The 57,526-nt window shown below is 47.6% G+C and carries 62 protein-coding genes, 10 tRNA genes and 4 riboswitches (2 of these 76 only partly in view); of the genes, 10 read left to right on the top strand and 62 right to left on the bottom strand.

Translation table 11 applies throughout. The features are described from left to right. Together P22_RS15295 and P22_RS15290 are read right to left on the bottom strand one after the other, a co-directional pair. A protein-coding gene (locus P22_RS15295) for a response regulator (RefSeq protein WP_054261101.1) crosses the window boundary here: on the bottom strand, positions 1–47 show its 5' end (the start). Its footprint begins 328 nt before the window's first position; 47 of the gene's 375 nt are visible here — the first part of the coding sequence; its start codon is at positions 45–47; its stop codon lies off the left edge, out of view. 64 nt (positions 48–111) lie between these two features. Continuing rightward, on the bottom strand, positions 112–768 hold the full coding sequence (locus P22_RS15290; RefSeq protein WP_054261100.1) for a hypothetical protein: 657 nt from the start codon (positions 766–768) through the stop codon (positions 112–114). 121 nt (positions 769–889) lie between these two features. On the opposite strand from P22_RS15290, the gene P22_RS15285 reads away from it, so the two are divergent. From P22_RS15285 to P22_RS15275, 3 genes are read left to right on the top strand one after another with little or no spacing between them, the layout of a single operon-like run. Further along, positions 890–1,972, top strand: coding sequence for an ABC transporter substrate-binding protein (locus tag P22_RS15285; RefSeq protein ID WP_054261099.1), 1,083 nt, complete (start codon positions 890–892; stop codon positions 1,970–1,972). Between the two features lie 29 nt (positions 1,973–2,001). Beyond that, positions 2,002–2,769: an ABC transporter permease gene (locus P22_RS15280; protein ID WP_054261098.1), complete on the top strand. Its 768-nt coding sequence runs from the start codon at positions 2,002–2,004 to the stop codon at positions 2,767–2,769. Positions 2,770–2,784: 15 nt separating this feature from the next. After that, complete coding sequence (locus tag P22_RS15275; protein WP_054261097.1) at positions 2,785–3,567, top strand: ABC transporter ATP-binding protein; 783 nt, start codon at positions 2,785–2,787, stop codon at positions 3,565–3,567. A gap of 67 nt (positions 3,568–3,634) precedes the next feature. Here the strand turns inward: P22_RS15275 and P22_RS15270 are convergent. From P22_RS15270 to P22_RS15160, 26 genes are all read right to left on the bottom strand, one after another. After that, positions 3,635–3,710: transfer RNA gene (locus tag P22_RS15270), tRNA-Trp, on the bottom strand. 3 nt (positions 3,711–3,713) lie between these two features. Continuing rightward, positions 3,714–3,788 (bottom strand) — tRNA-Gly (locus tag P22_RS15265). An 80-nt stretch (positions 3,789–3,868) separates the two neighbouring features. After that, positions 3,869–3,944: transfer RNA gene (locus P22_RS15260), tRNA-Asp, on the bottom strand. 83 nt (positions 3,945–4,027) lie between these two features. After that, on the bottom strand, positions 4,028–4,600 hold the full coding sequence (pyrE, locus tag P22_RS15255; protein WP_054261096.1) for an orotate phosphoribosyltransferase: 573 nt from the start codon (positions 4,598–4,600) through the stop codon (positions 4,028–4,030). Next, a complete protein-coding gene (gene pyrF / locus P22_RS15250) occupies positions 4,601–5,320 on the bottom strand; it encodes an orotidine-5'-phosphate decarboxylase (RefSeq protein ID WP_054261095.1) in 720 nt (239 codons plus the stop codon). A gap of 19 nt (positions 5,321–5,339) precedes the next feature. Then, the gene (locus tag P22_RS15245) at positions 5,340–6,221 is read right to left on the bottom strand and encodes a dihydroorotate dehydrogenase (protein WP_054261124.1); all 882 of its coding nucleotides are present in this window, start codon (positions 6,219–6,221) and stop codon (positions 5,340–5,342) included. A gap of 41 nt (positions 6,222–6,262) precedes the next feature. Next, complete coding sequence (locus P22_RS15240) at positions 6,263–7,030, bottom strand: dihydroorotate dehydrogenase electron transfer subunit (protein ID WP_054261094.1); 768 nt, start codon at positions 7,028–7,030, stop codon at positions 6,263–6,265. Beyond that, a complete protein-coding gene (gene carB, locus P22_RS15235) occupies positions 7,023–10,244 on the bottom strand; it encodes a carbamoyl-phosphate synthase large subunit (protein WP_054261093.1) in 3,222 nt (1,073 codons plus the stop codon). The genes P22_RS15240 and carB overlap by 8 nt, the downstream gene beginning before the upstream one ends. Before the next feature lie 2 nt (positions 10,245–10,246). Continuing rightward, on the bottom strand, positions 10,247–11,311 hold the full coding sequence (gene carA / locus P22_RS15230; protein ID WP_054261092.1) for a glutamine-hydrolyzing carbamoyl-phosphate synthase small subunit: 1,065 nt from the start codon (positions 11,309–11,311) through the stop codon (positions 10,247–10,249). Further along, positions 11,308–12,597, bottom strand: coding sequence for a dihydroorotase (locus P22_RS15225; protein WP_054261091.1), 1,290 nt, complete (start codon positions 12,595–12,597; stop codon positions 11,308–11,310). Before P22_RS15225 ends, carA begins: the two co-directional genes overlap by 4 nt. Next, complete coding sequence (locus P22_RS15220; protein ID WP_373432681.1) at positions 12,581–13,543, bottom strand: aspartate carbamoyltransferase catalytic subunit; 963 nt, start codon at positions 13,541–13,543, stop codon at positions 12,581–12,583. The genes P22_RS15225 and P22_RS15220 overlap by 17 nt, the downstream gene beginning before the upstream one ends. Positions 13,544–14,013: 470 nt before the next feature. Next, complete coding sequence (locus P22_RS15215) at positions 14,014–14,199, bottom strand: hypothetical protein (protein ID WP_054261090.1); 186 nt, start codon at positions 14,197–14,199, stop codon at positions 14,014–14,016. 119 nt (positions 14,200–14,318) lie between these two features. Then, a complete protein-coding gene (locus P22_RS20680) occupies positions 14,319–14,462 on the bottom strand; it encodes a hypothetical protein (RefSeq protein ID WP_156319002.1) in 144 nt (47 codons plus the stop codon). 123 nt (positions 14,463–14,585) lie between these two features. Further along, positions 14,586–14,668 (bottom strand) — tRNA-Leu (locus tag P22_RS15210). 11 nt (positions 14,669–14,679) lie between these two features. Continuing rightward, positions 14,680–14,755 (bottom strand) — tRNA-Lys (locus P22_RS15205). Positions 14,756–14,758: 3 nt separating this feature from the next. After that, positions 14,759–14,834 (bottom strand) — tRNA-Gln (locus P22_RS15200). A 17-nt stretch (positions 14,835–14,851) separates the two neighbouring features. Then, a tRNA-His gene (locus P22_RS15195) sits at positions 14,852–14,927 on the bottom strand. Between the two features lie 68 nt (positions 14,928–14,995). Further along, entirely contained in the window at positions 14,996–15,217 is a 222-nt protein-coding gene (locus P22_RS20675; RefSeq protein ID WP_156319001.1) for a hypothetical protein, read from the bottom strand. Between the two features lie 66 nt (positions 15,218–15,283). Then, entirely contained in the window at positions 15,284–15,559 is a 276-nt protein-coding gene (locus P22_RS15190) for a hypothetical protein (protein WP_054261089.1), read from the bottom strand. A 22-nt stretch (positions 15,560–15,581) separates the two neighbouring features. Next, positions 15,582–16,055, bottom strand: a complete 474-nt coding sequence (locus P22_RS15185) for an HAD family hydrolase (protein WP_054261088.1) — start codon at positions 16,053–16,055, stop codon at positions 15,582–15,584. A gap of 40 nt (positions 16,056–16,095) precedes the next feature. Next, positions 16,096–16,479, bottom strand: a complete 384-nt coding sequence (gene crcB / locus P22_RS15180) for a fluoride efflux transporter CrcB (RefSeq protein ID WP_235814676.1) — start codon at positions 16,477–16,479, stop codon at positions 16,096–16,098. Between the two features lie 27 nt (positions 16,480–16,506). Next, entirely contained in the window at positions 16,507–16,854 is a 348-nt protein-coding gene (locus P22_RS15175) for a DUF190 domain-containing protein (protein ID WP_054261087.1), read from the bottom strand. A 242-nt stretch (positions 16,855–17,096) separates the two neighbouring features. Then, a complete protein-coding gene (locus P22_RS15170) occupies positions 17,097–18,272 on the bottom strand; it encodes a cation:proton antiporter (RefSeq protein ID WP_054261086.1) in 1,176 nt (391 codons plus the stop codon). Between the two features lie 43 nt (positions 18,273–18,315). Continuing rightward, positions 18,316–18,380: riboswitch (Fluoride riboswitch) on the bottom strand. Positions 18,381–18,411: 31 nt separating this feature from the next. Then, the gene (eno, locus tag P22_RS15165; RefSeq protein WP_054261085.1) at positions 18,412–19,692 is read right to left on the bottom strand and encodes a phosphopyruvate hydratase; all 1,281 of its coding nucleotides are present in this window, start codon (positions 19,690–19,692) and stop codon (positions 18,412–18,414) included. A gap of 97 nt (positions 19,693–19,789) precedes the next feature. After that, positions 19,790–19,852, bottom strand: a riboswitch (Fluoride riboswitch). Positions 19,853–19,863: 11 nt separating this feature from the next. Beyond that, positions 19,864–20,022 (bottom strand): hypothetical protein, encoded by a 159-nt coding sequence (locus P22_RS20670; protein WP_156318999.1) that lies wholly within the window; start codon positions 20,020–20,022, stop codon positions 19,864–19,866. Between the two features lie 42 nt (positions 20,023–20,064). Next, a complete protein-coding gene (locus tag P22_RS15160) occupies positions 20,065–20,769 on the bottom strand; it encodes a hypothetical protein (RefSeq protein ID WP_156318998.1) in 705 nt (234 codons plus the stop codon). Positions 20,770–21,259: 490 nt separating this feature from the next. Between P22_RS15160 and P22_RS20135 the strand changes: the two genes are divergently transcribed. Continuing rightward, on the top strand, positions 21,260–21,946 hold the full coding sequence (locus P22_RS20135; protein ID WP_172675857.1) for a site-specific integrase: 687 nt from the start codon (positions 21,260–21,262) through the stop codon (positions 21,944–21,946). A gap of 110 nt (positions 21,947–22,056) precedes the next feature. Here P22_RS20135 and P22_RS20665 read toward each other — a convergent pair. From P22_RS20665 to P22_RS15115, 8 genes are all read right to left on the bottom strand, one after another. After that, a tRNA-Ser gene (locus P22_RS20665) sits at positions 22,057–22,137 on the bottom strand. A 351-nt stretch (positions 22,138–22,488) separates the two neighbouring features. Continuing rightward, a complete protein-coding gene (locus tag P22_RS15145; RefSeq protein WP_054261081.1) occupies positions 22,489–23,331 on the bottom strand; it encodes a hypothetical protein in 843 nt (280 codons plus the stop codon). A 213-nt stretch (positions 23,332–23,544) separates the two neighbouring features. Next, the gene (locus P22_RS15140) at positions 23,545–27,312 is read right to left on the bottom strand and encodes a hypothetical protein (RefSeq protein WP_054261080.1); all 3,768 of its coding nucleotides are present in this window, start codon (positions 27,310–27,312) and stop codon (positions 23,545–23,547) included. Positions 27,313–27,507: 195 nt separating this feature from the next. After that, on the bottom strand, positions 27,508–27,714 hold the full coding sequence (locus P22_RS15135) for a hypothetical protein (RefSeq protein ID WP_054261079.1): 207 nt from the start codon (positions 27,712–27,714) through the stop codon (positions 27,508–27,510). 197 nt (positions 27,715–27,911) lie between these two features. Next, positions 27,912–28,127 carry a SymE family type I addiction module toxin gene (locus P22_RS15130; protein WP_054261078.1) on the bottom strand — a complete coding sequence of 72 codons (216 nt, stop codon included), beginning with the start codon at positions 28,125–28,127 and terminating at the stop codon, positions 27,912–27,914. A 506-nt stretch (positions 28,128–28,633) separates the two neighbouring features. Further along, positions 28,634–31,132, bottom strand: a complete 2,499-nt coding sequence (locus P22_RS15125) for an AAA family ATPase (protein WP_054261077.1) — start codon at positions 31,130–31,132, stop codon at positions 28,634–28,636. After that, positions 31,125–31,313, bottom strand: a complete 189-nt coding sequence (locus P22_RS15120) for a hypothetical protein (protein WP_054261076.1) — start codon at positions 31,311–31,313, stop codon at positions 31,125–31,127. The genes P22_RS15125 and P22_RS15120 overlap by 8 nt, the downstream gene beginning before the upstream one ends. A 4-nt stretch (positions 31,314–31,317) precedes the next feature. Further along, positions 31,318–31,776 carry a GIY-YIG nuclease family protein gene (locus P22_RS15115; RefSeq protein ID WP_054261075.1) on the bottom strand — a complete coding sequence of 153 codons (459 nt, stop codon included), beginning with the start codon at positions 31,774–31,776 and terminating at the stop codon, positions 31,318–31,320. A gap of 30 nt (positions 31,777–31,806) precedes the next feature. Here P22_RS15115 and P22_RS20660 point away from each other — a divergent pair, with 30 nt between their 5' ends. After that, entirely contained in the window at positions 31,807–32,064 is a 258-nt protein-coding gene (locus P22_RS20660; protein WP_156318996.1) for a hypothetical protein, read from the top strand. A 233-nt stretch (positions 32,065–32,297) separates the two neighbouring features. Here P22_RS20660 and P22_RS15110 read toward each other — a convergent pair whose 3' ends face one another. From P22_RS15110 to P22_RS15020, 22 genes are all read right to left on the bottom strand, one after another. After that, complete coding sequence (locus tag P22_RS15110) at positions 32,298–33,710, bottom strand: ATP-binding protein (protein WP_054261074.1); 1,413 nt, start codon at positions 33,708–33,710, stop codon at positions 32,298–32,300. Between the two features lie 27 nt (positions 33,711–33,737). Further along, a complete protein-coding gene (locus P22_RS15105) occupies positions 33,738–36,425 on the bottom strand; it encodes a DEAD/DEAH box helicase family protein (RefSeq protein ID WP_054261073.1) in 2,688 nt (895 codons plus the stop codon). Then, positions 36,418–38,049 (bottom strand): site-specific DNA-methyltransferase, encoded by a 1,632-nt coding sequence (locus tag P22_RS15100; protein ID WP_054261072.1) that lies wholly within the window; start codon positions 38,047–38,049, stop codon positions 36,418–36,420. Before P22_RS15100 ends, P22_RS15105 begins: the two co-directional genes overlap by 8 nt. Before the next feature lie 1,114 nt (positions 38,050–39,163). After that, positions 39,164–39,439 (bottom strand): hypothetical protein, encoded by a 276-nt coding sequence (locus P22_RS21035; protein ID WP_216598091.1) that lies wholly within the window; start codon positions 39,437–39,439, stop codon positions 39,164–39,166. Positions 39,440–39,497: 58 nt separating this feature from the next. Continuing rightward, entirely contained in the window at positions 39,498–40,313 is an 816-nt protein-coding gene (locus P22_RS15090) for an ABC transporter ATP-binding protein (protein WP_054261070.1), read from the bottom strand. After that, positions 40,310–41,323, bottom strand: a complete 1,014-nt coding sequence (locus P22_RS15085) for a FecCD family ABC transporter permease (RefSeq protein WP_156318994.1) — start codon at positions 41,321–41,323, stop codon at positions 40,310–40,312. Before P22_RS15085 ends, P22_RS15090 begins: the two co-directional genes overlap by 4 nt. 72 nt (positions 41,324–41,395) lie before the next feature. Then, the gene (locus P22_RS15080; RefSeq protein WP_069972833.1) at positions 41,396–42,514 is read right to left on the bottom strand and encodes an ABC transporter substrate-binding protein; all 1,119 of its coding nucleotides are present in this window, start codon (positions 42,512–42,514) and stop codon (positions 41,396–41,398) included. A 30-nt stretch (positions 42,515–42,544) separates the two neighbouring features. Further along, positions 42,545–43,744 carry a nitrogenase component 1 gene (locus tag P22_RS15075; RefSeq protein WP_054261068.1) on the bottom strand — a complete coding sequence of 400 codons (1,200 nt, stop codon included), beginning with the start codon at positions 43,742–43,744 and terminating at the stop codon, positions 42,545–42,547. After that, on the bottom strand, positions 43,741–44,991 hold the full coding sequence (locus P22_RS15070) for a nitrogenase component 1 (RefSeq protein ID WP_082378516.1): 1,251 nt from the start codon (positions 44,989–44,991) through the stop codon (positions 43,741–43,743). The genes P22_RS15075 and P22_RS15070 overlap by 4 nt, the downstream gene beginning before the upstream one ends. 21 nt (positions 44,992–45,012) lie before the next feature. Continuing rightward, positions 45,013–45,867, bottom strand: a complete 855-nt coding sequence (locus tag P22_RS15065) for a nitrogenase iron protein NifH (RefSeq protein WP_054261066.1) — start codon at positions 45,865–45,867, stop codon at positions 45,013–45,015. Between the two features lie 166 nt (positions 45,868–46,033). Continuing rightward, positions 46,034–47,134, bottom strand: a complete 1,101-nt coding sequence (locus P22_RS15060) for a hypothetical protein (protein ID WP_054261065.1) — start codon at positions 47,132–47,134, stop codon at positions 46,034–46,036. A gap of 292 nt (positions 47,135–47,426) precedes the next feature. After that, a riboswitch (cobalamin riboswitch) is annotated at positions 47,427–47,609 on the bottom strand. Between the two features lie 250 nt (positions 47,610–47,859). Continuing rightward, positions 47,860–48,036, top strand: a riboswitch (cobalamin riboswitch). Between the two features lie 207 nt (positions 48,037–48,243). Next, entirely contained in the window at positions 48,244–48,390 is a 147-nt protein-coding gene (locus P22_RS20650) for a hypothetical protein (protein WP_156318993.1), read from the bottom strand. Next, the gene (locus tag P22_RS15055) at positions 48,380–48,559 is read right to left on the bottom strand and encodes a hypothetical protein (protein ID WP_054261064.1); all 180 of its coding nucleotides are present in this window, start codon (positions 48,557–48,559) and stop codon (positions 48,380–48,382) included. The genes P22_RS20650 and P22_RS15055 overlap by 11 nt, the downstream gene beginning before the upstream one ends. Beyond that, entirely contained in the window at positions 48,559–48,714 is a 156-nt protein-coding gene (locus P22_RS20130) for a YvrJ family protein (protein ID WP_072169811.1), read from the bottom strand. Before P22_RS20130 ends, P22_RS15055 begins: the two co-directional genes overlap by 1 nt. Positions 48,715–48,736: 22 nt before the next feature. Beyond that, positions 48,737–48,961 (bottom strand): DUF2922 domain-containing protein, encoded by a 225-nt coding sequence (locus tag P22_RS15050; RefSeq protein ID WP_054261063.1) that lies wholly within the window; start codon positions 48,959–48,961, stop codon positions 48,737–48,739. 49 nt (positions 48,962–49,010) lie between these two features. Then, positions 49,011–49,232 carry a DUF1659 domain-containing protein gene (locus tag P22_RS15045; RefSeq protein ID WP_054261062.1) on the bottom strand — a complete coding sequence of 74 codons (222 nt, stop codon included), beginning with the start codon at positions 49,230–49,232 and terminating at the stop codon, positions 49,011–49,013. Between the two features lie 282 nt (positions 49,233–49,514). Then, complete coding sequence (locus P22_RS15040) at positions 49,515–50,384, bottom strand: N-acetylmuramoyl-L-alanine amidase family protein (RefSeq protein ID WP_156318992.1); 870 nt, start codon at positions 50,382–50,384, stop codon at positions 49,515–49,517. A gap of 63 nt (positions 50,385–50,447) precedes the next feature. After that, positions 50,448–50,612, bottom strand: coding sequence for a hypothetical protein (locus P22_RS20645; protein ID WP_156318991.1), 165 nt, complete (start codon positions 50,610–50,612; stop codon positions 50,448–50,450). Between the two features lie 15 nt (positions 50,613–50,627). Continuing rightward, positions 50,628–50,852, bottom strand: coding sequence for a hypothetical protein (locus P22_RS15035; RefSeq protein WP_054261060.1), 225 nt, complete (start codon positions 50,850–50,852; stop codon positions 50,628–50,630). Between the two features lie 29 nt (positions 50,853–50,881). Next, positions 50,882–51,208 (bottom strand): single-stranded DNA-binding protein, encoded by a 327-nt coding sequence (locus P22_RS15030; RefSeq protein ID WP_054261059.1) that lies wholly within the window; start codon positions 51,206–51,208, stop codon positions 50,882–50,884. A 152-nt stretch (positions 51,209–51,360) separates the two neighbouring features. Further along, a complete protein-coding gene (locus P22_RS15025; RefSeq protein ID WP_109298254.1) occupies positions 51,361–51,720 on the bottom strand; it encodes a hypothetical protein in 360 nt (119 codons plus the stop codon). A 55-nt stretch (positions 51,721–51,775) separates the two neighbouring features. Further along, positions 51,776–51,997, bottom strand: a complete 222-nt coding sequence (locus P22_RS15020; RefSeq protein ID WP_054261057.1) for a helix-turn-helix domain-containing protein — start codon at positions 51,995–51,997, stop codon at positions 51,776–51,778. 193 nt (positions 51,998–52,190) lie between these two features. On the opposite strand from P22_RS15020, the gene P22_RS15015 reads away from it, so the two are divergent. The 3 genes from P22_RS15015 (at position 52,191) to P22_RS15005 (ending at position 54,246) form a co-directional block, all read left to right on the top strand. Next, positions 52,191–52,535 carry a helix-turn-helix transcriptional regulator gene (locus P22_RS15015; protein ID WP_054261056.1) on the top strand — a complete coding sequence of 115 codons (345 nt, stop codon included), beginning with the start codon at positions 52,191–52,193 and terminating at the stop codon, positions 52,533–52,535. A gap of 215 nt (positions 52,536–52,750) precedes the next feature. Then, positions 52,751–52,966, top strand: coding sequence for a hypothetical protein (locus P22_RS15010; protein WP_054261055.1), 216 nt, complete (start codon positions 52,751–52,753; stop codon positions 52,964–52,966). A gap of 104 nt (positions 52,967–53,070) precedes the next feature. Then, positions 53,071–54,246: a tyrosine-type recombinase/integrase gene (locus P22_RS15005; protein ID WP_054261054.1), complete on the top strand. Its 1,176-nt coding sequence runs from the start codon at positions 53,071–53,073 to the stop codon at positions 54,244–54,246. A gap of 110 nt (positions 54,247–54,356) precedes the next feature. Here P22_RS15005 and P22_RS15000 read toward each other — a convergent pair. Continuing rightward, positions 54,357–54,433, bottom strand: a tRNA-Arg gene (locus P22_RS15000). A gap of 231 nt (positions 54,434–54,664) precedes the next feature. Here P22_RS15000 and P22_RS14995 point away from each other — a divergent pair. Further along, positions 54,665–54,752: transfer RNA gene (locus P22_RS14995), tRNA-Leu, on the top strand. Between the two features lie 114 nt (positions 54,753–54,866). Here the strand turns inward: P22_RS14995 and P22_RS14990 are convergent. Together P22_RS14990 and P22_RS14985 are read right to left on the bottom strand one after the other, a co-directional pair. Further along, on the bottom strand, positions 54,867–56,030 hold the full coding sequence (locus P22_RS14990) for a DNA polymerase IV (protein ID WP_054261053.1): 1,164 nt from the start codon (positions 56,028–56,030) through the stop codon (positions 54,867–54,869). Positions 56,031–56,162: 132 nt separating this feature from the next. Then, positions 56,163–56,453, bottom strand: coding sequence for a hypothetical protein (locus P22_RS14985; RefSeq protein WP_054261052.1), 291 nt, complete (start codon positions 56,451–56,453; stop codon positions 56,163–56,165). A gap of 128 nt (positions 56,454–56,581) precedes the next feature. Between P22_RS14985 and P22_RS14980 the strand changes: the two genes are divergently transcribed. After that, positions 56,582–57,310: a M48 family metallopeptidase gene (locus tag P22_RS14980; RefSeq protein WP_054261051.1), complete on the top strand. Its 729-nt coding sequence runs from the start codon at positions 56,582–56,584 to the stop codon at positions 57,308–57,310. Positions 57,311–57,485: 175 nt separating this feature from the next. On the opposite strand, the gene P22_RS14975 is transcribed toward P22_RS14980, so the two are convergent. Then, positions 57,486–57,526, bottom strand: the final stretch of a protein-coding gene (locus P22_RS14975) for a hypothetical protein (RefSeq protein ID WP_054261050.1). Its footprint extends 295 nt past the window's final position; 41 of the gene's 336 nt are visible here — the last part of the coding sequence; the start codon falls outside the window, past its right edge — the gene reads right to left on this strand; it ends in the stop codon at positions 57,486–57,488.

The raw sequence follows: 57,526 nt of genomic DNA, 5'->3' as shown, positions 1-57,526 counted from the left end.
ATCATTCGCATAAAAGCTGAATCATCACAAACTAAAATCCTTGCCATTCATAAATCCCTGCCTATTCCTGATGTGTTTTTATTATTGGCACCACTATTAACTGTCGTCAGCTCATTTATGCCGTATGCTATTCAATTCCGTCACTAAATGTGCTTCCAACTTGTCTTCCAACTCCGTCAGCGACAAGGCATCAAAGGTAGCGGTCATCCGCGGCGTCCGATTAATCCGTATCTCACCGAAAAACTCATCCCTGTAAATATTATAATATATGATCAAATTACTTTCTAATCGAAAGTTGCTATAGTCAATAATAATATAAGAACCATTAATGATCCTTAAAGGTTCGCAGGGAGAGATAAACAAGTCAAAATCCGCAATTTGTTTAGGAAGATTATGTCCGTATTTCCACTCCAGTATTTTTTTATTAATAAAATTACTTTCCAGTGTATTTTTATCGAAATGCAGCAAACGCCGTAAGGTTTGCTGCATTTTTTCACACAATATTTTCTCTAAAGCAGCCAAATTATTTACAATAAAAGTTGTATCAATAAATTCTGTTAACCCAAACACAATTCTTCCCATAAAATCTCTGGTTGCATGATCATATAATACCGTAAAAATACGATGTTGTTCTTCATGACAGTAAGAAAACAAAAAATACTTCATTCCCTCTTGTTTAAAAATACGATTTAAACGAAAGCCTTCCAGTTCAACCGCTAGTCCTTGCAGGAAACCCCAGTTTTCAATTTGTTCAATGATTTTATCCATACGCACCTCTATATTCTGATATTCTATACATCAAAAAAAAAACCTGCAACTTCTTGTGGCTAAATGCCTGAATTAGGAATATTATAAAGTACTTTTAAATCAACCTTCAGGAGGAAAAAAGATGAAATGTGCCTTCTACATCAAATTATCTGTTATCATTGTTACATTGCTGCTTATAACAGCCTGCGGTAAGACAACAGAAAAACGGTCAGTTTTGCCTGCTCCACAAAATCCTCACTGGGCAAATAAACTTGACCCTTTAGCGCAGGAAACCACCGTCAAAGTAGGCATGAAGCAGGCTGTGTCCGATGCCGGCATCTTAATTGGCATGGCTAAAGGGTACTATCAGGATTTAGGTATAAAAATTGTTCCAGTGCAGTTTAATTCCGGTCAGGAAATGATCAACCAATTAGCAGCCGGTCAGCTCGATGTGGGCGCAACTGTCAGTGCCTCCGGTTTGTTTAACGCTATGAGCAGGGATATTCCGGTCAAAATCGTGGCCGACAAAGGCAATAATATTCCTGGTCAGGGATATTACCGTCTGGTGATTCGCAAAGACCTGACCCCAGTTGTTAAAGATTATGAGGATCTACGTGGTAGACGTATCGCTATTGTCGGCACGGCTTCACTGGATGAAATAGCTTTATCCCGCGTATTGGAAAAAGCCAACATGACCACAGCAGATATTGATTTGCAGGTGATTCGTTCTTTCCCGGATATGCTGGTATCGTTAGCCAATAAAAGCATTGATGCCGCTATGGTTATCGAACCGTTTATTGCACAGGGAATTTCCAAGGATCTCCTTGACCCTTGGAAAGATCCCTCAGAATATGATCCTGATGCCCAAACCGCCCTCCTTGTTTTTGGTACTAGTCTAACTAAAAATCCGGAAGTTGCCAACCGCTTTATGACAGCCTATGTTAAATCGGTCCGGGATTATAATGATGCTTTTTTCAAAAATACTGGAAAAGCTGAAATTGTCTCTCTCCTCTCCAAGTATTCCGTAGTAAAAGATCAGGAACTTTATCAAAAAATGTTCCCCACCGGCTTAAATCCTGATGGCTATGTACGCACAAAAGGTATTGAAATGGATTTACAATGGTACCAAAGACACCACTTACTTAAATCGGATATTACCTTGGAAAATGCTGTAGATAATCAATATGTCGACTTCGCTTTACATATTTTAGGAAAATATCAATAGTTTACTTGCTAACATTACGGAGGCTTATTATGAATATAGCAACTAAAAAAATACTCTTCAAAATGCTTTCCATACTGTCGCCCTTTAGTCTTCTGCTTTTGTGGGAGATAGGCGCTTCACTGCAAATCATCGATACCCGGCTTTTTTCCAGCCCAAGCCATATCATCCAATCTTTCATTCCCCTGTTGTTATCCGGCAATCTGCCTTATAATACATTAGTCAGCGTACAAAGAATTCTTTTGGGCTTTATTGCAGGAGCAATACCAGGAGTTCTACTCGGCATAAGTATGGGGCTTTCCCCGATCGTACGTTCAACTATTGAACCATTGATCAGCGCAACCTACCCCATTCCCAAACTGGCCCTTATGCCACTGATTCTCCTCATTTTCGGACTAGGAGAAACATCAAAAATTTTTACCATTGCCATCGGCGTTTTTTACTTGGTAGTTATGAATACTATGGTTGGAGTACTTACCATTGATAAGATCTACCTGGATGTCGCCAAAAATTTCGGCGCCAGCCGCAAGCACTTTTATCTGACTGTAGCATTGCCCGGCGCACTGCCCATGATTTTTGCCGGCTTAAAGTTAGGTATGGGAATGGCTCTGATTCTGATAGTTGCCGCTGAATTATCGGCTGCCCAAGCAGGCATTGGCTGGATGATTTGGCGCGCCTATGATATGTTCGATATTGAACAAATGTTTGCGGCGTTGATTACCCTTTCCGTACTAGGTTATATATTCTCGCTGCTATTGGATATGATCGAACGCTGGGCACTTCCCTGGAAACAGACGTAAAGGTGGAATTTACGAATGGAAACAAATTCCAATCGCATCCAAATCAATAGGATAAGCAAAACTTTCTCCACTGGTTCCGGGTCTGTAACTGCATTATGCAATATCAGTATCGATATTAAAACTAATGAATTTTTTAGTATCGTCGGTCCCAGCGGCTGCGGCAAAAGCACATTATTGCGTATTTTAGCCGGTCTGGAAACAGCCTCCAGCGGAACCATTACCATTAACCCTTCCAGCCAGAATCGGCCGCTGAATTCCATGGTATTTCAGGAACAGTCGATCTTTCCTTGGATGACGGTATTAGATAATGTAAGCTATGGCTTGCGTATGCGAGGCATAACAAAGAAAGAACGTAATCAAATCGCTGAACATTATATTGAAATGATAGGCCTCACCAAATTTATCAATGCATATCCCTGCCAGCTTTCAGGCGGCATGAAGCAGCGGGTTAGTGTAGCCCGTGCATTTGCCAACGATCCGGAAATCCTATTGATGGATGAACCATTTGGTGCTTTAGATGAACAAAATCGAATTATTTTACAGGAAGAACTATTGCGTATTTGGGAAAGTACAAAAAAAACAACGGTATTTATAACACATAGCCTTGATGAGGCTATATGCCTGAGCGATCGGATTATGATCATGTCAGCGCAGCCCGGATCGCTTAAAAGTATAATTCCAGTCAGTTTATCCCGCCCCCGTGATATTATCAATATCCGAACTACCCCTGAATACAATACACTTTATCAAAATGTATGGATTAGTTTACGTGAAGAAGTTTTAAAAGGAAAAATATAGACAAAATTTCTATGTATATAAATATTAAGAAAAGCTTTCAGCGATTGGCTGAAAGCTTTATTTTTTCTGGCAGGGGCAGAAGGACTTGAACCCTCAACCAACGGTTTTGGAGACCGCTACTCTACCAATTGAGCTATACCCCTGTATGGAGCGGAAAACGAGATTCGAACTCGCGACCCTCGCCTTGGCAAGGCGATGCTCTACCACTGAGCTACTTCCGCATTTATTCCCTAATCACGCATATTATTATATAATACTCTTCATAATTGGTCAAGTACTTTTTTTGCTGTCAAAACCAATTTGGCGACCCGGAAGGGACTTGAACCCTCGATCTCCGCCGTGACAGGGCGGCATGTTAACCACTACACCACCGGGCCATCCGCAGCAGATAACAACTGCGAAATATATAATATCATGTATGCTGCAACATTTCAAGTATTTTTAGTTCTTACATTAAGATTTATATTTTCCGGCTCCCGCGTTTCGTGATAGAAATACCGGAAGCACACAAGGGACATTCTTCAGGCTTATAGGTAGTTACAGATAAATGCAAGAGGGCCTGTGACGGGATTCCAAAATCAGCTTTACCGCCACTGCGGTCAACAAGCAGCCCTACTGCAACCGGATTACCGCCATGTTCGCGTACAACCGCAATAACCTCATCTACCGAACCACCGGTAGTAACAATATCTTCCACTATGAGAACTCTTTCACCAGGTTTAATTACAAAACCACGGCGAAGTGTCATTTTCCCATTTTCGCGCTCCGTAAAAATTGCCCGTGTTCCCAAATTTTTACCTACTTCATGTGCCAGGAGTACTCCTCCGGTAACTGGCCCGACAACAAGTTCAATATTATCTTCGTTAAATTTCTTTGCCAGTTCAGCACAAAGCCTAGCCGTATGTTCCGGATATTGAAGAACTTGAAATTTTTCCACATAAAACGGACTATGTAATCCGGAAGTTAAAAGAAAGTGTCCTTCCAGAATAGCCCCTGTATCGATAAACAATTGTTTTACTTCCGCTTCATTCATTTAGCCTTTCTCCCTCATTTCTCGCAAAATTGCCAAAGCAGCAGAACGTGGGTCAGTCGCAGCGGTGATGGGTCTCCCTACCACCAAATGATGAGCTCCGTTTTTTAACGCACCGGCCGGTGTCGCAATACGGCTCTGATCGTTGACAGCAGCTCCCTGCGGTCTGACACCGGGCGTCACAATAATAAAGTTATCACCACATGCAGCACGGATAGCAGCGGCTTCCTGTGGTGAAGCCACCACACCGTCAATACCCGCACACTGCGCTAGCTGCGCCAAATGGACTACATATTCAGCAATATTCTTATCATGACGTAAATTTACCCATTCCGTTTCATCAATACTTGTTAGTATGGTAACAGCTATCAGCTTAGGTCGGGCTATGCCCAACTCGGCAGCTTTTTCGGCCACAGACCGTCTGGCGGCTTCCATCATTCTCAAACCGCCCGATGCATGAACATTAAGCATAGAGGCACCGAGTGTTGTCAATGAGCTAAGTCCTCGTGCCACCGTATTGGGAATATCATGAAGCTTTAAATCCAAAAATATCTCTTTGTCCAGACCGCGTAGATAGGAAATTACTTTGCTGCCTTCACTGTAGTAAAGTTCCATACCCACTTTATAATAACTTACTGCATCACCGATAGTTTCCACCAAACAGGCAACCCTGTCCATGTCCGGTGCATCAAGCGCCACAATCAGGCGTTTATCCCCCTGCATTGCATTACCCCCGTCGTTATCACTCATTTTCTGTTTGTAACCGGCCGACGATATCCTGCAGATTCCCCAGCTTTTGTTCTTTTACGTAATCTTGCATTCCTCCTATTATCGAAGGCACCGACTTCGGATCGATAAAATTGGCAGTTCCCACCATCACAGCGCTGGCTCCTACCAGCATAAATTCCAGAGCATCTTCCGCAGTCATAATACCACCCATTCCAATAACAGGCACCTTTACCGACCGGGCAACTTGCCAGACCATCCGCAGAGCTACCGGTTTTACGGCCGGACCGGATAGACCGCCGACAACATTGCCCAGCACCGGACGTCGGGTACGAAGATCAACAGCCATGCCCAACAGAGTATTGATTAGGGATATTGCGTCCGAGCCCGCCGCCTCTACCGCCAGCGCCATAGCCACAATATCCGTCACATTGGGCGATAATTTGGTAATCACGGGAAGATCCGTATATTTCTTTACTTCCCTGACGACAGCAACGGCACTATCACAGTTGGTTCCGAAAGCAATTCCGCCTTCCTTTACATTAGGACAAGATATATTCAGTTCAATTCCGGCAATACCCGAATGGTTAAGTTTTGCTGCCAGTTCCCCATATTCTTCCACCGTATTGCCCGAAATATTAACAATAACCGGCACCTCGTAACATGCAAGTTCCGGTAATATATCGCGTAAAAAATTATCAACACCAGGGTTTTCCAATCCGATACTATTAAGCATCCCCGCCGGTGTTTCCGCAATACGCCGTCCGACATTACCACTACGCGGTTTTAAGGTCGTACCTTTGACAACAATGGCACCAACTTCATTAAGGTTCACAAAATCCGAATATTCCAAACCGAAACCAAAAGTACCGGAAGCAGCCATGACCGGATTTTTCATCAAGATACCGGCAAGCTCCACGGTAAGACGGTTAGATTCATTCACAAAGACACCTCCCCGCCCCAAAACACCGGCCCCTCACTGCATACCTTGCGTCGCTTACCATCGCTGCCTGCGCAGGTACAAGATAAGCAAGCTCCGACTCCGCAAGCCATGAAGTCCTCCAAAGATATTTGACTGGGTATATTATGAATGCCTGCCAAGCGGACGACTCCAGCCATCATGACTTTTGGACCGCAGGTGTAGACCATATCAAAAGATTGGCTATCCAGCAGTTTCGGCAGTTGATCCAGTGTCACGCCCTGAGTGCCAAGGCTACCGTCATCGGTAGTGATATGGATGTTTCGACACAGCTTTTCAAAGACAGAAATCCAAAACATTTCTTCTCGGCTACGCCCCCCCATCAGGATTTCCACCGGCTTGGGGCAGAGTTGCTGCGCTAAATAAGCCAGCGGTGCCAGTCCCATTCCTCCGCCGACCAAAAGCGGATGTTCCCCCTGAAAGATAAAACCGTTACCCAAAGGCCCCATACAGTCCAAATGGTCACCGGATTCAAGCAGGGACAATCCGGCTGTCCCCTTGCCTACTATACGGTATATGATATGCAATACACCCCGCCCGGCATCTGCTTTCGCAATGCTGAACGGCCTTCTAAGTAACGGTTCCACTCCATTTGCGACCCGAACATGTACGAACTGTCCTGGACGGACCTGCGCCGCAATCACTGGTGCATCCAGGACAAGCTCCCGAACTTCAGCAGCAAGAACCCGTTGTTCAATTATAACGGTCTTTTCCACTAATTTAGGCAAGATCGTCGCCTCCGCCTACGTAATCCTGTAAAGCAAGAGCATATACAAGGCGGCGTTCACGCATAAAGTCCATCATGGAGAGGACTTCCTGTGCGGTATCCATTGAGGTCAGGCAAGGAATAGCATGCTCTACCGTAGCCCGACGGATTTTAAAACCGTCTCCTTCTGAATGTTTACCGCTGGTAATTGTGTTAATAACCATATTGATTTTTCCGGTCTTAATCATTTGAATGATATCGGCAGAATGCTCATGCACTTTCTGTACGGTTTTAACCTGTAAACCCAGCGACTGCAAATATTTTGCAGTACCGGTTGTGGCAACCAGACGATAACCCAGTTCATAAAAACCTTTAGCCAAATCGCCGGCTTCTTGTTTATCCTTATCGGCCACAGTGAAAAGAATGGTGCCAAATTCAGGAACATTCATACCGGCACCGGTTAATGCCTTATAGAGCGCACGGGCATAATGATAATCAGTTCCCATAACCTCGCCGGTCGATTTCATTTCCGGCCCCAGTGAAATATCCACCTGCTGCATTTTCGCAAAGGAAAACACCGGGGCTTTAACTGCTATATAAGGTTTAGAAGGTAATAATCCGGACTGATATCCCTGCGAAGCCAGGCTTTGACCCATTGCTACCCGGGTGGCTACATTAACCATCGGAATATTGGTTACCTTGCTAAGGAAAGGGATGGTGCGGCTGGAACGTGGATTGACCTCAATCACATAGACCTCATCATCAACAACAACGTATTGAATATTGATCAGACCCTTAACCCTCAAATTAACCGCCAAGCGCTGAGTATAGTCAACAATGGTATCCAAGACCTTTTGTGACAAAGTCTGAGCCGGATATACGGCAATACTGTCACCGGAATGTACTCCGGCTCGTTCTACATGTTCCATTATTCCCGGAATGAAGACATCAACACCGTCAGAAACAGCATCAACCTCTACCTCGGTCCCCTGCATATAACGGTCAACCAGTACAGGATGTTCCGGCGATGCCTTAACCGCCCGTCCCATATAGTCAGTCAGTTCCACTTCATTATAAACGATCTCCATAGCCCGCCCGCCTAGAACATAGGAAGGACGAACAACCACCGGATAACCGATTTCTCTGGCTGCGCTCACCGCGTCAGGAGTGTTGGTGACCGTCGTTCCCCTCGGACGCGGAATACCGCTTGCCTCTAATACTTCATCAAATTTTTCACGGTCTTCCGCACGGTCAATATCTTCCACACTGGTTCCCATAATTTTAACACCGGCCTTAGCCAAGGGCTCTGCCAAATTAATGGCTGTTTGACCACCAAATTGAACAATAACACCTTCCGGCTTTTCCTTATCAATTACGTTAAGCACGTCTTCCGGAGTTAACGGTTCAAAATACAACCGGTCCGATGTGTCAAAGTCGGTACTGACAGTCTCTGGATTATTATTAATAATAATAGATTCCATTCCCAATTCTTTAAGGGCCCATACCGAATGCACCGAACAATAGTCAAATTCCACACCTTGCCCAATACGGATTGGACCGGAACCAAGCACTAGAATTTTTTTGCGGTTACTGGTACTGACCTCGTCTTCCTGTGCATAAGTCGAATAGTAGTACGGTGTAGCGGCTTCAAACTCAGCCGCACAGGTGTCAACCATTTTATAACAGGGTATAATTTTTCGTTCCTTACGCCAAATGCGTATTTCATCTAAAGTACGGCCTGAGAATTCGGCAATGGCCCTATCTGGTATCCCGAGTTTCTTAGCTGCCAGGACCAGCTCCGTAGACAAATCTTCTGTTTTTATCCGAGTTTCCACAGCAATGATATTAGCAAGTTTAGACAAAAAGAATATATCTATTTTAGTAATCTCATGAATATCAGCAACGGTAATTCCGCGGCGTAGCGCTTCGGCTATAGCAAACAGCCGCTCATCATTGGCCAGTTTCAGCCGTTCATGTACCTCTTCTAGCGAAAGTTTGGCAATCTCAGGCGCACTGATATAGTGCAGGCCAATTTCCAGAGAACGAACCGCCTTTAACAATGCGGCCTCAAAAGTGCGATCAATGGACATGACTTCTCCGGTAGCCTTCATCTGGGTCCCTAAGTTACGGTCGGCTGAGATAAATTTATCAAACGGCCAGCGTGGGAATTTCACGACTACATAATCGAGGGTTGGTTCAAAACAGGCCATGGTCTTTTGCGTAACCGCATTTTCAATTTCATCTAAATGATAGCCGATTGCTATTTGGGTTGCCACTTTGGCTATCGGGTACCCCGTTGCTTTCGATGCCAGCGCGCTGGAACGGCTCACACGCGGATTTACTTCAATAACATAATAACGGCTGCTATTTGGATCGAGTGCATACTGGGCGTTACAGCCCCCCTCAATTCCCAGTTCCCGGATAATACGTAGCGACGCACTACGCAGCATCTGATATTCGTGATCCGTCAAAGTCTGGGACGGCGCAACAACAATACTGTCGCCGGTATGAATACCTACAGGGTCAAAGTTTTCCATGTTACATACCGTAATACAGTTATTAGCGGCATCACGCATAACTTCATATTCAATCTCTTTCCAGCCGGCCACACTTCTTTCAATTAATACCTGACCAATCATGCTGTATTTTAACCCACGTGTTACAACCTCAACCAGTTCTTCGTCATTATCAACAATACCGCCGCCTGTACCACCCAGAGTATATGCCGGGCGGACAATAATGGGGTAACCGATCTTTTCGGCAAATTTCCTGGCACCGGTAACATCTTCCACAATCGTGCTTTCTGGAATAGGTTCACCAATTTTCTGCATAGTCATTTTGAACAGTTCACGATCTTCTGCCTTTTTTATCGCCTCCAGGGACGTACCAAGTAATTCCACCTTGTATTTTTCCAAAACACCCCGTTCAGCAAGTTTTACCGCTAGGTTTAAACCGGCCTGACCGCCAAGGGTTGCCAATAGACCGTCCGGTCGTTCCTTGGAAATGACCTCTTCCACAAATTCCGGAGTCAAAGGTTCAATATATACCCGGTCGGCTACATTGGCATCAGTCATAATGGTAGCCGGATTACTGTTTACCAGTACAACCTCTAATCCTTCATCTTTTAGCGCACGGCAGGCCTGTGTACCAGCATAATCAAATTCTGCCGCTTGTCCTATGATAATCGGCCCCGAACCAATGACCAGAACCTTATGCAAATTCGTCTTTTTGGGCATGATTAGTTTCCTCCGTTCAGCAGCGTCAAAAATTCATCAAACAGATAGGTATTGTCATCAGGCCCCGGTGCCGCCTCCGGATGATATTGTACGGAAAACACCGGCAGTTGCTCATGGCGCATACCTTCAATCGTACCATCATTGACTGCACGATGCGTAACAATCAAATTTTTGCCGGCCAGCGAGGCTTCATCAACTGCATAGCCATGATTTTGCGAGGTAATATGTATCCTGTTCATGGCAAGATTTTTAACCGGCTGATTTGAGCCTCGATGACCGAATTTCAGTTTATACGTATCCCCGCCAAAAGCTAAGGCCAGCAGCTGGTGCCCCAAACAAATACCAAAAATAGGCCTCTTTCCAAGCAAATTTTTTACTGTTGCGACAGCAAAGGGCACATCTTTGGGATCACCAGGTCCATTGGACAAAAATATTCCGTCCGGATTAAGTGCCATAATTTCCTGTGCCGATGTTCGTGCCGGTACAACCACTAAATCGCAGCCAATATGACTAAGAGAATTTAATATATTTCGTTTAATGCCAAAATCCATGACTACTACTTTAGGTCCATTTCCTGAAATCTTATAAACTTCGGGTGTTGTCACTTCCTGAACCATGTCAGTTGCCAACGAAGCGGCAAAAAGCCGTTTGATTTCAGCTTCAGGAACATCACTGGGTGCAATTATCCCCTTCATCGTTCCGTTTGAGCGTATTCTCCTGGTAATAGCCCTTGTATCTACACCATGTATGCAAGGAATATTACGCGTGGTAAGATAAGCAGCCAAACTTTCCTCCAGTCGACAGTTGCTGGGAGTATCACACAGCTCGCTGATAACGAACCCACGTACATAAGACTGTCGCGCTTGCTCAAATATGGTTGCGGTTCCATAGTTCCCAATCAGCGGATAGGTTAACGTGACGATTTGCCCACAATAAGAAGGATCTGTCAACATTTCTTGATAACCGGTCATACCTGTATTAAATACAACTTCACCTGAGGCCAGGCTATTTGTTAAAAGTTCTCCCCAAAAAACACTGCCATCTTCCAGTATCAGTTTACCGCTCATTCCAACACCTCACCATTTTTCATAATAATTTTTCCATTAACGATTGTGACTACCGCTTTGCCGGTAAGTTTTACCCCTTCAAAAGGAGTAAGTTTTCCACGGGTGTAAAATCGTTTACTCTCGACCGTCCACTGAAGGTCCGGATCAATTATGGTGATATCGGCAACATTCCCCACTTCCAAAATCCCCCCCTCAATTCCGAGGATACGGGCAGGATTAAGAGACATACGTTCAATAATCTCTGCAAGAGAAAACTTACCGGTATGATAAAGATTAGTTAATATAAGACCAACAGAAGTCTCCAAACCACAAAAGCCGCTGGGTGCAAACCGATATTCCCGGTCCTTTTCTTCAAATGCATGCGGAGCATGATCAGTGGCAATCGCATCAATCGTACCATCTTTGAGACCTGCAAGGAGGGCTTCCTGATGCTCCGTCGAACGTAAGGGCGGATTAACTTTGGTTGCCGGATCAAACCCCGAGACCACTTCGTCGGTGAGAACCAGATGCTGTGGTGTGACTTCAGCAGTCACTTTAACACCGCGTTTTTTAGCCTGACGAACCAATTCTACTGCCCCCTTTGAACTGATATGAGCAATATGGATTGCCGATCCTGTATATTCTGCCAGCATGATGTCCCTTCCAACCGCAATATCCTCAGCAACCGAAGGACGGCCCTTAATGCCCAGCATTGCGGAGACACTGCCTTCATGCATATGTCCCTCGTGTACCAAGGAATCATCCTCTGCATGGGATATAACCGCTTTACCAAACATCCCCGTATATTCAAGACCCGTCTTTAGCAATTTGGCACTGTCTATATAGTGTCCGTCGTCAGAAATGGCCACTGCACCATTTAAAATCATATCCCCGATCTCTGCCAATTCCTTTCCTTCTAGTCCCTTGCTTAAAGCACCAATAACTTTCACATGCACAACGCCTTCTGCCTGTGCGCGCTGCTGCAGGCCGGCTACCAGGATGGCACTATCAATAACAGGGCTGGTATTCGCCATACAAGCAACAGTCGTAATGCCGCCCGCTGCTGCCGCTCTGGTACCTGAAGCAATATCTTCTTTTGCCTCCAGACCCGGTTCCCGTAAATGGACATGCATATCTATCAGTCCGGGAGCCACTACCAGTCCTTGAACGAAAAAAACCTCCGCCTCCTCAGCCTCGATAATACCGCCTAATTTAGTAATACGTCCATTTTCAATCAAAATATCACCGATGTCATCAAATTGTTTAGCAGGATTGATTATCCTTCCGCCCTTAAGCAGTAGCTTCAAAGTCCTTACCTCCCATCAACACCAAAAACAGCAGGGCCATTCTTACAGCAAGTCCGTTTTTTACCTGTTCTTGAATGACCGACTGATCACTATACGCTATATCCGGTGCAATTTCCAAACCACGGTTCATCGGTCCCGGATGCATAACTAGGGCATCCGGTTTGGCCAAAGCCAATCGTTCTTTATTGATACCAAAAATACGGGCATATTCCCGCGCGGAAGGAAACAACCCCTTTTGCTGACGTTCACGCTGAATGCGCAGAATATTCACGACATCGGCTCCCTCCAGCGCCTCTTCCACTTTATTGTGAACAAATACGCCAACCTTATCAATATCACGGGGCATTAATGTCTGGGGCCCTGCCAGATGGATCTCGGCACCCATTTTCTGTAAGCCCCATATATTCGAACGAGCCACCCGACTATGTAAAATATCTCCAATAATCGCAACTTTAAGGCTCGCCAAATCTCCTTTTCGTTCCCTAATGCTAAACAAGTCCAACAACCCTTGACTAGGGTGCTCATGAGCGCCATCACCGGCATTAATAATAACTGGGCTGACAGCCTGCGACGCATATTGCGCCGCCCCCTCGGCTTCATGCCTCATAACAATGATATCTACTCCCATAGCTTCAACCGTCATTAACGTATCCCGCAAGCTTTCGCCTTTTACTACACTACTTGCACTGGTAGTAATATTAACAACATCCGCCCCCAAATATTTCCCTGCAAGTTCAAAAGACGTCCTGGTCCTTGTACTGGGTTCAAAGAACAAATTGATAATAGACTTACCACGAAGCGTGGGAACCTTCTTAATATCACGCCCGATAATCCCTTTCATTTCCCGTGCCGTATCTAGTACCAGCAACATTTCCTGGGTTGTCATATGCTGCAAACCTAAAATATCTTTTCCTCGCAGTGTAACCTGTTTTTTAGTCAAACCCATAATGCAAAATCCTCCTTATAAATTGAAAACTCCCTGCCCCAGGCGGCAAGGAGTTATGTTAAAAAACATTCCGGCATGACTATTACCAGTAAAACATTAACATCCTTGCCAACCTCTCTGGATTAACTTAAAGGATAGTATTTGTTTTTTTCGGTGAAATAAGCCTTTTTGCTAGCGATCTAGTATAAATCTAACTCCGCAACAGTCTTACCGGTTTCACAGAACCAGTTTAAAGTCATTGTTTATTTATGCAGTATTTATTTATATATATACTAGCAAATTTTATCAGGCATTGTCAAGTCAAACAAAAACCTTTCTGCATGTGAGTACACAGAAAGGAATTAAACATGAATCATATCCCCTTACCAGTCTCACAGAACCAGTTTAAAGGTTATTTTTAATTATTATACTCTTAAAATATATATTCGTCAATAGAAGCTCGGAAATATTCCTTTATCCCTATCGCCTCACTATTCATACTCGATTCCTTCTTGCAAATCGTTGGCTGAAAAGGTATCTACCCCAATCTGATATTTTATTAAGGTGTTACTGGAATTTAAGTTTGTCTTTTTTAATAAATTAGGATCACCTACATAGGGTTTGCCATCGATATTTTTCCCATTCCAAAAATGATAAACCTTATTCGTATACGACATCAAAATCGCCTCCCGGTATTTTGATTTTATTCTTCCCGACATAATCAGATTTAACTCAATGTAGTCTTTTCCGTTCCTTGAGTTTGAATTTTTATGCATTTTATACCTAATTTCCATTATTAAAAAGGAACATACTTCTCATACAACCAGCATGCTGCTATCCCCAGTATAAAACCGATAATCAGCAGAATTGGAAATCCCCATATCAATATTATCAGTGCTAGGGCTGCAATTCCCCAGAACACCACTTTACCGGTATCCATAGTTTACCTCCCTATTCACATTATGTAATATAATATATTATATGCTTTCCACTTATAATTGCATATAAAAAATAACAAAAAGCTTTCAGGATAGAAATCCTAAAAGCTTTCATTTCAAAATTATGGTGCGGGAGAAGGGACTTGAACCCCCACGGTTACCCGCCAGATCCTAAGTCTGGTGCGTCTGCCAATTCCGCCACTCCCGCAATAAATTAAATGGTGATCCACCCGCGACTCGAACGCGGGACACCCTGATTAAAAGTCAGGTGCTCTACCGACTGAGCTAGTGGATCACATGGCTGGGGCGGCTGGACTCGAACCAACGCATGCGGGAGTCAAAGTCCCGTGCCTTACCGACTTGGCTACGCCCCAATATATAAACTATTTGGTGGGGTGACTGGAGGGTCTCGAACCCTCGAATACCGGAGCCACAATCCGGCGTGTTAACCGCTTCACCACAGCCACCACAATAAGTTGCTAAAAACGTAAGCCCCTAACAACGAAGTTTAGTATATCAATTAAAATTCTCCATGTCAAGACAAATTATTACCTTTCAGTCTTAATAACGGATCGATAAATTGCAATATTAAATGCAACACGCAGCGAGAGCCTTTTGATAACGAAAAAATCAAGCCATTTTTTGAAGTTCTTATTTTGTCCCATGAAGCGCCGGGACGATAGAGACCCGCATGCAGTAAAGTTTTTGCCTCCCTCTCGTACACCTTGTCGCTAAACTCATCAGCAATACCGAGCACTTTGCTAACACCTCGATAATCGTCTGTTTAAACTCGCAATGAAAAAATCTTTTTTCTCAATTTTTTTCAGCCATTCAGTTTCTCCAGTTCCTGTTCATCTCTTCCAACTCGGCAAAGATAAAGTTCTCTGCCTGGGTTTCCCGTTCCATCTCGGTCGAAAAAATCGCGGCATTTGCTTAATAGTTCCGACCCACCATTGCCCTTAACATATGCGACCAGTGCTTTGAACTCTTCTGCCAATTGATCGGTCTGGTGCAGCACCCAGATGGACTGGAGAACATTCAGCGCCTCTATATTGACTTGAGCTTTCGCAAAACAGCCATCCAGAGGTACGTAAGCCATCAACCGGGCTTGTGGCCAGCCTTTAGGTCCTTAAGATTGCAATCAGCCGCTTGGAATTTAAGAGCAGCCGGATGGCGTCCGCCGGCGACCGCACCACGATGTTGGCCGCCGCCAATACGCCGGTGCTGGCGCCTTCCGGGCCTAGCACACAAATTTTCAGCCCGGCAATAAAAAACATGGGCTGATCGTTGACGCCATTGCCGACGACCACGGTATGCTCGGCTCCCCACTCCTGGATGCACCGGGCTTTTTCCGTGCCGTCCTGACCAGCCGCTAATATTATCAGTTCCACTTCCGGCACGGCCGCCAGTTCCTGATGCGCCAGGCCGAAGGTATCCGCCGTAATCACCGCCACATGTGTCTTGGCCGCCAGTTCGGCCAGCAACTGCCGTGCCTCGTCGGACATACGCCCTTCCTCGGCCAGCGTCCCGTCATAATCAAACACAACATGGCGGAATTCATACTGTCTGCCATTGGGCAACTGTACGGAAATCACTGTCTCCACTCCCCTTTATCCCGAAAATCATTTACTGTTGTTAGAACAGTTTGGCGACACCCATTCCCAGCCATGTAGCCAAAAACCCGACTAGGACATTGAGCCCGACATTATAAAACGTCCGCAGGACGTCCACATTCTGCAAGAGGTGCAGCGCCTCATAACTAAAGGACGAAAAGGTGGTCAGCCCGCCCAAAAATCCCACGGCGATAAACAGCCGCCAGTAGGGGCTGACACTCAGACGCTCGGTTATCAGCGCCATAAACAAACCGATGATAAAATCCCCCACCACATTGACCAGCAAAGTCCCCATGGGAAACTCCGTACCAAACCGCACCGCCGCCCAGTTGGACGTCAGATACCGGGTAGTCGCGCAATCCCACCGCCAACCGCTACTAAGATGATTTCCAGCATATCCTTTCACCTCTCTTGCCTCATCTGTTTTCCCTATTTATCGTTTCGGCGGCTTGCGGCCGTATTTGATAACCTCCACATCGTCGATTGTGACCATGCCTTCTTCCAGCATGTCATCCAAGAACGGCAACAGCTTGGCAATATATTCCTCGCTGTCGATGATCTCGACTAAAATGGGTAAATCGCTAGATAAGTCCACAATGCTGGCCGTATGTATCCGGCTGTTGGCCCCATAGCCCACAATGCCGCGAAACACCGTCGCTCCCGCCATATCCAGTTCTTTGGCCTTTTCCACAATGGCGTGATACAAAGACCGCCGTTTCCAGTGATCGCTTTCCCCGATATAAATCCGTAATCGTTTGGCTTGACTTGCAATTTTGGGCACAGAGATTCCTCCTTCGACTTGGTATACGAATCAACCTTTTCTGCTCCAAGAGCGGCCGGTACTGTTTTTCCCCGCGGCGACCATTCATCCACTTCGTCAATGCGTCAATGCTGGAAATAAATCCAGGCAGCTTGACGACACTGACCGCTCCGAGCTTGACAGCCAGGTTCACCGCCCAGGCCAGCGCCTTGTGGCTGCCCGCCGAACAGTCGTACGCCACGACCAATTTCTTAACATCCATGCTAATCGGCCTCTCTCTCTTTGATGACCATTGTCACCATCGCCCTCGGCGGCTTGCTTGCCGCCTCCAGCGGAAAAAAACATTTCTGGGCGATCATCGTCGGCACTACGGCGCTCAAAATGACCGTTGCCACCAGCACGCTGTACTGGCTGCCATCAATATAGCGGTTAGTCAATCCATACAAAGCCGAAATAGTACCAAACGTTAGGCCGGTGCTCATTAACAGCGTGGTATAAATGCCGGTGCGCGGCTCATACTGAAACCAGCGGGTGGCCGGCAGCACGCCGATAAACTTGGCTGCCATCTTGACCAGCAAAAAGACCAGAATGGCACCGGACATGGTGTACAGAGCGCTCACCGACACCAGCACGCCGGCCTTGATGAAGTAAAGCGGCGTAAACATCGTAAACACAATGGTCCGCATCTTGGTCAGCGTTTCTTTATACTGCTTGAAAAACCGGGCCATGGCCATGCCGATGATATAGGCCGGCAGCACCGCCTCGCTGCCGCTGATGACCGCCAAATAGGCCAGGGTCAACAGCACCAGGAAAATAAACTTGATTTCCGGCTCGCTGACCCTCCCGCCATACCAGGTAAACACCCTGACGGCCAATGGCGTGATGGCGAATACGGCCACAATCATGACCGCCGTGAACCAGACTACTTTCAGCGAAAAACCGGTAAACAACAGACCCAGCGCCAGCACCGTTCCTAGGTCGGTGACAAAGCAGGCGGCCAAAATGGCCTGCCCCAGGCGGCTGGCTGATAGGCCGCTTTCCACCATGACGGCGTACACTACCGCCACCGACGTGGTGGATAGGGCAATGCCGGCAATCTTGGCCGCATTGCTGTCCCAGCCGAACACATACTCGGCAAACAGCATACCGCCCAGAAACGGCAGTAAAAAGGATACAAACCCAATGACCAGGCTTTGTTTCAGGTTGCCTTTAAGACTGTCCGGGTCGATCTCGGCCCCGGCGAGAAAGGTTAGCAGCACCGCTCCGAACCCGGCCAGAAAAGTGACCCAGGGCGTAATTTCAAGCTGAATGGCATTGCCGCCGATCACGCCTACGGCAATTTCTATGAGCGCCACCGAAATGCCCAACCGGATGGACAGCATGGTGGCAACGAGGGCCAGCAGCACCCACTGGGCGGCTATGGCAAAGTTTTGTTCCATTTGCGATTACCTCCTTGTTGTCGGCCTGTGGCCAATCATAATGGGGAAGGTAGGAGTTATTACCGCTTTCACTGCGGGGTTACGGCGAACTCCATCGCCCGATTGTCGTTGCTGCAATGCCTGCCAAGATGACCGGTTGTTATTTAGCGGCAAAGGGATTTTGAAATACGGCTTTGTCGCCCAGTTCGGCCTCAATCTCCAACAGACGGTTGTATTTAGCAATACGCTCGCTGCGGCAGGCCGAACCGGTCTTGATCTGACCGCCGCCCATCGCCACAGCAAAGTCGGCCAGGAAGGTGTCCTCCGTCTCACCGGAACGGTGGGAAATAACATAATTCCAGCCGGCCTGGCGGCACAGCTTAATGGCCTCAATGGTCTCGGTCACCGTGCCGATCTGATTGAGCTTAATGAGGACTGCATTGGTGCTCTTTTCTTCAATGCCGTGGGCAATGAATTTGGTATTGGTGACAAAAATATCGTCGCCTACAATTTGAAGATAATGGCCTAATGCGGCCGTGTGCTCGCGGAACCCTGCCCAGTCGGTTTCCGCCAGGCCGTCCTCTAAGGAAACCAGGTAATACTTTTTCGCCCACGTTTCGTATAGCGCCGTCATTTCGCTGCTGCTCTTTACGCCTTGCCCGGACTTGGTTAAATGGTATTGACCATTTTCATAAAACGAACTGGCGGCCGGGTCGAGAGCCAGGGCAATATCCACGCCCGGCACATAGCCGGCCGCCTGGATGGCGGCAATAATCAGTTCGCAAGCTTCTTCATTGTTCTTTAAATTGGGAGCAAAACCGCCTTCGTCGCCGACACTGGTGGTGTAGCCTTCTTTACCCAGAATTTTCTTTAAGGCATGGAAGGTTTCCACGCCGTACTGCAGCGCCTTGGCAAAGGTTGGCGCGCCAACCGGCATGACCATAAACTCCTGGAAGTCCACGCTGTTGTCGGCATGCTTGCCGCCGTTTAAAATATTCATCATTGGCACCGGCAGGCGCACCGCCGCCGCGCCGCCCAGATAGGCATAGAGCGGCAATCCCTGGTCGATAGCCGCCGCCCGGGCCACCGCCATGGAAACTCCCAGAATGGCATTGGCCCCAAAATTAGCTTTGGTCGGCGTGCCGTCCAGGTCGATCAGAAAGCGGTCAATCCTTGCCTGGTCGCTGGCATCCTGCCCGGTGAGTTTGGGCGCAATGCGGTTATTGACATTGGCGACCGCCTGCAGTACGCCCTTTCCGCCATAGCGGGCCCTGTCGCCGTCTCTAAGCTCCAGCGCCTCATTCTCGCCGGTGGACGCTCCTGACGGCACCGAAGCCGACGCCCGGACACCGCTGGCGAGTTCCACATTCACCCGGATAGTCGGATTGCCGCGCGAGTCCAAAATTTCTAATGCGTTAACATTGACAATCTTACTGCTCATGATCAATTCCTCCTTTGCTTTCTTCCAGCTAGTTTATGTACAAAGCTTATTGCTAAGCCAGCAACCGCGCCATTAAAAAAAATAGACTCCTACCACTTACGTGGTAGGAGTCATTACCGTTTTCACGGGGTTCAGGGCGAACTCCATCGCCGTTATTGAAATATGGCTTTATTATACCAGAACGCCGGATTCAGCGTCAATAAAAACCTGTTTTACACCGAACCCGGTGAATAGCTCTGCCAGCAGACCAGTAGTTGATAGAGCGCGGCCAATAGCCGGCCGGAACGGCTGGCGGTGCTGATTTCCAAAGGTCGGCCGCTGAGAATTCATGTTATCTTTTTACCTTGCTCATCTTTTACCAGATTATACCTTTCAAGTCAACCCTTTTCCTTTTCCTCTTCCTCTCGCTTCGTCCAGCAAGACGGTCAAGACCAGCAGGGCCGATTGCGCCGGGACCGAAAAATGCAGGACTACGGTCTCTCCCGGCAGTTGCAGCCGCCAAACGCCGGTCTTGTCACAGGCCACCGACGCCAGTTGCCAATCCTTGATTTTCGTCAGCGGAATATAGCGGCGTACCACGCCGTAGCGGCCCGTATCTCCGCCGCTGCCGTCGTCGCTTATGAAGATCAGTTCCCTGTCGGTCAATACGCACACATAAGTAGCCGTCAACCGGCGGCGGAAAAACAGAAAACCCGGTACGGTTATTTCTGGCTGATGGACCGTGGCCAGCACCCGTTCCCCCGGCAGAATGCTCTCCCTGGCATAATTCCCCAACTTATAATCCACCGCGACCAAACTCGCCAATTTGCCCTGCTCCTCTGTCAGGACCGCGCTGTCGGGCCCGGTCCATGCCTGGCGCACAGCCCGCACCACCTGCGTAAACAGTGACGCCACCACCGCATTATACTCCACCTGCACCGCCGCCGGCCTATCAGCCACGACGCCGTTTAACCGCAGCCAGGAATATAAGTGCACCGCCCCCTGTTCCACATAGTCCATGTCGGCAAACGACCACGCACTTTCCCGGACGCCGTCCGCGGTATTTTCCAACACAGTAATTCCCCGCCCGAACATCATGGTCAGCCGGGCGTTCACCCTGCGGCTGCCCCAGGCATCGGGCGGCGAATAAATAAGATACGGCAGCGGCCGGTCAGCAGGCACAAACGGCCGGAACGGTCCGGGTATCTCCTCCCAAGTGCTCAGTTGTCGGGCCCAGGCGTCCGCCAGTGACGGCATGATGCTTCCTCCCTTCCCGTACGTTTAAAAAACAAAAACTCCCACCGCTCATACGGTAGGAGTCATCACCTGGCCAGCCAGGATTCGAGCGAACTCCATCGCTCTTTTCGTTACTTTAATTGTAGCAAGACCGGACTCTGCCGTCAAGAGTCCGGCCATAAAAGTACTTTGAAACAGAATAGGATGGTATTTTACCTATTCCTCCATTGCCACGCACAAATCAGCCGAACACTTAGGGCTGCGCCTGGCCGAACTGGCCTTTGCCGTCCTGCGAGCCGCCTTAAACAAAGCCTTTAACGAAGAAATCCTGCACCGGCTGCCATTCAAAACCGTGTCTCTGCCCAAGAAGAAGCGCCGCAAGGAATTTGTGCCCTTAAGCAGCGCCGAATGGGCGCGCCTCTTCACGACAGCCGAGGCCGACGCCGAAATGTACACCGCCCTATCCCTGGAATGGGCCACCGGCATCAGCCGCTCCGAACTCTTAGGATTGAAGTGGATAGACTTCAATTTCACCACCGACAGCGTCGGCATCCAGCGGGCCGTCATCATCACCGACAACGGCCTGGAACTGGACGACACCAAAACCACCGCCCGTCAGCGCGTCCTGCCGCTGCCGGAAGTCACGATACTTGAGATCAAACAGCACCAAGCACGCCAGACGGCAGCCATCGTCGCCAATAAGGCCAATGGCCTGCCCTGGGAGGATAGCGATCTGGTATTCCCCAACCCACTCGGCAAACTCCAGGACCCCCGAAGTTGGTCCAAACGATTTCAACGCCTGGTCAAAGCGTCCGGCCTTACTGTCACCTTTCATAAACTCCGGCATGATCATGCCAGCCGGCTTTCAGCCAACGACTTCGGCATCAAAGACGCCCAGTACAGACTGGGCCATAGTACCACGCAAATGCTTCTCAATGTCTACACCCACAGGATATCCGGCGGCCAGGAAAAAATCGCCTCATGGCTGAATTCTTCCTTTCCGGTCGCACCGATCAATCATGAGACACCACTTAACTGACCGTTTAGAAAATGCAGCTTCCGCCGCGTTGTTGTACGGTTGTTGTAAAACTGCTATGAAAACGAAAAAAAGAGCTTTACGAAAACCTCGTAAAACCCTTGAAATATCTATGGCGACCCCGGAGGGATTCGAACCCCCGACCTTTTGATTCGTAGTCAAATTTCGCCATCATTTTTCGTTTTCAAAATGTCATGAATGCTTGATAATACTGGATTTTCATCACAGACCGTCACAGAACTTTTTCGCCGCGTTGTTGTACGGTTGTTGTAGTACGGTAACGGCTGGGTACTAGTGAGCTTACGCTTCCTGCTCCGTTTTGGGAGCCGCTCACCGGACGCTTAGTTAGTATAACGCAATCCGGGCAACTTTGCAAGTGTCTTCCGACAAAAAACATTCTGGAAGGTCTGCCATTTACCACCACCTTGCTGTGGTGGTTTTTTTATAGATTTATTTAAAAGTCGGATTCGTCATTCTCTGGAAATGAAGTATTAATCATCATATTCGCATTTAATCGTGTATAGCTTCTTTACAATATAGCTCTTTTATTGGGCGAGCAATGGATGATTTCTAAAGTGTCTCGAAACTTCAAACTCTGGAATATAAGGGGTACTTCTTATGCTATTCATTAAATCCCAATAGTAAAATTTAATCGTTGGATTAGAAATCGTACTTGGGTATTCATAGCTGTATGTGTTCTCTTTGCCGATAGTATATGAGCGAGAAAACTCTGTTTGTAAATAACGATGAATTCCCCACCTAATGTTGTTTAGAAATTCTGCAATTGAACTACTAAGATACCCCAGTATATTTCCATCTCCATGAAACCAGTTTTGGTAATCTTCCAAAGCTAAAAGGCATTCCATTGTTTCTTTGTGCACATTATTATCTTTGAAAATTCTTTGCATCTTTGTTGCACAAGCTGAGAGACGAGTAAAATTATGTTTTGAGATATTTCCGCCTATGTACAAGAAATCTGAATATGTAACCTTTAAGTCAATATTTAGATGAATTGATGGAAACCACAATTGCTTTATCGTAACCTCAGTTTCAAGCCAATTGCAGAATTCCGTAACGGGTTTTATAAGATAGGCTATTGAATTATCTTTGTCAAACACTGGTGATGAACAAACGTCTTTTAATAATGAAATATAGCTTCCTCTTTTCAGCCCAAAGTCGCTTGCTGGGGCCGATAAAAAATCAACAAGATAAATACTAAAATATTCTTGATGAATGCTTGTTTTAAAGCTCACAACTGAACCATACTCATAATGATGAATATCTAAGACGTTATAGTTCACAATCGAATCAATAATATCTAAAGAAGCTTTTAAAATTAAAATCTCCTTTTCCATATCATTCAGGGACAATAGAGGCTTATTTTTCATATTTTAGAATTCACTCCAATATTTTCAAATAAGTTTTCCTTTCTCTTTTTAACTGAACTTGAAAAGACCTATAGATTAGATTGACTACTTTCCCCTGAGACATTGTTCTAACTTATTTGCAAGTCTTTAGAAAAAAGCTTGAAAGTATCCCTTAACTTAAAATAGAGTGTGGATACTAGCGCACCTCTTTCTAAATCTGATTTTAAAGCTTCCCTATTTTACTGACCGAGATAACTCTTCTATTGTTAGAAACGTGACATCCGGGAATCGACTTGCCATATACTTCGTTGGGTTCGGTTTACTGAAACAAACAATATTTCGAATATGAATATTGCGATCACCTATCCCGAGAGTTTTGGCAACCCGTTGAGCCTTTTCATTTAAAAATGCACAACGATCCAAATGTTTTCTCAATTCATCCCTCTTCCCGCTCGGTAATATCTGGCCGCTAAAATGATTCATCTGCTCTGCAATTTCATTTGGGGTTTTAGTAAGCTTTAGATCCTTGCATTCGATAGCTAAAATGTCATCTTGTCCTGGTTTCCACGCAAGGACATCAACATCACCATAATCTCTATCAGGAGTCTTTTCGTTCAGCAATTCAGTTACTTGTATTTCAATACGAATTTCATAGCCTGCCCCTTTCATAACATCCGCAACTTCGGTAACAAATGCGTGACTCTGTCGAGCCTTCTCATCATCTATCCAACGTTTCATTGCTAATGATTTACATTTAGAGGTAGCAATTTCAGCCTCATAGTATTGGGAAATTGTATGTGTAGTTCCATCTGATATCAAACCAGGCGAGATGACGTATCGGGGATTATCGCTATTTTCCAATTGAATGACAGGTCGCGCAACTAAAGACAATGCTCGCCCAAATAGCCAAGGATACCAATCCCTATTGGTAAAACCTTTCGGTGCTTTATCCCAAGCTTCACGGGGCCAAAGCGAAAAACGTTCCAAAAATATCTGAGTGTCTTCTTGAGTTGTAAATTCACTATTGCCGCAATAAGCAAGAAGTTCATCCTTATATGCGATAAAAACACAACGTTCTTTTTCAATTGCTAAGTTTTCTAACGCATCCCGTGTCCCGCGCATTGAATCAATTGATAAACCAAATTCAGCCTTGAATGCGGTTAAAAAATCAGCAGGAAATACTCCTTGTACAGTAGGTAGTGGCTGAGAAGATTCAAAATGTTTCTCATATCGAGCATTCTCATGATCGAGTCGTACCGACTCAAACTCTTGACCAAATGGATCAACCACTTCATCGCGAAAACCGGTATGGGACAAAATATCCCCATTAGGTGCGATTTTAATTTCCGGCTTCATTACCCCTTTTATAATGGCATCTGATAGCCCGCCAAAATTGAATATAAAAAGCATGTCACTCATCAGAGGCGTCAGATCAAGTATACCAACATGTTCTCCACCATCTAAAGGACATTCTGAAATGGCCATTTCTACCAGTAACCGCAAAGCTATCGTTGAGGCGTTACAACGTGCAAGCTGTTCAACCGCTACTGCCTTGGTAGATTCCGGGTTATCGCGCAATGCGATCACCGCTCTAATGGTACGTTGCCACAGTAATCTTTGATTTTCAACACCTTCTATATATCGAAGTGCTTGTTCAATGAACTGTACACGATTTAAAGTATGAAGATTTGCTTGCATCCGTTCCCAAAGTTTCTCTATAACTTTATTCAAAAAACGAGTACTTTCTTCTGCTGTACTAAATCTTTCTCCTTTACTCCGATCCTGCACTAACCAACCTAAGCCTAATTTGCTCATTGCTTCATCTGCACCATCAATAAATAGCTTACTTGACCGGTCATAGTAATTAATGTTATCACGAAAACGAATTGCCTCAAACATATGAAAATATCGAGCGTCATCGTTAGGAACTATTTCGTTTTCAAATATATCTAATAACTCCTCGCAGGGTATTTCACCTGTAAGCTGAAGCGCTCCGTTTGCAACGGCTCGCATAAGCATACGCTCAGCAATATTTTGGGGATTGTGAAAGTTTGCAAAAAATGAATCTTGGAAATTAATACGTATAGTATCTTCTGATTGTTCTATCAAAATTGCATTGCGCGAAGGAAGCACTTGTTTTGTAAAAACGTTTGTATATTCTTGCTTCACATCATCGAAATTCAAAATAACTTGTACTACTTTATTGGCAACCTTATGTAAGCGACGTTCAAAAACGGGGACGGCTCGTCCGAGCCAGTTGTGGACAGCATCCCAGACTTTGAAAACCATATCACGCGATAGTCCTGTTTCTCCACTCTCAGTTGAAACCCACCAAATAGATTGTTTACCGACCCATGCTCCCAATAACTGCCCTTGGCGTACGGCATCTATACAAGCATAAAGAGGTTGATTGACATCATCGGGAAAATAACTATCAATATCTTTTCTCCGCACTCGAACCAACTTGCCATTAGGTAATGGTAAAACATGCAAATCCCAACCTTGACGAATTTTTCTCCGGATCTCAGCAAGAGAATCGGTGGGAATCATCATATGAATTGGTTTATCACCAAACTCAACGTCTGCCGGTATCATTAAATAGTTTGTATCTACCCACCAACCATAAAGGTTCAATAAACCGTTAGCGTTAGCAATTGACACACCTTGTTTTTTTAGGTGCCTTACCTGATTAATTAGTTTCCATAAAAATAAAGGCGAAGTTTCAGATGTCCACGCAAGCGTTTGAAAGTCTGGCGCGGATATGAATTCAACCAACCAATCCGGCGTTTCTTGTACTGCTCGAAATCCATTCGGACGCCCATAGCCACACCCAACCACCAATGTTAAACCTTGCTTAAAACCTTCTTGCTTTCGGAAATAGGAACGAGCATCTTTGATATGTATATTAATTTGGTCATTATATTCATCCATGATTTCAGATTCAAATGACAAAAGGCCATGTTGCTGATACCCGGAAATGCGATCAATTATTACAATGACCTGTATATAACGGCCTGTATCAAATTCTCTGGTAAGAGTCATCAAATATTTATCCTGGACATCTTGTACTGGAATACTCTGCCGAGGAAAGGACGCTCCCATAATAGGATTCTCCTGCAAAAATTCTTGATATTCCATAACAAGGTGTTTATCAAAACTCTCTTGACAACCATGCTGTATCATCCAATTTAAAATATGCGTCCGCACAGCAAAGCTTATGCTATTAGGTAATAGAATAAACCACTTATCACAATCCTTTACTATTGGGTGCTGCTGAAGATCACTCTCCTCTAAGGACTGCTCCTTCAATTTATTTGTATGTTGCAAATCAAAAATAAAAGGCTCAATATCTGCAGGCAAGATTTCAAGACGTTGCAAATCCTCTAATGTAAATACGATAGTTTTACTAAGCGCTTTCAATTCCTTATCAGAAGGGATTCTGACAGCGGCTTTGTCATTACCTCCTCCTGGCAAAAAGCGGTTAAGATGGCGTCGCTCGGCAATTTCTTCACTAAGCATTAAGATTCCGTATACCTCACGTTTCAATTGCCGTGTGCTCGGACCATCCGGTAGTGTTTTAATTATGTTCAACATCCTTTGAAGATAAAAGTCACTACTTTCCCAAATTCCTTCAAAAATTCGGATGTTACCGATGTCAGTAATCACATTAGATATAAACACATCCTCCACCGGATCTTCTAAATGAACGAAAGAAGTCGCACCTAATTCCTTATTCAACCATAAGTGAAGGTGCTGTGCCATCGGTTCTTTCTTTCCCAAGGAATGTGATAGAATAAGATGAATTAACATTTCAAGGCGAAGAGTATTTGCCTGCAACGCCGGTAAAGTTAACAAACCTGAAATTAATGCTGCTGCTTTAATTGGATGAAATGGCCTAAGCTTCTTTTTGATACTTGGCCGATCTTGTATGGTGTGAGAAATTTCTCGGCTTGGGGTCATTGAAGCAAGCATGTCCAAAAAATCATGATAATCCTCGTTCATTATTTCCTCCAATAAGTTAATTTCTCAAGTTAATTTCTCAAGATGCTAAAAGACTTGATTTATTGATATTTTCTATTGTATTCGACATATAAATTTAATTTTCAATATTAACCAACAATTATCCTTTGGGCTTCTAGGTGCAAACTATAAATACATTAAATTATGTTATTCTATTGGCAAAAAAAGCCGCCGGCATCACCGGCAGCCTCCCTGCAAGAACTGTACAACCGTACCCAAAGCCATCAACCCGCCGACCAGCGCCATCAGCCAGAAGACCGACAGCAGCAGGCTATGATCGGCACAGTACCGGATGCTCGGCCGGTCATCCCGGCCTATCGCGTTCCAGTAGCACACCCACAGTGCAGCTTCCACCCGCCACCGTCTCACCAGAAAGTCCCACATACCCCACACCTCCCGCTCATCGGCAGCGGCTCCCCGCCGCCGTCACTCTCCAAAAGAGCGCGGGAGTAAACTTCCTATTGTGCTAAGATTCTGACGCGGCACACTGTGTCACCCGGAGGGGCGCAGCGAAAGCGGAGCAGGCGCAGCCTTGACCGGTGTGATACAATCAGAAGACCGGCGGCGGGGCGTTTCAGTGGCTAGACCTCGCCTTTTACTTTTACGGTTATATCATCGGTTACAGCTTTTATGAGCAAAGCCCCGCTGTGCTCTTCGATCACAACTTTATCACCGCTCTGAAAGCCAAGGTCCTGGAGCCATTTTCCTTGTAACCGGATAAGCGGACGCCGGTCTTTACCATTGAGGTATGTATAATAGACTGTCAAAATACGTGAGGTTTCCCTTTCACTGGACAATTATATACCCCCTATCACAAGCTGCAGCCAGGCCCTCGGTCATAGCCAAGCACTTGCCGGACAGCTTTTTTATAGGGGGAAATTAAAAGCGCATGCGAGGTTTATACCCTACACATGCGCTTTGCTTCATTGTATGCTAAATCCCAATACTAACAAGCCAGGATATACCTAGCCTCCAACAGAAAAGCGGTCAATAAAATATGTAAACGAATGCTTGCCCTTCCGTTGAGTGTATTAGGAATAGGCTTAGTCTCCTGCTGCATGAAGTCGCACAGCCTGCTCCTCTCCTGTCGGCATCACTGTTACACGCAGTGCCTCGCTTGTGTTCAAGCGGGCGGCATTGTATAATAGAAATGTCGTCGTGGACAGCTTGACTGTTACGTGTAGGTGCTGATACCACCTGCGCGTGCCTCGGAAGTGCTCCAACACTTTCAGGTCACGGCGACTTTTAATTTCCACCTAATCTTAATTATAGCTCATTTCAAATGAATTGCAAGCCGCTAGGCTTAAACGAAAATACATTTTCTTAGGCGGACTTTGCATGTTCGCAATAAAGCGCGCAGCTGATCGACGCGCTTACTTCCACGCGTAAGACAGAGTCCCGCAGCGGCAAGATATTTTTTCTCCGTCTCCGATGCATATCTCGTCGCTATCGACTGCTTGCAGCCGCTGCAATACAGCGCGTTTTCCAAACTTTTAATCTCGTCCCATAGCCCGTTCAAATCGCCTCTTGTCGGAACGTAGGAGCTGTCGTGCGAACCTTTGTTGCCAATAAAGTTGGAACGCTGCAAGCTGTTGAACAAGTCGCCGTGAGCCGCCGCGAAGTCGACTTTGCTTTTTTTATCGACCCGAGCTTTCAAGGCGGCTAATAATTCCGGTGCCATCCTATCCTCGTTTCTGTCGTTGAACATAAATTTTACCGGAACTTCCAGCCGCTCGGCGATTTCTTTAAGAAACTGTTCCAGGTACACGCGCATTTCGTTGCCCAGCCCCTCCAGCTTGCCCGCGGCCAGCAGCGTCTCGATCTTCGCGCGCTTGTCCTCGTGAGCCTCGTCGGCGTACGTACCCTTGTTATCGTCCCAATAAATATTTTTAACCGCCCAATGCGGATTTCCCTTGACCGCTTTGGAAAAATACTCGAACCATTGTTTTTCATGGGTCAAAGCGATGATTTGATAATCTTTCAACTTGTCGATCAACAAGTTGGCGAAGCGCGTCCGATGATTGCTGTCAAAGCTCGAAATAACGTCATCCAACACAATGAAGCCGTTGCGCGGGTTGAACGCCCGGACCGAGGCGAGAAAAAACGCCAGCCCGAAGCAGTTCAGATGCGATTCGCTGAAACAGCGCAGCGGCGCGCCAAGCACTTGGCCGTTAAATTGATATTCAATGGCTAGGCCCTTCAATTCGTCGTCATCGGTCATCGGCACAATGCGCAAGTCCTTTATGGGCTCTCCCGGATTCATATATTCATAATATTCGTCGATAGCGTTCGAAAAGCCGGCGAGGAAAGCCTCCAGACCTTCCTTCTGGCGTTGGACGAACGCGTCGTAAATCTTGCTTAGCGCGGCCTGTTGCTCGACAATGACGTCGCGCTCTTTTTTCATGGCTGTAAGCTGTTCGTACGCCTTGACAGCCATGGAAAGATTGGTATGCGCGGCGGTTCTGGCGTTTCCCGCCTCCGCCGCTCTAATCGCCTGGATGCGTTCGTCGCACTGTCTAGATATTTCCACCAACGCTTTTTTATCTAATGCAAGCGAAGCGTCGGGAGCTGCGCCGTCAATTACAGCCTTGCCGGCTTCGACTTCGAAGGGAGTAATCCCCGCCGCCCAGTCTTCCAATCGCTTTTTCAACTCGCTGAAAACCTTTTCTTCGCCTTTGAAAACCACGTCGCTCAACAGCGCGGCCACCGTTTGCCGCAAGCTTGCCGCCGACTGCTTCGCCTTAGCTCGGCCCGCTTCCAGCTTCGACAGTTTGCCCTGCAGTTCGGACAGGCTGGCTATGCGGCCTTGCAATTCGTTCTGCAAATCGTTAAGATTTTTGTCTTGCAGGCACAACGGGCATTTAGGCTCGGCGTATGAGCCGCCCGTAAGTACACCAGCTCCGGCTTTCAGCAAATCCAAAAGCGCAAGCTTGGCAATGCTGCCCGTGTCGGCGAGTAATTGCGCAAATTGCGAAGCGTAGGACTGGTAATCGGCGGCCAGCAAGTCGATCTTCCCATCCATTCCCGCCGCGACGCCTTTAATCTTCTCCAACGCCGCCAACGCGGCAATGGCCTTTTCGTCGCCGGACGCTTGCAGCGACGCCAGCGCGGCCGGCGCGTCGCCGACGCTCTTGACCGCCTCCCCTAAGCCAAAAGGGGCCAACTGCTCGCGAACGGCTTCAATGAACTTTTCATCGTCGGGAACGTTGCGCCCTAGGTACTCCATCAGGCTGCGTTGAAACTGGGCGATCTGGTTTTCATATCCCTTGTTTTTCACTTCCCGGCCTAATTCGTTGACCGCCTTTTTCAGCGTGTCGCGCACCGCTGTAACGGAAGAAAAGCCGATAATTTCAGACAGCGACTTTAATTTATCGGTTTTCGTATCCAATACGAACTTCGTCAGCTTGTCGTGCCGGACAATAAAGTTTTCCCCTTGTGAAGCTTTGATGTATTCTTGAAACTCCGCAGCGGCGTTGCTAAATTTCGCCGACAGTTTGTCTCTCTTATAAATGATTTCCTTTTCCGCATTTAAGGACTTATCGGTCATGGCCAGCGTCATAAACGCCCTTTCGTTCTTGTCTATGCGCACATTGCGCAAGGCGTCAATGCCGTTGTTCCCGATCTCCTGACAGCTTAGCCGCTCGATTTTATCGGAGTAGTACCACTCCAGCGCGTCGGCGAGGCTGCTTTTGCCCGAGCCGTTGTCGCCGTAGACGATGGCTGACTTGCCGCCGAACTGCAACGTCATCGGCTCTTTCACCCCGCGAAGGCCGGCGATGGTCATGGCTTCAATCTTAACCATTTTTCAGCGCCTCCTCCCGTAGCGACTGCAGCGAAGCAGCCACTTCCTTCTGTGTGAACTTTTTGTCTCGATGCAAAGACGACAGCTTCTCCGCCAATGCCTTGTCCACGCCTTCCATGTCCTGCAATTCCGCGAAGAACGCATCGACAATCGCGTCTCCGCTCAATGGGCTGTCACTCATTTGCTCATCCTCCTCCAAAATGTTTCCAGTCGATTTGAAACTCAACGTCAACCTCTTTTTGTTGGATTTCAAAGCCGGTTTTATTGTTGCAAATGGGGTAAACCCCAAATTTGGCGACAAAGTCCAAAATAAAATAGCTTTCCAGGTCTTCAATCCTATGCGGCCACATGGACTTCACCATTTCAAAATTAATAAAGGTAAACTCTAGCGGCTGCGCGGAGCGATAATTGAACAGCCCGGCGTTGCCGGATTGTCCGTCGTAATGCCCTTGCAAGCGGCTGCCTATGCTGTTGGTCTTTTTTTCGCTCATGCCGATATAAAGCAAGCGCGACCGATTAAACGGGTACATGATGTCGCCGGACGTGAGCGCGATGAAATACAGGCCGACGATGCCGCTAAGCGGCCGGATATAAAACGGCTCGAACCGATTGCATTTTTCAAAATAGATTTGAACTTGACCCATGAGAAAAATTTTCTCCTCGCGTTGTTTTTATTGATACGTTCCGCATCGCATCGCCATAATCCTGCATTTTTCTTCCATATCAATATTGTTAAAGCCGCGCAGTTCGCGGCTTCCTTGCTGCCGGCAGGCCCGTCCGCACGGGACGCGGCGGCGCGGGTTTGGCCGCCGTGGCTGGTGCGCTCCCCTGCCAGGCAGACTGTTGCAAATAAAACAGGCTTACGATGTGCGGCCACAGGGAGTTTGTGGCTGCTCATGGTAAGCCGTCTTATTAGCCGCTCGGCATTGTAGTGGCGACTTCCCCTCCCGTTTGTTCTTCGGGAGGGGGGCAGGGTAGGTTCCTAAAGCGGAACCGTCGATATAGTTATATTGGTTGACAAAACTTTCTTGGGTCAGGCAGGGCATTTGATAATTATAGGAGCACCAATGTCATTGCTGAAACTCCATATAAATCTAAATTCAACGTAATTTTTATTTGCACACTGCCAGCTTATTTCCCGGCTTATTCCGGCTTATTTTTCGGCTTATTCCGGCTCATTATTTTCTTCACGCATAAGAAACCATTTTGCACCGCGTCCATAACCTTCTAGCACGACCATTCCCAATTTTTTTAGATGATATAAATCATCACGCACCGTAGTCTCAGCGGGCGGCTTCGTCATTCTCGCCATAATTTTCCGTAATGGCAATGACTCTTCCGCCAATATCTGCAAAATTTCTCGCTGCCGTGTCGTCAAATCATGGCCAATACGGTGCGGCGCAACATACGCTCGGGGAAGAAATCTCACTCCTACCGACCCGGCTTGCTCGATAAACTCAGGTTCTGGATGCCCTGCCTTCACACAAAGTTCAACAATCGTCTGCGTGCCTCTGCCCCATCGTTCCACCAATCCACGACGGAAAAACACATCCGCAATGAGTGGATTTCGTGGACGGGAAGGATGGTCACGCTTTAAATCTTCAACCTTTAGCCCAAAAGGCAATACTCCTTCGCTCCAGATTTCCAGCCGATCATCAAATATGGCCACACTGACTGCTCCGCCAGGGTTAGCATAATCCCGGTGGCAAAAGGCATTTACCAATGCCTCGCGTAACGCCAGTGGCGGGAAGATCGGTTCATCAATCCGCTCAATTACACCCGGTGTAATCTTACCGGCAACAGGTAAATGCCGTTGAATAAAAAACATCGCTTCATCCAAAAGACTAAACGCATGCCCATAAAGCTGCTTGTTATCCAGAAACTCGGTTTTATTCGTCCCTTTAAACCGGGCCAATCGAATCTGGCATTGTGTATAATTGGGCAGAAAAACTTTGCCAAACAATACAACGGCGGCATTGATAATCGTACCGTTTGAACGTAGGCCTAGCCGATCCAAAATATCGGCAGGATCAATGCCCGTACTTTCCGGAAGCCGGCCAGCAGCGATTCCCGTCCGAACAGTTTTAAGGATTTCTTCCCGATCCAGATCAGTTAAATCAACGCCGGCAGCCGCTGCATTTTCCCAGCGACTTTGGCTATGAGCCCGGTTCAATAATAGCTGCTGATACATATCTTGCGGCATAACAGCAGTAGTTGTTCCCGTACGGTAATAAGGCCGGCCGTCAAAAATGTAGGGACGTGCTTCCGGCACTGGTATGGCTTCTAAAACTAATATTTCCAGAGCAGAATTTTCTAGTGCCACCTGAGTCATTGCAATATGAGTTGTTGGCTCTATATTACGGATGGTATTAGCAATATCCTGAAGAGTTTTGTCCGTTATATTTTGTCCAACCATCTTTCCTTCGGGCGTCACACCGATAATGACCTTGCCTCCATGACCGTTCAAGAATGCACATAACGATTCAGCGGCCCTGGTGAGCTGGCCGGTAGATTTTTTTAACTCTAAAACTTCAGACTCGCCATTTTTAATAAGGTTATGTATCTCATCAAGCGTCATTAAGTCTCACCCCCAGTCAAATACATGTTACTTCACCGTAAACGTTGCCGCTAACCCTTGCATCGTCATATTCTCCTGCACACTAGTATGCGGTACAAGAACATACCGCCACGGTTTTCCACCCACCGCCAATTCATGGGCAGTGGCATGTTTACACCACTGTATAGCGGCAGCAGCTTTGTCCTGCACATCCTGCGACGCTACTTCATTGGCCGCCTTGGTTTCCGCTAAGATTTTTTCAGCTTCTGTTTCGACAACGAAATCCGGCTCATAGGATTGGTCACTGCGATAGTGAATTTGCAATTGCCCTTTAGCGGGCTTGAACCATTTCCTGACTGATGGATCATTTTCACAAATGACGGCGAAGCGCCGTTCGGCATCGGAATCAAATTTCTGCTGCGGGTACAAACATTTCAGGAAACCACCAAACACCAGACTGCTCATGTTTCGCAAATCTGCCGGCGGCTGGCGAAAATCCCGTACGGCTTCGCTGGCAGCATAGGTATTGCTCTTTAGCGTAGTAAACCCTTTGATTATTCGCACCTCATATTCGGTAGCCCGTTCATAATAGTGCTGCTTCATCTGGATGTGAATGAGTTCCGCCAGTCGCTGTTGGTTATATTGCAGGACATTGGCCACATCTTCCGGAGTAGACAAATACGACTGTAAATGCCGCACCACCTCTCCGGATAGCTTGTACAACAAATCCGCGTGGTCATCGTAAGATATATCAGGATACTCCATTAGGGCAAATACTAAATAATCTTCCAATCTTTGAACGGCTGTAACACCTGAGCCCAGATGAATACGCAAGCGCTGATCGGTACGTAAATGCTGGACTAACAATTCTTCCGACACCGGCTGCAATTGAATGCCGCTGACTTCAAGTTCAAAATCTTCATATCCCCAGGTTACTTCTCCCTTGGGCTGAACGACAATACGCGGAATGTCGATGGTTTTCTCTATGACCGCTTGTACCACTCGCTCCACGACACTTTCCAACTGCTCTTTCTCCATTGTCAATGCATTGGGATCATCAATTAATGTACCCTGTGGTGACGCATGGGTTATGTCCGTCGCTCTTGTTACAATATATTGACGAACCTCTTCCTTGGCCAGTTGTCTGGATGAAGGCAAATGTTCCAATTCCCGGACAATATCGTACACAACCCGGGCCGTTTGCGTTTCCTCCGGCTGAAACAGTGGTGTTGCAACCAGACGGGTAGTGCCGGCACTGTTTGCTTCGTTGCCCGCGGTACCGGCAAGGGTTTGTAAGATCACCGGCTGGGCCGTAACCACCTGCTTCGCTGCGCGGGCCACATCCCGGCCGATCAATACGCCCCGACGGATAATTGAATTCGGATCACGGGCCTCATCAATAATCGCCTGGAAATGATCGTGAGCAATAATTGTCAAGCGGTCTACTGCCTCCACGCCTGTGCGCTTGCCATAAGGCAAACGCAACCCCCGCCCGATGGACTGTTCCACCAAAGTCCGGGAATTGGCCGCCCGCAGGGGAATAATGGTATACAAATTAGTGACATCCCAGCCCTCTTTCAGCATGTTGACATGAATAACAATCTCCACCGGATTGTCTGCCTTTTCCACGCTCATGAGCTGCTCAATCGTTTCGTCTTTTTCCTCCCCGCGCTGATTGGAATGGACTGTAATCACCTTACCCTTATACTTGCCGCCAAAAAAGGCGGCATCTTCCATCGTTGCCAGCAAGGCATTAGCATGTTCGGTATCAACCGCAACAATAAGTACAAAGGGCTTGATAATCGGCAAATGATGCTCGCGGGCGTACACTTCCAGTTCTACTTTAGTCTCTTCATGCACCAGAATGCCGTCTTCCAGTTTGAGCCGTTCCAACTGCCCCTCGGTGTAATTATCGGCATTAAAGTTTTCCCGTGTCGCAACAGCCGGTTCTTTGACAAATCCGTCCTGCATAGCCTGGTATAAAGGATAGCTGTAGATAACATTTTTAAAGGGCACCGACTTTGCTCCCGCTTCCACTTGGGGTGTGGCGGTAAGTTCCAGTCCCAGTACCGGCTTAAGCTCGTTAAGCACCCGCACACCGGCTGTCGCCCGGTAACGATGAGATTCATCCATAATCAAGGTCAAATCAGGCAAAGATACCAAATAATCGAAGTAGCTCTGACCGATGTATTCCGAAAGCCGCTTGATGCGTGGCGTTTTGCCGCCCCGGACTTCCGAATTGATCTTGGATATGTTAAAAATATTTACGTTGATGCCTTCAAATAATGCGCCGCTTTGCAGATGCTGCCCTTGATTGTAGTTATCACCTGTAATAATGTTCGGATATTGATGGACAAACTCCCCAATGCCTTGAAACACGTATTTGGGGGTATTCGGTGTGAAATCGGTAATCAATTTATTGTAAATGGTTAAATTCGGGGCCAGTACAAAAAAATTATTCATACCCTTGGCCAAATGCAAATAAGCAATAAAGGCCCCCATCAGACGGGTTTTGCCAACCCCGGTAGCCAGGGCGAAACAAAGTGAAGGAAACTCCCGCTCAAACTCTTCAACATGAGGGTAAAGCGCTTTGATCTGCTCCAGTGCCGCCATTACGTCCGTCGTCTTATTCAATGTTACTGTATCCGCAACATCTGCCAATATGCCTAATGAATCTGCCTGCGGTGTTCTAAGACTCATACGGGCACTAATGGATCGAACTAACTTCTCATTCATCTTCTCCACCCCACAATTCAGTCTGACCGGTTTCTGCCTGGTATTCCAGCTGACTGACCTGCAAACTGTAATCATCGCGGCCAAATTCACAGCGGGCCAGTACCGCAGCAGGAATCCGTTTCAACGTAATCTGGGGATAGTCTTCTTCCCGGCACAGAAACGCGGTGCAGCAAATCAGTAATGTTTCCCGGCCGCCCATTTGATCAGCGATTGTTTCCAACAACGCCGCCGTGACCGGAACGGTGGTCGTATAAATAAAATCATGTTCTGTCGACTGCCCTTGTTTCCAGAATACTGTCTCATTAGGAGCGTACGTAAAGCCTTCGTGCTTGCACATCGCCTCTGCCAGCATCTCGGCATTATATTCCTTGCTAATGATCCAATTACCGTACTTGTCCTTTTGCAACAGGCTGGGAGCCAGTTTATAATAACGGAATCCCCCGCCGCCTTGCCAGTTGACAGTCTTTGATATGCCGCCTTGATCGGCGCCGTCAATCACTTTTTGCAGGCGCGGTATGATATGGGTGTGGCAATGTTCTCCCAGTTCAATCATGATCCAGCGTCGGCCCATTTTATGGGCAACTGCGCCGGTGGTACCGGAGCCGGCAAAGGAGTCCAATACGAGGTCACGTTCCTCGGTACACAGCTCCAATACACGTTTAATAAGTCTTTCAGGTTTTGGAGTACCAAAAACTGAATCGCTATTAAATACTTTTACCTCCAACTTAGCTTCATGATTGTGACCCACTTCATCTTGCATCCATATCGTACCAGGAGGGCGTGTTGGGTTCTCTTCTAAATACTGTTTTACGTAAATTTCCCAACGTCCGTCTCTATCAATAAATTCTAGTTCATTCTTCTTTTCTTCTACATTCTCTCTTTTCCAACGCCAACGTCCTTCAGTCCCATCAGGCTTTATAGGCCAGACTTGTGAGCCATCCGGGGCCTCAATTGGGAACCACATGGAGGGCCGATCAGTTCGTAATGACTCGGATCCTTCTTTACGTAAAGATCGGCGCCGATAATATTTATTAGCAAATGAATCAAAAAAGTTAAATTGTTGCTGATTTTGTTCTTTGGGTACCTGTTTCACTTGAAAAGCGTCTGATTTTCTATAAACCAATATATGATCGTGACTTGTACTAAATCCGCTAGCATCCATTCTTTCACTATACACCTTTTGCCAAATACAATTTGCTACGAAGTTTTGACGGCCAAAGATTTCATCACATAACACTTTTAAATAATGGGCTTCATTATCATCAACAGTAATCCAAATTGACCCATCTTTTGCCAATAAAGTATGTAACAATTGAAGCCTATTTTTCATCATACTTAGCCAGAGTGAGTGCTCGACCCCGTCGTCGTAATGCTCAAAGGCACTTCCCGTGTTATAGGGTGGGTCAATAAACACACATTTCACTTTACCCGTATACTCCTGTTCCAGAGCTTTCAGCGCCAAAAGGTTGTCTCCAAAAATCAGCCGGTTATCAAAAATATCGTTATCACTTATCCGAAACTTTGCATGATAGGATTTTTCCGGGTCTTCCAGCAAAATGCGAGGTTCCAGTCGTGGCTGTTCCTCTTTACCAACCCAGGTTAGCTCCAGTTTTTGTTTACTCATGATTCCATTCCTTCCTAATTACTAATGCTAGTAAAAAACCTCCCGGTGATACTAACCGAGAGGCTATTGGTTTCCAAAACAATTATCAAGGCCACATTCATAAATGAGCGAACATCTTCACTGTGCACTATTTATCAAAAATGCGTAAGACCCCACTTTATCTAATCAAGTTATGTAAAACCATTTTATGTTTCACTATATTAAATTTTATCACCACTTTTGGGTATTGACAAGAATGCTGATGCTTTGTGTGTTTATATCTTACAGTAGTCTAATAGTCAGTATCTGTCCCCGCGGTTTCAAAGGCGGCCTTTTATTTCCCGCCGCGCAGTTCGCGGCTCCCTTGCTGACGGCAGGCCCGTTTGCACGGGATGCGGCGGCATGGGTTGGGCCGCCGTGGCCGGTGCGCTCCCACTGCCCAGCAGCTTAATACAAACAAAACTGGCTTACGATGTGCGGCCACAGGGGGTTCGTGGCTGCTCATGGTAAGCCGTCTTATAGGCTGTAGACACCGGGCTGCGACTTCCCCCTCCCGTTTATTCGCTCGGGAGGGAGGATTAAGGGGGTGGGTCCTTTAGAGCGGAACCGGGCCGTCTGGTGCCGCCGTCTGATTGCCTCCCAGCTAGTGAAGGGCCCTGCCGCGGCCGCGTACCCCCCAATTTGTTTGGCCGCTCCTCAGCGGGGGGTTTGGGGGGTAGTCCTTCCCGTTAGGGCGCCCGTAGTCCTCCCTTCCCCCCGAATTTCAATTGCGGCCCACCGCTTACCGGCAACGCCAATCAGGTGGGATGGGGGGCTTGGGGGGAAGGGAGGACGGAGAGTGGACACGCGCTTTTGGTGTCCACGGGGCGGGACGGGCGCGGCCGCGGCAGGGAACGAACGGACTGCTACCACCCGGCCAGGCGAGTGGCGGCAGGTGGCCCGGTGGAGCGGTTTGGTTGCCCCCGTTCTCCGGGCTTTGTTTTCGTTCCCGGCGGTCGGCAGGGCGCCCGGCTGGGTCGGCCGGTGGTTTTGCGGGCGGTCCGGCCGGAGTGGCTTGCCGAGGCCCCGCGCAGCGTGCGGGGCCAGCCGACGTACTTCGTTCCCCTGGCAGTCCGAGTGCGAGCGTCAGGGAGTGCTACGGTCTGCCCCTGCCCAGACTAATGAATGGCCACCCGGCAGGATACGGCTCTAAGCGACAGCGGTGTCCGGACGGGAGCGGATGAGGAGAGTGCAGCGTCAGCGGAACGCCGCAAGGAGCGGACGGCCGGACATAGAGCGGTATCCGTCTTTTTGCGTTTTGGTTGGCACTGAGCGGAGCAGCCCGAGGACGGCAGGCGGAAGACGCGTCAGCGTCTGCAGCGCCGCCCGCAGGGATGCGGAGCGGGCTTTGCACGACATATTTTCCTTGCACCTAAATCAGTCTCCACAAAAAAGCAAAGCCCGCGAAATACAATCGCGAGCAAAAATTGTTAAGAACTACTGTATGCTTCTTCTGCACGATCAAAGCTTTCTAGCACAACAAAAGCTTTGATACTCTCATCATGATAGGGAACCGACAAAATTTTAGCCTCGATATCAAAATATTCTTTAACCCGCTGTTCGGTAATAATCTCCTGCGTTCTTCCGAACAGATACGAATTTTTGCCAAGCAGCAGCGTCGTATCCGACAGACGCAACGCATGTTCCGGATAATGGGTATTCATAATGCAGGATATACCACGTTCCTTTACCAGCGTCTTAATAAGATGCAGTATCATAAACTGGTTTTTAAAGTCAAGATGAGACTCGGGTTCATCAAGCACCAGCACCTTTGGCTCACCGGCTAGAGCCCTCGCAATAAAGACCAGTTGCAATTGCCCGCCGCTTAATTGTGTGCATGGCTTATCCTGAATAGAGCCTATACCTACCTGGTCCATTGCCTTATCCACCGTTTCCTTGTCATGCCGGGAGGGCACGGAGCAAACGCCAATATGACGTGCGCGGCCCATGGTTACTACTTCTCTGACGGTATAGGGAAAAGAAAGACTGTGGGCCTGCGGCACATACCCGATAGGATAATGTTTTTGTGCTTCCCGCGAAGTTCCCATAGGGATTCCGTTGATCAGCGTCTGCCCCTGGGTCCATTGCAATATCCCTGTCATACACTTTAACATCGTCGTTTTGCCAATACCATTGGGTCCGAGTATGGTCATAATCTCTTGTTCGCCAAGAGCAAAAGAGATATCCCGCAGTATGTCACTGTCTTTTGTATATCCGAAATAGCCGTGCTTCACTTCCAGTATCATTGCCAATCACCTTTCGCTTGCTTAAATAGTAAGGCAAAAAACGGCGCACCGACCAGGGCTGTCAATATGCCAATGGGGATTTCCGCCGCAGTTACCGTCCGGGCCATCAGATCAACAAGAATCATAAACGCTGCCCCGACAACACAGGAAACAGGCAGCAGATTTTTATGATCCACTCCGCTCAGCATACGGCAGATATGCGGTATGACCAAACCGACCCAGCCGATCACACCCGTAACGGTCACACAGGCGGCGGTAATCAGCGTCGCCATGACAATAATAACCAGCCGGGTCTTTACTGGATTAACTCCCAAAGAATAGGCATCTTCATCCCCCAATGACAGAATGTTGATACGCCACCTCAGCATGAGCAGCGCAATCGTCCCCAGTAAAATGGGAACCCCGACCAATTGTAAATTGCTGTACGAGGCGCTGGCAAAGCTGCCCATCAGCCAATACGTAATAGCTGGCAGCTTGTCATAGGGATCGGCGACGTATTTAATCAAAGAGATGAGTGCGCTGAATACCGCAGAAATGATCATGCCGGACAGCACCAGGGACAACGTAGACGATTCGCCGCGCAGCTTGGAAAGCGTATAGGTCATAAAAACACTCACAATGCCAAAAAAGAGCGCCATAGCTGTAGCAAGATGATTCATTCCTGAGAGCAAGATACCGAACGCCGCCCCAAAGGCCGCTCCCGAACTGACGCCCAGCACATCAGGGCTGACCAGGGGATTTCTAAAAATCCCCTGGAACGCTGCTCCGGCAACAGCCAGTCCCGCACCGACAAAACTATTCAACAAGGTCCGTGGCAGCCGGAGATTCCAGACAACGGAAAACGCCATGCCGTCCCCTTCTTCACCGCGCATTCCATCAAGCAGTATGCTGCCGACCTCATGGGGAGGAATTACATAACGGCCCCCAAAAAGAGATACGAAAAAGGCAATCAGCAGCACAGCCAATACAGCCATCCACACAAACTTCAAATTCTGTTGTTTACACATCATGCTTCGCTTCCCTCGCTCCTCCAATCAAAACAACAACTGACCTTATTTATTCATCAATCACACTCTTTAGTGTTAGATTTTCAGGCCAGGGTTCTGCTTACTGTTTAGGATTTGATCAAGTTCCGCATCACTGAGCTTATAGTTGAAGAATGTCTGGTAAAAGCTTTTCAGATCAGCCCTCATGTCGTAATCGTTGAAAACTGCCGGCTGAAGAACTTTGCCGAGCCACTTTATCATTAAAGGCGTTTCCACGCAGGGTGCATCCCAGCGATAAATTCCCATCGGCGCTTTATACACTCGTTTATTTTTTACGGCGTCAATTTTACTCCAATCCTGCCCGGGAAACTTATTCGTGTACAAATCTTCCGGCAACACATTGGAGAAATTACTGATAACAATGACATCTGGGTTCGACGCCATAACCTGCTCCATGGTTATTTTTGACCATTGGCCGCTACCCTCATTAGCGACATTTGTACCGCCTGCCGTTTCAATCATGATTCGGTTCACCGAGTCGCCTACCGCGACTTGCAGTTGCTCATCCCGTAAATATAACACTTTAGGCTTGTTCTTGCCCGCCAGTGCGCTCTCCTTGGACTTGAGATAGCCGTTTGTATCCTGATGATACTGAATCAGCGCATTGGCCCGCTCTTGCTGATTAATGATTTCCCCGACCAGCTTGATGCCTTTCTGTACATCCTCAAGCGTGCCATATTTGATCGCTACAGACGGAATGCCGAGTTCTGCCAGCTTTTTGCCAATCTCCGGCTGATAATCCCAGATAACGACCACATCCGGCTTCAGCTTGGCGACTTCTTCATAATTCACGTTGAAATTGTTGTCTACAAACGTCGAATTCGCGTTAGCCATTTCCGGTGCCATAGCCTTCAATATGTTACTCTGATAGGCCTTCATCGCCGACGGATGCATGCCAGCGATTTTTTTACCCGTCCCATCTACCGCATAAACAATCGTAGCCCAAGGAACAGGCACAACGGCGATTTTTTCCACATTAGCCTTGAGTTTCACTTGGTTTCCCACTAAGTCGGTGACAATTTTTGTTTCAGACGTTTGTCCGGTTGGCGGTTTCTTTCCGCTCCCCCCGGATTGACAGCCTGCGAGACTTAACATAAAGAACACAGCCAACAGCAGTGCTACCCCTTGCAACCATTTTTTACGATGCTCCAGCATAAAAATCCCCTCCGTTATGTTACTTGAATGTCATGACCCGATAAATCCTGCTAAATAATCATAGCCTTTCTTACCAATGAACTCATAATTCAAATCAGCGTGCATTGAACCGCTCAAGCCGACATGCGGCAGCGGCACATACTGGATATTCTTTTGGCGTACCAGTGTTTGATACAAAGGGTCCCCAATAACTATATCCGGCTGCCCTTCCCCTAGCCACTGAGCCAGTGAATGCTCGCATGTAAAAAAGCGGACACTGGAAAGCGATTCTTCTTGATAGACACTTTTCATACGCCTATCGGTTTTTATCAGGCTGACTGGTTCAACAGAGGCAAGCCCAAAATCATTTTGCAAACAGGCGGCTATACAAGAAGCAAACAGCGGTTCGCCGATCACCACGGCGCGTCGTGCCGACAGTGCCTTGCCAGTTTGGTCATATTGGTTCCGGCTTGTACGGCCGAGCGAGATGTCTGTCACCGCCTCCAATGTTTTAAACAACCGCCGCATACCCCACATTCCTATTGGCACATGTAAAACGTAAGGAATTGCATATTCTTGCTGCATATATTGAGCCAGCCCCGCGCCTTCATGCGATACGACAATATTCAACGCGGCGGCGGACATGTTCTTAAAGTCGCCCAAATTCTTCTTTGCCAGCGGCGAACCGTTGATGGTAAGACCACACGCTTCCAGTTCATCTATCAGTTCAGCTAGATGCGCCGGGCTGCCAAGACTGAGCGGCGTATACCCGATGATATTGACCTGGTTATTCTTTTTCTCCCGTTTCTCCAGAAAACGCTTCCCCAAGTCCAACAGCGTCTGATGAACACCGGAGTAGTAGTCCCTGAATCCCTCCGTAGAGAGCGCCATAGCCGGCAAGCCTGTCTGCCGGCTCAACTCATCGGCAACTGCCCCAATGTCGATCCCGGTCAACGCCGGTACAGGCGTACCAATAATGGCGGTAAATTCCGTCTGGCGGTTGTGCGCCCAAAGAGTTTGTGCCTGCAGCAGGAATTCATCCGCCGCGCCCATGACGGCTTCCAACTCCCCCAGCTTGGAACAGAAAAACAAGGTCTGCCGCAAATCCCTGATCTCATCGCATTCGATGATTGCGCTGCTGCATCCGCCTGGCGAGTACAAAAGGGTAAGCGCCTGCATCGCATACAGAACCGAACATGCGCCTGAATAGTCGCTTGCCAGCGAAGGAAGGCGAGTTAATTTCATTGTCATCTCATCGCCTCCATAATTTCCGTGATTCCCTCATAACCGAAACGATAGTCGGCACTCACCAGAATTTCTTTTGCTTTCGCACAGTAAAACGCTGCTTTTTCGCCAATGGCGACATCGATTTCAGTAAACCCGCCCGCCTGTGTTTCGCCGGTCACGTTTGAAATCAGATATACCTGCGCCTGGCTTCCTATGGCAAGAAGCGCATTGATGTACGCCCTATCGTTTTTATTCACGATATCCGCAAATATGGTAGAAACAGAAAAGCCAGCCAACATCAAAGCATAGGCGAGTTCGAAAGACCTTGCTCCAATCCCCACCGCAATTTGTTTGCCCGCTAATGTTGCAGCAGTTTGTGCCGCCAACTGATGATACGCTTTCGAATCCTGGCTGAAATCCCAGGTTGTATGTAGCGCCTCCATCAATGCCCCATAGCTGCCTTTAATCTCTTTCATATTGTAGCAGGCAGGCAGAAATACGAAAGGTATGTTCCATTTTTTCTGTATGCCCACTGCCATGTCATAACCAAAACGATCTAAGGCAATGTTCAGTTTACCTGTTGTCATTTCCTCAAATTGTTCGTAAGAGTCCAGCGCGGCAAATTCTCTGATTTCCCCGTCGGAACAGTAGTGCATAAGCATTTTTCTTAGTCCGGAAGTTTCAGCAAGCTTCCCTGCATCTCCCAACAATTGAATGCAGTTATTGCTTCCGCTCCGATTGCCTCGTTGCAACAAATCAATAAAAATATCACACAGGCGTTCTTTAGGCAGCGTCCGTCGCCGGGAAAGCGGCCCCCGCTCAAAGACCTTCACCGGTATCCCGTGTTGACATTCTACGCGTTCGGTTATACTGGCAAAATCAGTGCCTGCAAGAATATCGGCACAGGTAACATACACAATGATCGCTCTTGATCGGCGCGAAGCCGCCAGGTCTGTAAGCGATTCTTCCAAATTTTGCAGATGATTGCCGGCAGTAAAATCATTGCTGGATATGGGGAGCAAAAATAAGCGTTCTTGCAAGCTTTTTTTCGCAGCTCTGAAGTATAGCACCCGTGAACAGGATGCAGGACCGGCCGCTACTACGTCAATGCCCGGCACAGCCAAAGCCAGATTAACCAACTCTCCACAGTCGTCATCCGCTATGCCCCGGTCAAAAAAGCTATCAAGCGGTATTGTATCTGTCACAGCCGAAAGACTGATTTTTTCAACACTGTTGCTTCCCTGTTTATAACCCGCACAAGACAATTTCATTTCCTCCCATTCCCGGCCCCGCTATTTATGCTTTTCCAATTCCAGATCAAGCATATAGTGACTGAATGTTTCCAGTTCATCATCATTCAGCGCTCTTATGTGCGTTTGACCCTGATGTTTAGCAATGACCCCCGCCAGTTCTTTAAAGAAACCAGCGGCTTCTGAATCCGGATACTTTTCCAGCACAGTCTTGCCTGCCAGTTCCGCCAGGGTTATTTCCCGGCTGAACGGGACTTCAGCTACTACCTGAGTACCCGTCAATAGAGCAAATTGTTCCACTGCCGCCCGCTTCGACTCACCGTTTCTGCAATTGTGAATTAATCCCCCCAGCGTCACGGACCGTGCCCCCTGGCTTCTGCTAATCGCTTTCATGATGTTATTGGCAGCATATAGCGACATAAACTCCGCTGATGTCACAATATAAACGGTATCTGCATATCGTTCGCGCATCGGAACTGAAAAGCCGCCACACACAACATCGCCCAGCACGTCATAGATAACAGCGTCCCATTCCTCCCGCCAGAGCTCCAGGTACTTCAATTCCTCCATCATGGTGATGATCCCCCTACCGGCGCAGCCAATGCCAGCCTCAGGCCCTCCCGCCTCGATGCAGTCAACACCGCCAAAACCCGGAAAAACAATATCGTTCCTGTCAATCCCCTCTGGTTTTATCTGCAATTGTTGCAACACGGTAGGAATTTTACGCCCCACCAGGCAGCGTGCGGAATCCGCCTTCGGATCGCATCCGATATGTAAAGTCTTACAGCCTTGGATCGCCAGCGCTGCGGAAACATTGGCGGAAACTGTGGATTTGCCAATTCCGCCTTTGCCATAAAACGCAATCTTTAAACAGTCTTTCTCATTTTGTGGATTCATGCACATTCCTTTCTATTGCCAAACGGCTGCAACAGTCAGCCGTTTGGCAACCCCCACTGCAGCCGGAATTCATTGCGTACAAACAATATCACTGACAACGCAAACTACGCATCAACTAGAAATTTTCGCTTGTAAAAATTACACGTTTACATCCGGTAATTTCCCGTTAGAATTTGTAATCTAATTGCAGACGATAGACCTGATCTTCCACTTGTGCGCTTGACGGGGTTGTTTTCCCATGGTTTTGCGGATTATATTTTTCATAGAATAACGTTGCTGTTAGCTCGGGAGTTAACTGGCGCTTGGCGCTAAGCGCCCAGTAGGTAAAGTCGCCGATATTAATATTTTTGGTACGCATCGTCGATATTCCACGCGCCGTATTCGTGCAAGAGTTATAGTCCAGCGCATTTTGCTCTATATTTCGATACTCGACCGCATACTGCATATCGCCGACCTTTTTTGTTTCCGGAGTCTTAGCAATCAGTTTATAGGCTTTATCGTGCGTATCGGCAAGACCCCAGATATACTCAACGCCGGTATATAAATAATTATTGAATAATTTCGTGTTGGCTGTCACGGAATAACCCGTTTTGCTGCCGTTTTTCACACCATACTTGCTTACATCAGCAGCAGATACATAAGAATCGGTAGTATAGACCATTCCCCCGACTTTGAAAGCGCCAACCGGTCCAATAGCCGCAATCCCTTTTACATTGTAATTCGCGCCATCGTCAGTACGAGCGTTTAAATTCCCATAAAAGGAAGTCACGTTTGTTTTACCAATTTTGTTTTGGAATTTAGCCCCTTGTAAAGACGGGAAATTCTTTGCGTTACCACCATCCGGGCGGTTTCCCGCCGCTGGATAACCAGCATCGCCAGGCGTGTGGCCATCATCCATGCTAACCGCAAGTCCTTCAAACATACTAAACACCTGGCGACCAATCGTAGCATTCCAGTCCGGTTGCTTGTATGTTAAGCTGGCAACGGAAATCTGCACGTCATCGACATTAGGCGGAGCATCTCCAAACAGTGAATCACCAGCTACCACCCTTGTATTGAATGACCATTCCGGGCTCAGCTTATATCCTAAATTTAAACGGATACGGTATTTATTCGCGTTAAAGTCTGGTTGATTATAGTTCGTTTGTTTATCAAACCGTAACCTGATGTCGCCATTTACAGTTAAAGAATCATTTTCCGCTGCAAAAGCCGTGGCTCCTGTCCCTAAGGCAACCATCACCGTCAACAACAAAACACTCTTTTTCATTCTGCTATTTCTCTCCCTTGTTTCTTGATACTGCTACAACAAGCCATATTTTCCACAGACGTAACTTCAGTTTTTCGTAAGCGCCCTTCTTGTGTCAATAACCACCTCTCTTAAACCTTCCACCTTAACTGGACAACATCCATACCTACTACAAATAAAAAAATCTCCCGGCCATCGGCGGGAGATAGAAAGAGTACCCCTTGTTGTATTAAAAAATCCCGGCGCAAAACGCCGGGAAGAAATACAATACAACATGTATGTACTTAACCCCCTCCCTATCGCTCGTAGGTAAAACGGTGATTGACAGACAGGCAGTTCTCCTGGCTCTAGATCATCGCTTGTCCAAACCTTCCCAAGACGCGTGTCTCAGTGGCATACTTTGGATTCGCTCCCTATTACAGTGGCGGGACCGCGCCGGCGTTACACCGGTCTTCCCTATTAAGCCCTTGCGGGCACCTATCTTAACGCTATTTAATTATCCTGAAAGGTTAATACTCCATTATTCGTTTCATAATAGCATTTTTTGTAATGATGTGTCAATTTCTTTTGTAGTTTTTACATTTTTTGAGCGTCGCTTAAGTACTGATGCTTAAGTACTGATTCAACCGGTATAAATCCTGATGCCGCATCAATTTACATTTTAAAAATCAATAATCGCCAAAATCTTCAACAATTGACATTCAATAAACAAAAGTGCTATTATGATTGCAATTTAGAAAATACAATTGCATATGATCGAAATAGGTGCCCTACGGGCTTAATAGGGAAGTTTGGTGTAAAACCAACACGGTCCCGCCGCTGTGACGGAGAGCAAACCTGCATAATGCCACTGGATATCCCGGGAAGGCGCAGGTAAGCAATGACCCTAAGTCAGAAGAACTGCCTATTTAAAAGTCACCGTTTGACCCACGAGCGATGGGAAGGCGATTATGAGAGTAATCATTTTTCCCGGCTATTATTTATGCCGGGATTTTTATTCGGACTGAGTCCTCTTATAGCGTAACCCTCCCTTTGCAAGTTCAGGGAGGGTTTTGTCGTACCAATCACTCACTTTACTACTGCTGCAATTAAAAATATAGAAGCACACCGTTTCGGCGTGCTTCCGTCGTTTATAAGGCATGCAGTTTTCGGGCGGTAATCACTAGTCCGAGAATATCCCGGATAATTTTCAGCCGTTCGGGATGTTCTTTATCGATATCCTCCGGCAAAGCTTCCAACACCGCATCAATGGTAGTAAGCAGGACGTCAAGCGTCATGAGCACGCGCCTCCTTGTCCGGGTTTGCGTTTGTTCGTCTTTTTAGAGATGCAGTCATTGCCTCAGCTGTTAAATCCTCCTCGCGCACCAAAGCGCTCTCCAACTCTGCTTCTGCCGCCTCAATCCGTTCCGCATCAACCGGTGGCGGACCATAGACTGTTTTCAGCATTATTTTTTCATGACCTCCATCCTTTCGACGCAATAACACATTTTGTTGATCGCGCTGGTCAGTTCGGTCAGGCGCTTTTCCAGTCTGACCAAAAGATAGAAGGCCACTACCATAGGAAAACCATAGGTCGCCGTCAGGCGGGCCAGCTCTTCCATTTGCAGGGCCTCCTCTCCTGTTTTAGGTTAACTCGGTAATGGCCAACTGGCGAATTTGCGCTTCCTTGGCAGCCATCAGATCGCCGCTGGTGCTGGAAAACACGTTTTTGGCAATGATAGTGGCCATCACTGCCTGCACGGCAGCTAGTGTCAGACCGTCCTTCGGATCTTTCACAACCACTGTCACTTCCTTAGCGCCAGCTGTCGTAAAAACCATTTCTAGCGTCTTCGTATTAGTATCAGCCATCGGTCTGTCCTCCTTTCCTTTTCTTGTTGCTGTTTAAGCGTCCTTATCCTTACTGATTAACCAGATAGGCATTATCCACCCGGGCAATATCCGCCACCGGATAGGACTGCAGCCCCATCAGCGCTTGCGCCACATCGAACAAATCCTGGTCAGTCGCCGTTGCCTTGCCGGTGTAATTCCGGGTTACATACGCCGGACTGCCGGAGGTTGTTACGCCCTTTTGCAACTTAATGGCAATGGTGCTGCTCTGCGGCATTTTTACTACAGCCATTATTGTGTGCCTCCTTTCTTCTACGATTTCCAACGCAAAAGGCACACCCCGGGAGGTGTGCCTGTCTGCGCCTGGAACGGATTATGACAAGCGCGGGGTAAAACTCGCGCGGGTCACCACGTTTCGCCCGTTCCAGGAGCGATTATTGTATTTTGTAATTATTATACATTCATTCTGCAATGTTGTAAAGTACCTTCTTGCAACGCCCCTGGTCGGCTGCAGCCGACAGAACAGACCATCCCATAGCGGCAGGACCAGCGCAGTGCCCAACCCGGGCGGCTATTAGCTGGCAAAATAGTCCGCCAGCCCAGCAGCTATGGCTACCGCCGCCGCCAGTTGGCCGGCATAACCGGTCAACAGCCGCCGGTCAGCCTCATTTGAGATAAAGGCTACCTCCACTAGTGCCGCCGGGCAGTCCGTTTCCCTAAGCATCTGGAAATTGGCCTCCTTGACGCCCCGGTCGGCCGTCTCCATTTCGGCCACCAGCCGGCTCTGCAGGCAGGACGCCAGTCGCTTGCCCCGCACGCTGCCAGGATAATGATAGACCTCCGTGCCATGGGCGGCCGGGCTCTCGACGCTGTTGGCGTGAAGGCTGATAAACACGTCCGCCTCGTTAGCATTGGCCAGCTCTGCCCGGAACGCCAACCCGTCATTTGCAATATTGCCGGTCCGGGTCAGTAAAACATCATGGCCTGCCTCATACAACAGTTCGGTTAGCAGCTTGGCAATGGCCAGCGCCACATCGCACTCCCGCACGCCGGTGGCGCAGGCCCCTGGTTCCACCGGCCCGGAATGGCCGGGGTCAATGACAATTTTCATAAAAATCCCCTCCCGTTGTCGTATCGTCTTCACAATTCCACCCGCTGCCAAGTAGGATAACACCTCCACACACGTAAGCCCGCTCCGCATCCCTGCGGGCGGCGCTGCAGCCGCTGCCGCGTCTTCCGCCTGCCGTCCTCGGGCTGCTCCGCTCAGTGCCAATAACACGGATACCGCTCTATGTCCGGCCATCCGCTCCTTGCGGCGTTTCGCTAACGCTCCACTCTCCTCATCCGCTCCCGTCCGGCCACCGCTGACGCTTAGAACCGTATCCTGCTGGGCGACAACTCGGCAGTCTGGGCAGGGGGAGCAGGCCCGAACGCTCCTTATCACTCGCACTCCGGCCTGCCGGGGGTAACTAGGGGAACGTCCACCTATCCCTAACCCTTCCCTGTCTTAGGGAAGGGGAGGCGGCCATCCGCTAATGGCTTTTATGTCCACGCCCGCCCTGTGGGTCCGCTGCGCCGGGCTACCGCTGCCGCTGGACATAAAGAGGACATTAGCGGACGTCCACCGCTGCTGTCGCAGACCTTTGCCCTGGCTCAGGGTATATGAACCCACCCCTAACCCCTCCCGTCAACCGGGAGGGGAACAAGAAACGGCTGGGCCCGACCGACCGTCTTCCTGCCGGTACAGATACTCCTCAATGTACAGCATGGCCGCCAGCAGCAGCGCGTCCTCCACACTAACCTCCCGCGTTTTGCCATTCCGCCGCGGCTTGGCCGACAAGACGGCAGCACACTTCGCCAGTTGTCCGTACATCCGCTCCGTCATAACCACCGTCACCGTTTTCCCTGCCACCGACACCACACCCCTCTGCCCGAATTTCGCTATCCTGGCCGGGCCAGCCCCGGCTTGTCCAAAAATTCGATATCCCGGACCACTACTTCGGTCACTTTCTTTCGCTGACCGTCCGCTCCATCAAACTGCCGCGTATGCAGCCGCCCTTCAATCGCCACCCGGCGGCCGCCTTCCCCCGCCTGCCCAATCTGCTCCGCCAGGTTATCCCAGGCCACGCAATCAATGGCGTCAGTTTCCTCGCGTACCTTGGTCTTAAAATTTACCGTTAATGAAAAAGAACAAACTGCCTTGCCGTTCATTGTATAGCGCATGTCCAGGTCCGGGGACAAGCTTCCCACCAGAAAGACCTTATTCATGCCAGCCCTCCCCCTTGTTGTCCACATAGTCACAGGCTCTACTACTATTATTGGTTTACGTTTATATATAAAGTTTACGTTTAAATAATGTATTCAGGTTGCCAATCATAATGATTGGCAAATCCGGTTTTGTCAATTCCACTTGCCATTCATTATGATTGGCAAATTGGCTTTACCAATGCCAGTCGCGGTTTATCCACAGGGTTATCAACAGATTTATCCACAGTTTTACCATTAAACGGCTGCAGTTCATAATACGGCGCCAGTCGCCCCGGGCGGGGCGTATGAACTAAGAGTCCGGCCGCCACCAGTTCGCCTCTGGCCCGCGACAGCGTCGCATAGCTGTAGCCCAAAAAACCTAACAGAGTACTGGCAGCCACCGTCAGCTGGGGCGGCCAGCCGGCCCGGTTAAAGAGGTGCATTAAGACACCCCACAGGGCCTGGGCTTCACTTGACAGCGGCCGCACCAGCAGCCGGGCATAAAACGCATTGAGCTCGGCAATGTAATTCATGGCCCCGCCCACTTCCACCGGTAAAAGGCTTCTTTGTATCGCCGGCGCTTCTGACTCACGGCAGAATACGCTTCAACCCGGCCGTATTCACGCCCGTCTTAGCGCTGGTCCGCCGCCGCAGCCACTCATTGGCGGCCTCCACATGAATTAAAAAACGATTGCCTTCTTTCGATGCCGGAAAATCCGACAGATAGCAAAACTCCCGCACCCGGTTCTGCCCAATGCCAGTCATGGCCGCAAACTCCTTGACCGTGACCACTAGCTTGGTGTTTGTCATAATTCATCTTCTCCCTTTAAGTGAATTAACGCAATTTGATATTGCATTATGTAATAATCATAGCAGTGGTTTACTATTTTTTCAATACATTTCTCACTTTTATATTTACAAATCGCAATTGAAGAATTACAATGTGGGTAGCAACTACTTTTTACAGTGTGTGCAAATTAAACGTGATGGTGTGTGAAAAAACATGAGCAAAGAAATAGGAAAACGCATCCGCGCTGCCCGCGAACGGCTCCATATGTCCCAGGCCGCCCTAGCGGACATTATCGGGGCGGGCAATCAGTCCACCGTGGCCGGCTGGGAGCGGGGCCGCACCGAACCGGACGGCGAAACGCTGGCCCGCCTGGCCGTCATTTTGAAAGTCTCGACCGACCACCTCTTAGGCGTCGATGCCGGCGTGCTATCGCTGCCGGCCGATGTCACCGACCTGGCCAAAGACATTGCCGACCTGCCGCCCGCCGAGCGCGCCGTCATTGAAAAAATCGTAACGGCCTTAAAAGCTGAAGACAAAGACAAAGTTGTCCCTGGTTGACCGGTGGATTCGCAATATGCTCTATCCCGGCGGCAAGCGCCGGAAATAAAACAGGCGGCCAAGTGGCGGCCGCCATTGTAAGTTCCTACATAAAGGATGGTGTGTGAATATGGCGCATGAGGCTAACCGCCTGCGTGCCTCCGAGATGCCGCCGTAGGGGACAAGCCCTGTCGGCCAATACCGGAGTAATCAGCCAGCAAAGGAGGTGTGTGACCATGAAAACAAATATCTATGGCAATGGCAGTGTCTATCGACGTCAGGACGGCCGCTGGGTGGCTACCGTTTGCAGCCGCGACCCTGTGACAGGCAAATCCGTTCGTACCTATGCCTACGGCAAAACCAAACAGGAAGCGTTGCAGAAAAAAATGGAGCTCCTTGCGATCAGCAAAGAACTCCCTGCCCCTTCCGGCCTGACTGTTAGCCACAGCTAGGCTGCGCCTGTAATTCGTTGCAAACCGCATGCGGTGGCAACGGGTTATACAACAACAGCGTGCAGCCGCCCTTGCCACCGACATCAAAAAGGTGGTGTGTGCTCATGGCTAAACGGGCCAATGGCGAAGGAACTATTTGCAAACGCAAAGACGGCCTCTGGATGACGGCCGTCATCATCGGCCGCGACGCCGAGACGGGAAAACCCGTCCGCAAATATTGCTACGGCAAAACCAAAGGCGAAGTCCAACAGAAAAAAGACGCCCTGCTCGAACGGAGCAAGGGACCGGTCTTCATTGACGCCGATAAAATCACTGTTGGCCAGTGGGTGGAAAAGTGGCTGACCATCTACGCCCGGGCCAGCGTCCGGGGCAATACCTACATTGGCTACCGTTCGGTGGTCAATAACCATATTCTGCCGCTGTTAGGCGAGATTAAACTGCAAAAACTCAGGGGGATTGATATTCAAAACATGGTGAACACCATCAAAGACAACGGCGGCGGACCGCGCCTGGCCGAACTGGCCTTTTCGGTGCTGCGCATCGCCTTAAACAAAGCCTTTAACGAGGAAATACTGCACCGGCTGCCGTTTAAAACGGTATCGCTGCCCAAGAAGAGGCGCAAGGAATTCATACCACTCAGCAGCATAGAGTGGGCACGCCTGTTCACAGCCGCCGAAGCCGACGCCGAAATGTATACCGCTTTGCTCCTCGAATGGGCAACCGGCATCAGCCGTTCCGAACTATTGGGACTGAAGTGGATAGACTTCAATTTCACCGCCGACAGCGTCAGCATCCAGCGGGCCGTCATCATCACCGACGAGGGCCTCACGCTCGACGACACCAAAACCATCGCCCGCCAGCGCGTCTTGCCGCTGCCGGAAATTACGATACTGCAGATGAAGCAGCACCAGGGCCGTCAGACGGCAACCATCGCCGCCCATAAGGCCACAGGCCTGCCCTGGGAAGACAATGACCTGGTATTCCCCGACCCCTTCGGCAAACTCCAGGACCCGCGCAGCTGGTCCAAACAATTTAAGCGCATGGCCAAAGCGGCCAGCATTGATATTACCTTTCACAAACTCCGGCACGACCACGCCAGCCGCCTTTCGGCCAATGGCGTCAGCATCAAAGATGCCCAGTACAGACTGGGCCACAGTACCACGCAAATGCTACTCAATGTCTACACCCACAGGATATCCGGCGGCCAGGAAAAAATTGCCTCATGGCTCAACTCTTCCTTTCCGGTCGCATCGATCAATCATGAGACACCACTACAGTAACCGTTTAGAAAATGCAGTTTCTGCCGCGTTGTTGTACGGTTGTTGTAAAACTGCTATGAAAACGAAAAAAAGAGCTTTACGAAAACCTCGTAAAACCCTTGAAATATCAATGGCGACCCCGGCAGGATTCGAACCTGCGACCTTTTGATTCGTAGTCAAACGCTCTATCCAGCTGAGCTACGGAGTCATCTCATCAATTACTTATATAGTATATCTTTTTTCACACCTTATGTCAATAAATAAATCAGTTAATGATTTTACTATTTCTGTAAACAATATATTTTATACTCCGATTTTAAAAATTACACCATTGTGACCTAATCACAGTTAAACATATTACTCAAAAAAACCACTTGACAATAATTTATCGAAATGATAACATAACTAATGTACTTAACGGGTTTGTTCTATAACACATGCCGAAGTGGCGGAATTGGCAGACGCACTTGACTCAAAATCAAGCGTGGTAGCCCCACGTGCCGGTTCGAGTCCGGCCTTCGGCACCAGAAAAATCAAGTCTTCCGCTGGAGGGCTTTTTTTGTTTATACCGATTTCTGCCCGTTAAAAAACAGTCACTTTTTTGTGACTGTTTTTTAGTAAAGCCGCCGTCTTCTAGCAAGTTAATCTCTTTTCTCCAGCACTCTTCCTCTCGTTACAATATGAGTGCCAAATCGTTCTTTTAGAAAGTCCATCGCATCGGCTATCTTTTCTTGCTTATCTGTGACTTCATTAAATAGATTAAGCTGTTGTTCCCGCGGACCTAAACCGGATACGGTAATCCCTAGTAACCGAATTCCCTCTTTTACAGGAATTATAGCCATAAGCTGAAGAGCGGTATGATAAATAACTTCATCAATAGCTATAGGTTGCATCAAAGTAAGGCTGCGCGTGACTGTCCGAAATGAAGAAAACCGCACCTTTAATGTGATCGTCTTACCGCATAGCCCTTCTTTACGAAGCCGCCATCCAACTCGCTCGGCGAGTGACAATAAAGCAGCCAGGATGCTTTCTTGTGATTGAATATCCCTGGAAAAAGTTTCTTCATTACCAACCGATTTAGCCTCCCTGTCAGGGATAACAAGTCGATCATCACGGCCCCAAGCCAAATTGTAAAGTTCAATAGAATATCTCCCTAAGTGTTTTTCCAGTGTATACGGATCAATTTGACGCAATTGACCGATCGTCTCTATTTGCAAAGACTTGAGGATACGTTCCGTGACCTCTCCTACGCCCCATAGTTTACTGACCGGCAGTGGTGAAAGCAGGCTCAGTTCTTCACCTGGCCGTATCACCATAAGTCCATCCGGTTTGTTATAAGCCGAAGCCAACTTGGCTAAAAATTTATTTGGCGCCACACCAACTGATATAATCAAATTAAGTTGCGCTCGGATCTGTTCTTTGATCTTAACAGCAATATCCACTACATCATTATGTAGTAGCTCCATCCCTGTAATATCTAAAAAAGCTTCGTCAAGTGCCAAAGTTTCAATAACCGGGGAAAAAGATGCAAGAATTTGCATGATTTCTCCTGATATTTTTGCATACTTTGCCATATTAGGCAATACATAGATCCCCTGTGGGCAGCGACGTCTTGCTTCCGCCATCGGCATGGCCGACCGCACTCCGTATTGACGTGCTTCATAGGAAGCGGCCGCTACTACACCCCGGCTACTATTGCCACCAACAATAACCGGTTGCTGCCGGAATTCAGGATGGTCTCGCTGTTCGACCGAAGCATAAAAAGCATCCATATCAGCATGTAATATCCACCGTTGTCGCACCATTCTCTTCCCTCCTAGTAAACGAAACGTAGAAAAACCGCCTCAGAACATACGTTCTGTTTGTTGTATTATACGACAAACATATCCTTTTGTCAAAAATAGAACTCCTGCGCAGATTACACGCAGGAGTTCTTCTCATTCGTAATTTTGACTATTAGAATAAATACCGTTCTCTCTTTTGTCAAAGACTTCTATCATTTTTTCATCAGATTCCTGAACACACAACTCACAATATACAACCGTACTCCCATTAACCGGTTCCTGAATAATATCCTGTTCATATTTATCCTGATATTTTTTATCCCAGATTTCATAACGCGTCCCAATCAATTCTACACCAGGCTCAAATCCCGTACCATAGGTAATAACTCGTTTTACTAAAAAAGATTTCTGACTTTCTTTCAATATAATTGTATTTTGTTTCATATATAACCTTCCCACTGTTTATCACTCTACGATAAATAATTCTTATATAACCTACTTTTTTCGCAGGAATTTACACAGTAAACGCCAAATCAAAAAAATATATAATTATAAACCAAAGGACATACGCAATGAACAAAATTATGCTGGCTAATTATCAATTATATTATACAATTCTCTACCGGAAAAACCGGAAAACAATACAAATAAAAGTAAAAGATACACAATTGCTGGAAATTACTGCGCCTGTTCAATACCCTGCAACATCAATTGAAACCCTCCTGCAAAAAAAAAGTAAATGGATTCTCTCCCGCATTGACCACCTTCGTAAATTATCCGCTAATCCTGTAAACAGCGCACTCTCTCAAGGTACCCGTATTTTATACCTGGGTAAAGAATACTATTTACACTTTTATTATACCACAACAGACAACACACCTACCATCAGGCTGGAAGCCGATAAAATGCAAATTGTTCTTCCAAAATTCACGCACCGTAATACAGATGTCATACATCAATTAATAAAAAAATGGTATCTTGCTGCTGCTGCCGATTTGCTAACAACGAAAACCATGGAATGGTCAAAAAAACTCCATGTTCTTCCTAAACAGATCCATATTAAAGAACAAAAAACACGCTGGGGAAGTTGTTCTGCTCTGGGCAACATTAACTACAATTGGCGAATTATCATGGCACCGACAGGCGTTATTGATTATCTGGTGGTACATGAATTATCTCATTTGCGAGAATTAAATCATTCTCGTCAGTTTTGGCTGTTGGTAGAAAGTTGTCTTCCTAATTATAAACAAGAACGGAATTGGCTGAAAGACAACGGTTACCTGCTACATCGGATTTTATAAACAGAAAAGTATCCCTCAGTAAAATCCTTTTAATCGTTTACAAACACTGACTGCCAATAAACCGCCAAGGACTCCTGTGATAAGCTGCGGCCAGCCCATAACAAAAAGTAATGCCGACGAAAGTTTAACTGGATAAAAGATCTCCTCAGAAAGGTCGCCGAACACACGGTGATCATTATTTATGCCATTTATGACGCAACGGGGGCCTGTTAGGTC

The sequence above is a fragment of the Propionispora sp. 2/2-37 genome, from assembly GCF_001298735.1.
Lineage (GTDB): Bacteria > Bacillota > Negativicutes > Propionisporales > Propionisporaceae > Propionispora.
This window is presented reverse-complemented; position numbering and strand designations above follow the sequence as displayed.

Coding starts and splice junctions, on each gene's coding strand:
- P22_RS15290 (WP_054261100.1), bottom strand. CDS start 768: ATGGATAAAATCATTGAACAAATTGAAAACTGGGGTTTCCTGCAAGGA.
- P22_RS15285 (WP_054261099.1), top strand. CDS start 890: ATGAAATGTGCCTTCTACATCAAATTATCTGTTATCATTGTTACATTG.
- P22_RS15280 (WP_054261098.1), top strand. CDS start 2,002: ATGAATATAGCAACTAAAAAAATACTCTTCAAAATGCTTTCCATACTG.
- P22_RS15275 (WP_054261097.1), top strand. CDS start 2,785: ATGGAAACAAATTCCAATCGCATCCAAATCAATAGGATAAGCAAAACT.
- pyrE (WP_054261096.1), bottom strand. CDS start 4,600: ATGAATGAAGCGGAAGTAAAACAATTGTTTATCGATACAGGGGCTATT.
- pyrF (WP_054261095.1), bottom strand. CDS start 5,320: ATGCAGGGGGATAAACGCCTGATTGTGGCGCTTGATGCACCGGACATG.
- P22_RS15245 (WP_054261124.1), bottom strand. CDS start 6,221: ATGAAAAATCCGGTCATGGCTGCTTCCGGTACTTTTGGTTTCGGTTTG.
- carB (WP_054261093.1), bottom strand. CDS start 10,244: ATGCCCAAAAAGACGAATTTGCATAAGGTTCTGGTCATTGGTTCGGGG.
- carA (WP_054261092.1), bottom strand. CDS start 11,311: ATGAGCGGTAAACTGATACTGGAAGATGGCAGTGTTTTTTGGGGAGAA.
- P22_RS15220 (WP_373432681.1), bottom strand. CDS start 13,543: ATGGGTTTGACTAAAAAACAGGTTACACTGCGAGGAAAAGATATTTTA.
- P22_RS15215 (WP_054261090.1), bottom strand. CDS start 14,199: ATGTCGTATACGAATAAGGTTTATCATTTTTGGAATGGGAAAAATATC.
- P22_RS20680 (WP_156319002.1), bottom strand. CDS start 14,462: ATGGATACCGGTAAAGTGGTGTTCTGGGGAATTGCAGCCCTAGCACTG.
- P22_RS15190 (WP_054261089.1), bottom strand. CDS start 15,559: ATGGCTTACGTACCTCTGGATGGCTGTTTTGCGAAAGCTCAAGTCAAT.
- P22_RS15170 (WP_054261086.1), bottom strand. CDS start 18,272: ATGGAACAAAACTTTGCCATAGCCGCCCAGTGGGTGCTGCTGGCCCTC.
- eno (WP_054261085.1), bottom strand. CDS start 19,692: ATGAGCAGTAAGATTGTCAATGTTAACGCATTAGAAATTTTGGACTCG.
- P22_RS20670 (WP_156318999.1), bottom strand. CDS start 20,022: ATGAATTCTCAGCGGCCGACCTTTGGAAATCAGCACCGCCAGCCGTTC.
- P22_RS15160 (WP_156318998.1), bottom strand. CDS start 20,769: ATGATGTTCGGGCGGGGAATTACTGTGTTGGAAAATACCGCGGACGGC.
- P22_RS15145 (WP_054261081.1), bottom strand. CDS start 23,331: ATGAAAAATAAGCCTCTATTGTCCCTGAATGATATGGAAAAGGAGATT.
- P22_RS15140 (WP_054261080.1), bottom strand. CDS start 27,312: ATGAACGAGGATTATCATGATTTTTTGGACATGCTTGCTTCAATGACC.
- P22_RS15135 (WP_054261079.1), bottom strand. CDS start 27,714: ATGTGGGACTTTCTGGTGAGACGGTGGCGGGTGGAAGCTGCACTGTGG.
- P22_RS15125 (WP_054261077.1), bottom strand. CDS start 31,132: ATGGTTAAGATTGAAGCCATGACCATCGCCGGCCTTCGCGGGGTGAAA.
- P22_RS15120 (WP_054261076.1), bottom strand. CDS start 31,313: ATGAGTGACAGCCCATTGAGCGGAGACGCGATTGTCGATGCGTTCTTC.
- P22_RS15115 (WP_054261075.1), bottom strand. CDS start 31,776: ATGGGTCAAGTTCAAATCTATTTTGAAAAATGCAATCGGTTCGAGCCG.
- P22_RS15110 (WP_054261074.1), bottom strand. CDS start 33,710: ATGACGCTTGATGAGATACATAACCTTATTAAAAATGGCGAGTCTGAA.
- P22_RS15105 (WP_054261073.1), bottom strand. CDS start 36,425: ATGAATGAGAAGTTAGTTCGATCCATTAGTGCCCGTATGAGTCTTAGA.
- P22_RS15100 (WP_054261072.1), bottom strand. CDS start 38,049: ATGAGTAAACAAAAACTGGAGCTAACCTGGGTTGGTAAAGAGGAACAG.
- P22_RS15090 (WP_054261070.1), bottom strand. CDS start 40,313: ATGATACTGGAAGTGAAGCACGGCTATTTCGGATATACAAAAGACAGT.
- P22_RS15085 (WP_156318994.1), bottom strand. CDS start 41,323: ATGATGTGTAAACAACAGAATTTGAAGTTTGTGTGGATGGCTGTATTG.
- P22_RS15080 (WP_069972833.1), bottom strand. CDS start 42,514: ATGCTGGAGCATCGTAAAAAATGGTTGCAAGGGGTAGCACTGCTGTTG.
- P22_RS15075 (WP_054261068.1), bottom strand. CDS start 43,744: ATGACAATGAAATTAACTCGCCTTCCTTCGCTGGCAAGCGACTATTCA.
- P22_RS15070 (WP_082378516.1), bottom strand. CDS start 44,991: ATGAAATTGTCTTGTGCGGGTTATAAACAGGGAAGCAACAGTGTTGAA.
- P22_RS15065 (WP_054261066.1), bottom strand. CDS start 45,867: ATGAATCCACAAAATGAGAAAGACTGTTTAAAGATTGCGTTTTATGGC.
- P22_RS15060 (WP_054261065.1), bottom strand. CDS start 47,134: ATGAAAAAGAGTGTTTTGTTGTTGACGGTGATGGTTGCCTTAGGGACA.
- P22_RS20650 (WP_156318993.1), bottom strand. CDS start 48,390: ATGACGCTTGACGTCCTGCTTACTACCATTGATGCGGTGTTGGAAGCT.
- P22_RS15055 (WP_054261064.1), bottom strand. CDS start 48,559: ATGCTGAAAACAGTCTATGGTCCGCCACCGGTTGATGCGGAACGGATT.
- P22_RS20130 (WP_072169811.1), bottom strand. CDS start 48,714: ATGGAAGAGCTGGCCCGCCTGACGGCGACCTATGGTTTTCCTATGGTA.
- P22_RS15050 (WP_054261063.1), bottom strand. CDS start 48,961: ATGGCTGATACTAATACGAAGACGCTAGAAATGGTTTTTACGACAGCT.
- P22_RS15045 (WP_054261062.1), bottom strand. CDS start 49,232: ATGGCTGTAGTAAAAATGCCGCAGAGCAGCACCATTGCCATTAAGTTG.
- P22_RS15030 (WP_054261059.1), bottom strand. CDS start 51,208: ATGAATAAGGTCTTTCTGGTGGGAAGCTTGTCCCCGGACCTGGACATG.
- P22_RS15025 (WP_109298254.1), bottom strand. CDS start 51,720: ATGAATTACATTGCCGAGCTCAATGCGTTTTATGCCCGGCTGCTGGTG.
- P22_RS15020 (WP_054261057.1), bottom strand. CDS start 51,997: ATGACAAACACCAAGCTAGTGGTCACGGTCAAGGAGTTTGCGGCCATG.
- P22_RS15015 (WP_054261056.1), top strand. CDS start 52,191: ATGAGCAAAGAAATAGGAAAACGCATCCGCGCTGCCCGCGAACGGCTC.
- P22_RS15010 (WP_054261055.1), top strand. CDS start 52,751: ATGAAAACAAATATCTATGGCAATGGCAGTGTCTATCGACGTCAGGAC.
- P22_RS15005 (WP_054261054.1), top strand. CDS start 53,071: ATGGCTAAACGGGCCAATGGCGAAGGAACTATTTGCAAACGCAAAGAC.
- P22_RS14990 (WP_054261053.1), bottom strand. CDS start 56,030: ATGGTGCGACAACGGTGGATATTACATGCTGATATGGATGCTTTTTAT.
- P22_RS14985 (WP_054261052.1), bottom strand. CDS start 56,453: ATGAAACAAAATACAATTATATTGAAAGAAAGTCAGAAATCTTTTTTA.
- P22_RS14980 (WP_054261051.1), top strand. CDS start 56,582: ATGAACAAAATTATGCTGGCTAATTATCAATTATATTATACAATTCTC.